Annotated in this window: 55 protein-coding genes (1 of these 55 only partly in view); 32 read left to right on the forward strand and 23 right to left on the reverse strand. The window is 65.3% G+C overall.

Annotated elements, in window-relative coordinates; translation table 11 throughout:
• Together IC762_RS09300 and IC762_RS09305 are read right to left on the reverse strand one after the other, a co-directional pair.
• Positions 1-321: the start of an alpha-D-ribose 1-methylphosphonate 5-triphosphate diphosphatase gene (locus IC762_RS09300; RefSeq protein WP_195788506.1), read on the reverse strand. It extends 852 nt beyond the left edge of the window; 321 of the gene's 1,173 nt are visible here — the first part of the coding sequence; it begins with the start codon at positions 319-321; its stop codon lies beyond the left edge, outside the window.
• On the reverse strand, positions 318-977 hold the full coding sequence (locus IC762_RS09305) for a chloramphenicol acetyltransferase (protein ID WP_195788507.1): 660 nt from the start codon (positions 975-977) through the stop codon (positions 318-320). Before IC762_RS09305 ends, IC762_RS09300 begins: the two co-directional genes overlap by 4 nt.
• Before the next feature lie 192 nt (positions 978-1,169).
• Here IC762_RS09305 and phnC point away from each other — a divergent pair, with 192 nt between their 5' ends.
• The 4 genes from phnC (at position 1,170) to phnE (IC762_RS09325) (ending at position 4,796) form a co-directional block, all read left to right on the forward strand.
• On the forward strand, positions 1,170-1,985 hold the full coding sequence (gene phnC, locus IC762_RS09310) for a phosphonate ABC transporter ATP-binding protein (protein WP_195788508.1): 816 nt from the start codon (positions 1,170-1,172) through the stop codon (positions 1,983-1,985).
• 75 nt (positions 1,986-2,060) lie between these two features.
• The gene (gene phnD / locus IC762_RS09315; protein WP_195788509.1) at positions 2,061-2,990 is read left to right on the forward strand and encodes a phosphonate ABC transporter substrate-binding protein; all 930 of its coding nucleotides are present in this window, start codon (positions 2,061-2,063) and stop codon (positions 2,988-2,990) included.
• A 76-nt stretch (positions 2,991-3,066) separates the two neighbouring features.
• Positions 3,067-3,951 carry a phosphonate ABC transporter, permease protein PhnE gene (phnE, locus tag IC762_RS09320; RefSeq protein ID WP_195788510.1) on the forward strand — a complete coding sequence of 295 codons (885 nt, stop codon included), beginning with the start codon at positions 3,067-3,069 and terminating at the stop codon, positions 3,949-3,951.
• A 5-nt stretch (positions 3,952-3,956) separates the two neighbouring features.
• Positions 3,957-4,796, forward strand: a complete 840-nt coding sequence (gene phnE, locus IC762_RS09325; protein WP_195790066.1) for a phosphonate ABC transporter, permease protein PhnE — start codon at positions 3,957-3,959, stop codon at positions 4,794-4,796.
• 109 nt (positions 4,797-4,905) lie between these two features.
• Here phnE (IC762_RS09325) and phnF read toward each other — a convergent pair whose 3' ends face one another.
• Positions 4,906-5,631: a phosphonate metabolism transcriptional regulator PhnF gene (gene phnF / locus IC762_RS09330; RefSeq protein ID WP_195788511.1), complete on the reverse strand. Its 726-nt coding sequence runs from the start codon at positions 5,629-5,631 to the stop codon at positions 4,906-4,908.
• A 104-nt stretch (positions 5,632-5,735) separates the two neighbouring features.
• Here phnF and phnG point away from each other — a divergent pair, with 104 nt between their 5' ends.
• Genes phnG through IC762_RS09375 form a run of 9 tightly spaced genes read left to right on the forward strand, consistent with a single transcriptional unit; the run spans position 5,736 to position 12,690 of the window.
• Complete coding sequence (phnG, locus tag IC762_RS09335) at positions 5,736-6,197, forward strand: phosphonate C-P lyase system protein PhnG (protein WP_195788512.1); 462 nt, start codon at positions 5,736-5,738, stop codon at positions 6,195-6,197.
• A 4-nt stretch (positions 6,198-6,201) separates the two neighbouring features.
• Complete coding sequence (phnH, locus tag IC762_RS09340) at positions 6,202-6,810, forward strand: phosphonate C-P lyase system protein PhnH (RefSeq protein WP_195788513.1); 609 nt, start codon at positions 6,202-6,204, stop codon at positions 6,808-6,810.
• A 3-nt stretch (positions 6,811-6,813) separates the two neighbouring features.
• The gene (locus IC762_RS09345; RefSeq protein WP_195788514.1) at positions 6,814-7,917 is read left to right on the forward strand and encodes a carbon-phosphorus lyase complex subunit PhnI; all 1,104 of its coding nucleotides are present in this window, start codon (positions 6,814-6,816) and stop codon (positions 7,915-7,917) included.
• On the forward strand, positions 7,914-8,798 hold the full coding sequence (locus IC762_RS09350; RefSeq protein WP_195788515.1) for an alpha-D-ribose 1-methylphosphonate 5-phosphate C-P-lyase PhnJ: 885 nt from the start codon (positions 7,914-7,916) through the stop codon (positions 8,796-8,798). Before IC762_RS09345 ends, IC762_RS09350 begins: the two co-directional genes overlap by 4 nt.
• On the forward strand, positions 8,791-9,588 hold the full coding sequence (gene phnK, locus IC762_RS09355) for a phosphonate C-P lyase system protein PhnK (RefSeq protein ID WP_195788516.1): 798 nt from the start codon (positions 8,791-8,793) through the stop codon (positions 9,586-9,588). Before IC762_RS09350 ends, phnK begins: the two co-directional genes overlap by 8 nt.
• An 8-nt stretch (positions 9,589-9,596) precedes the next feature.
• On the forward strand, positions 9,597-10,295 hold the full coding sequence (gene phnL, locus IC762_RS09360; protein WP_195788517.1) for a phosphonate C-P lyase system protein PhnL: 699 nt from the start codon (positions 9,597-9,599) through the stop codon (positions 10,293-10,295).
• A 13-nt stretch (positions 10,296-10,308) separates the two neighbouring features.
• Complete coding sequence (locus IC762_RS09365) at positions 10,309-11,463, forward strand: alpha-D-ribose 1-methylphosphonate 5-triphosphate diphosphatase (protein WP_195788518.1); 1,155 nt, start codon at positions 10,309-10,311, stop codon at positions 11,461-11,463.
• The gene (phnN, locus tag IC762_RS09370) at positions 11,460-12,056 is read left to right on the forward strand and encodes a phosphonate metabolism protein/1,5-bisphosphokinase (PRPP-forming) PhnN (RefSeq protein ID WP_195788519.1); all 597 of its coding nucleotides are present in this window, start codon (positions 11,460-11,462) and stop codon (positions 12,054-12,056) included. The genes IC762_RS09365 and phnN overlap by 4 nt, the downstream gene beginning before the upstream one ends.
• A 22-nt stretch (positions 12,057-12,078) precedes the next feature.
• Positions 12,079-12,690, forward strand: a complete 612-nt coding sequence (locus IC762_RS09375; RefSeq protein WP_195788520.1) for a pyridoxamine 5'-phosphate oxidase family protein — start codon at positions 12,079-12,081, stop codon at positions 12,688-12,690.
• Positions 12,691-12,714: 24 nt separating this feature from the next.
• Here the strand turns inward: IC762_RS09375 and IC762_RS09380 are convergent, their stop codons facing one another.
• Positions 12,715-13,314 carry a TetR/AcrR family transcriptional regulator gene (locus IC762_RS09380; protein WP_195788521.1) on the reverse strand — a complete coding sequence of 200 codons (600 nt, stop codon included), beginning with the start codon at positions 13,312-13,314 and terminating at the stop codon, positions 12,715-12,717.
• A 202-nt stretch (positions 13,315-13,516) separates the two neighbouring features.
• Between IC762_RS09380 and IC762_RS09385 the strand changes: the two genes are divergently transcribed.
• Complete coding sequence (locus IC762_RS09385) at positions 13,517-14,758, forward strand: efflux RND transporter periplasmic adaptor subunit (protein WP_195788522.1); 1,242 nt, start codon at positions 13,517-13,519, stop codon at positions 14,756-14,758.
• An 81-nt stretch (positions 14,759-14,839) separates the two neighbouring features.
• On the forward strand, positions 14,840-18,022 hold the full coding sequence (locus IC762_RS09390) for an efflux RND transporter permease subunit (RefSeq protein WP_195788523.1): 3,183 nt from the start codon (positions 14,840-14,842) through the stop codon (positions 18,020-18,022).
• Between the two features lie 89 nt (positions 18,023-18,111).
• Here IC762_RS09390 and IC762_RS09395 read toward each other — a convergent pair whose 3' ends face one another.
• The 4 genes from IC762_RS09395 to IC762_RS09410 form a co-directional block, all read right to left on the reverse strand.
• Positions 18,112-18,330: a hypothetical protein gene (locus IC762_RS09395; RefSeq protein ID WP_195788524.1), complete on the reverse strand. Its 219-nt coding sequence runs from the start codon at positions 18,328-18,330 to the stop codon at positions 18,112-18,114.
• Between the two features lie 235 nt (positions 18,331-18,565).
• The gene (locus IC762_RS09400; RefSeq protein ID WP_195788525.1) at positions 18,566-19,366 is read right to left on the reverse strand and encodes an SDR family NAD(P)-dependent oxidoreductase; all 801 of its coding nucleotides are present in this window, start codon (positions 19,364-19,366) and stop codon (positions 18,566-18,568) included.
• A gap of 1 nt (position 19,367) precedes the next feature.
• Positions 19,368-19,922 (reverse strand): carboxymuconolactone decarboxylase family protein, encoded by a 555-nt coding sequence (locus IC762_RS09405; protein ID WP_195788526.1) that lies wholly within the window; start codon positions 19,920-19,922, stop codon positions 19,368-19,370.
• Between the two features lie 48 nt (positions 19,923-19,970).
• Positions 19,971-20,924, reverse strand: a complete 954-nt coding sequence (locus tag IC762_RS09410; protein ID WP_246801497.1) for a hypothetical protein — start codon at positions 20,922-20,924, stop codon at positions 19,971-19,973.
• 243 nt (positions 20,925-21,167) lie between these two features.
• On the opposite strand from IC762_RS09410, the gene IC762_RS09415 reads away from it, so the two are divergent.
• The 3 genes from IC762_RS09415 (at position 21,168) to IC762_RS09425 (ending at position 26,277) form a co-directional block, all read left to right on the forward strand.
• The gene (locus tag IC762_RS09415) at positions 21,168-24,641 is read left to right on the forward strand and encodes an indolepyruvate ferredoxin oxidoreductase family protein (protein ID WP_195788527.1); all 3,474 of its coding nucleotides are present in this window, start codon (positions 21,168-21,170) and stop codon (positions 24,639-24,641) included.
• Positions 24,642-24,786: 145 nt separating this feature from the next.
• Positions 24,787-25,212: a hypothetical protein gene (locus IC762_RS09420; RefSeq protein WP_195788528.1), complete on the forward strand. Its 426-nt coding sequence runs from the start codon at positions 24,787-24,789 to the stop codon at positions 25,210-25,212.
• A gap of 246 nt (positions 25,213-25,458) precedes the next feature.
• Entirely contained in the window at positions 25,459-26,277 is an 819-nt protein-coding gene (locus IC762_RS09425; RefSeq protein WP_195788529.1) for an aldo/keto reductase, read from the forward strand.
• Positions 26,278-26,360: 83 nt separating this feature from the next.
• On the opposite strand, the gene IC762_RS09430 is transcribed toward IC762_RS09425, so the two are convergent.
• The 3 genes from IC762_RS09430 to IC762_RS09440 all read right to left on the reverse strand — a co-directional run bounded on the left by IC762_RS09430 (position 26,361) and on the right by IC762_RS09440 (position 28,475).
• Complete coding sequence (locus tag IC762_RS09430) at positions 26,361-26,588, reverse strand: hypothetical protein (RefSeq protein ID WP_195788530.1); 228 nt, start codon at positions 26,586-26,588, stop codon at positions 26,361-26,363.
• Positions 26,589-26,696: 108 nt separating this feature from the next.
• A complete protein-coding gene (locus tag IC762_RS09435) occupies positions 26,697-27,935 on the reverse strand; it encodes a PLP-dependent aminotransferase family protein (protein ID WP_195788531.1) in 1,239 nt (412 codons plus the stop codon).
• A 60-nt stretch (positions 27,936-27,995) separates the two neighbouring features.
• Complete coding sequence (locus tag IC762_RS09440) at positions 27,996-28,475, reverse strand: DUF3124 domain-containing protein (RefSeq protein WP_433995883.1); 480 nt, start codon at positions 28,473-28,475, stop codon at positions 27,996-27,998.
• A gap of 123 nt (positions 28,476-28,598) precedes the next feature.
• Here IC762_RS09440 and IC762_RS09445 point away from each other — a divergent pair, with 123 nt between their 5' ends.
• The 4 genes from IC762_RS09445 (at position 28,599) to IC762_RS09460 (ending at position 33,884) form a co-directional block, all read left to right on the forward strand.
• Positions 28,599-30,329 carry a cation:proton antiporter gene (locus IC762_RS09445; protein WP_195788532.1) on the forward strand — a complete coding sequence of 577 codons (1,731 nt, stop codon included), beginning with the start codon at positions 28,599-28,601 and terminating at the stop codon, positions 30,327-30,329.
• A gap of 106 nt (positions 30,330-30,435) precedes the next feature.
• On the forward strand, positions 30,436-31,512 hold the full coding sequence (ribB, locus tag IC762_RS09450) for a 3,4-dihydroxy-2-butanone-4-phosphate synthase (RefSeq protein WP_195788533.1): 1,077 nt from the start codon (positions 30,436-30,438) through the stop codon (positions 31,510-31,512).
• A 107-nt stretch (positions 31,513-31,619) separates the two neighbouring features.
• Positions 31,620-32,834, forward strand: a complete 1,215-nt coding sequence (locus IC762_RS09455) for an acyl-CoA dehydrogenase (protein ID WP_195788534.1) — start codon at positions 31,620-31,622, stop codon at positions 32,832-32,834.
• A 132-nt stretch (positions 32,835-32,966) separates the two neighbouring features.
• The gene (locus IC762_RS09460; protein ID WP_195788535.1) at positions 32,967-33,884 is read left to right on the forward strand and encodes an MBL fold metallo-hydrolase; all 918 of its coding nucleotides are present in this window, start codon (positions 32,967-32,969) and stop codon (positions 33,882-33,884) included.
• Positions 33,885-33,928: 44 nt separating this feature from the next.
• Here the strand turns inward: IC762_RS09460 and IC762_RS09465 are convergent, their stop codons facing one another.
• Both IC762_RS09465 and IC762_RS09470 read right to left on the reverse strand, forming a co-directional pair.
• Entirely contained in the window at positions 33,929-34,786 is an 858-nt protein-coding gene (locus IC762_RS09465; protein WP_195788536.1) for a DUF1499 domain-containing protein, read from the reverse strand.
• Between the two features lie 199 nt (positions 34,787-34,985).
• Positions 34,986-36,614: a fatty-acid--CoA ligase gene (locus tag IC762_RS09470; RefSeq protein ID WP_195788537.1), complete on the reverse strand. Its 1,629-nt coding sequence runs from the start codon at positions 36,612-36,614 to the stop codon at positions 34,986-34,988.
• A 76-nt stretch (positions 36,615-36,690) separates the two neighbouring features.
• Between IC762_RS09470 and IC762_RS09475 the strand changes: the two genes are divergently transcribed.
• On the forward strand, positions 36,691-37,818 hold the full coding sequence (locus IC762_RS09475; RefSeq protein ID WP_433995884.1) for an extensin family protein: 1,128 nt from the start codon (positions 36,691-36,693) through the stop codon (positions 37,816-37,818).
• Between the two features lie 22 nt (positions 37,819-37,840).
• Here IC762_RS09475 and IC762_RS09480 read toward each other — a convergent pair whose 3' ends face one another.
• Positions 37,841-38,539, reverse strand: coding sequence for a L,D-transpeptidase (locus tag IC762_RS09480; protein ID WP_195788539.1), 699 nt, complete (start codon positions 38,537-38,539; stop codon positions 37,841-37,843).
• A 373-nt stretch (positions 38,540-38,912) separates the two neighbouring features.
• Here IC762_RS09480 and IC762_RS09485 point away from each other — a divergent pair, with 373 nt between their 5' ends.
• Positions 38,913-39,890 carry a magnesium transporter CorA family protein gene (locus tag IC762_RS09485; RefSeq protein WP_195788540.1) on the forward strand — a complete coding sequence of 326 codons (978 nt, stop codon included), beginning with the start codon at positions 38,913-38,915 and terminating at the stop codon, positions 39,888-39,890.
• A 140-nt stretch (positions 39,891-40,030) separates the two neighbouring features.
• A complete protein-coding gene (locus IC762_RS09490; RefSeq protein WP_195788541.1) occupies positions 40,031-40,252 on the forward strand; it encodes a hypothetical protein in 222 nt (73 codons plus the stop codon).
• A gap of 197 nt (positions 40,253-40,449) precedes the next feature.
• Here the strand turns inward: IC762_RS09490 and IC762_RS09495 are convergent, their stop codons facing one another.
• Together IC762_RS09495 and pdxH are read right to left on the reverse strand one after the other, a co-directional pair.
• Complete coding sequence (locus IC762_RS09495; protein ID WP_195788542.1) at positions 40,450-41,202, reverse strand: SDR family NAD(P)-dependent oxidoreductase; 753 nt, start codon at positions 41,200-41,202, stop codon at positions 40,450-40,452.
• A gap of 95 nt (positions 41,203-41,297) precedes the next feature.
• A complete protein-coding gene (gene pdxH / locus IC762_RS09500; RefSeq protein WP_195788543.1) occupies positions 41,298-41,939 on the reverse strand; it encodes a pyridoxamine 5'-phosphate oxidase in 642 nt (213 codons plus the stop codon).
• Positions 41,940-42,044: 105 nt separating this feature from the next.
• Between pdxH and IC762_RS09505 the strand changes: the two genes are divergently transcribed.
• Both IC762_RS09505 and IC762_RS09510 read left to right on the forward strand, forming a co-directional pair.
• Positions 42,045-42,455, forward strand: coding sequence for an RT0821/Lpp0805 family surface protein (locus IC762_RS09505; RefSeq protein WP_195788544.1), 411 nt, complete (start codon positions 42,045-42,047; stop codon positions 42,453-42,455).
• Between the two features lie 147 nt (positions 42,456-42,602).
• The gene (locus tag IC762_RS09510; protein WP_195788545.1) at positions 42,603-43,559 is read left to right on the forward strand and encodes a DnaJ C-terminal domain-containing protein; all 957 of its coding nucleotides are present in this window, start codon (positions 42,603-42,605) and stop codon (positions 43,557-43,559) included.
• Between the two features lie 368 nt (positions 43,560-43,927).
• Here IC762_RS09510 and IC762_RS09515 read toward each other — a convergent pair whose 3' ends face one another.
• Both IC762_RS09515 and IC762_RS09520 read right to left on the reverse strand, forming a co-directional pair.
• Positions 43,928-44,692: an anti-sigma factor family protein gene (locus IC762_RS09515; RefSeq protein ID WP_195788546.1), complete on the reverse strand. Its 765-nt coding sequence runs from the start codon at positions 44,690-44,692 to the stop codon at positions 43,928-43,930.
• A gap of 67 nt (positions 44,693-44,759) precedes the next feature.
• Positions 44,760-45,248, reverse strand: a complete 489-nt coding sequence (locus IC762_RS09520; protein ID WP_195788547.1) for a sigma-70 family RNA polymerase sigma factor — start codon at positions 45,246-45,248, stop codon at positions 44,760-44,762.
• A gap of 207 nt (positions 45,249-45,455) precedes the next feature.
• Between IC762_RS09520 and IC762_RS09525 the strand changes: the two genes are divergently transcribed.
• The 4 genes from IC762_RS09525 (at position 45,456) to IC762_RS09540 (ending at position 49,366) form a co-directional block, all read left to right on the forward strand.
• Positions 45,456-46,055 carry a histidine phosphatase family protein gene (locus IC762_RS09525; RefSeq protein WP_195788548.1) on the forward strand — a complete coding sequence of 200 codons (600 nt, stop codon included), beginning with the start codon at positions 45,456-45,458 and terminating at the stop codon, positions 46,053-46,055.
• 81 nt (positions 46,056-46,136) lie between these two features.
• Entirely contained in the window at positions 46,137-47,225 is a 1,089-nt protein-coding gene (gene aroC, locus IC762_RS09530) for a chorismate synthase (RefSeq protein WP_195788549.1), read from the forward strand.
• A gap of 48 nt (positions 47,226-47,273) precedes the next feature.
• Positions 47,274-48,467, forward strand: coding sequence for an adenylate/guanylate cyclase domain-containing protein (locus IC762_RS09535; protein WP_195788550.1), 1,194 nt, complete (start codon positions 47,274-47,276; stop codon positions 48,465-48,467).
• An 11-nt stretch (positions 48,468-48,478) separates the two neighbouring features.
• Positions 48,479-49,366: a DMT family transporter gene (locus tag IC762_RS09540; protein ID WP_195788551.1), complete on the forward strand. Its 888-nt coding sequence runs from the start codon at positions 48,479-48,481 to the stop codon at positions 49,364-49,366.
• 6 nt (positions 49,367-49,372) lie between these two features.
• Here IC762_RS09540 and clpS read toward each other — a convergent pair whose 3' ends face one another.
• Complete coding sequence (gene clpS / locus IC762_RS09545; protein ID WP_195788552.1) at positions 49,373-49,678, reverse strand: ATP-dependent Clp protease adapter ClpS; 306 nt, start codon at positions 49,676-49,678, stop codon at positions 49,373-49,375.
• A gap of 222 nt (positions 49,679-49,900) precedes the next feature.
• Between clpS and IC762_RS09550 the strand changes: the two genes are divergently transcribed.
• Positions 49,901-50,752 (forward strand): DUF1194 domain-containing protein, encoded by an 852-nt coding sequence (locus tag IC762_RS09550; RefSeq protein ID WP_195788553.1) that lies wholly within the window; start codon positions 49,901-49,903, stop codon positions 50,750-50,752.
• Positions 50,753-50,849: 97 nt separating this feature from the next.
• Here the strand turns inward: IC762_RS09550 and IC762_RS09555 are convergent, their stop codons facing one another.
• The 4 genes from IC762_RS09555 to dxs are packed head-to-tail and all read right to left on the reverse strand — an operon-like array spanning position 50,850 to position 55,360.
• Complete coding sequence (locus IC762_RS09555) at positions 50,850-52,088, reverse strand: class I SAM-dependent RNA methyltransferase (protein ID WP_195788554.1); 1,239 nt, start codon at positions 52,086-52,088, stop codon at positions 50,850-50,852.
• The gene (locus IC762_RS09560) at positions 52,081-52,836 is read right to left on the reverse strand and encodes a TlyA family RNA methyltransferase (RefSeq protein WP_195788555.1); all 756 of its coding nucleotides are present in this window, start codon (positions 52,834-52,836) and stop codon (positions 52,081-52,083) included. Before IC762_RS09560 ends, IC762_RS09555 begins: the two co-directional genes overlap by 8 nt.
• Positions 52,833-53,396: a nucleoside 2-deoxyribosyltransferase gene (locus IC762_RS09565; RefSeq protein WP_195788556.1), complete on the reverse strand. Its 564-nt coding sequence runs from the start codon at positions 53,394-53,396 to the stop codon at positions 52,833-52,835. Before IC762_RS09565 ends, IC762_RS09560 begins: the two co-directional genes overlap by 4 nt.
• Before the next feature lie 35 nt (positions 53,397-53,431).
• Positions 53,432-55,360: a 1-deoxy-D-xylulose-5-phosphate synthase gene (dxs, locus tag IC762_RS09570; protein WP_195788557.1), complete on the reverse strand. Its 1,929-nt coding sequence runs from the start codon at positions 55,358-55,360 to the stop codon at positions 53,432-53,434.
• Positions 55,361-55,797: the final 437 nt, after the last annotated feature.

The following is a 55,797-nucleotide window of genomic DNA, read 5'->3' on the forward strand; positions in this document are numbered from 1 at the left end:
CAGGCCGGGCTCCCACGACCAGGTCGTGCCGTGGAACACGGTGGTGATGCCATTGGTGATCACCTGCCGGTCGCTGTCGATCAGGGCCACGTCGGTCGGAAAGTCGACACCGGGACGCGGCATCATCTGGCGCTCGAAGGCGTCGCCATGCAGGTCGACGATGCCGGGCAGCACCAAGAGGCCGCGAGCATCGAGATGCAGCGTGGCGCGGCCCTGCTCGGCGTCGAGCGCGCCGAGGTCGCGGCCCGCGGTGCGTAGCGAGGTCTCGACGAAGGCCCCATCAATCAACGTGCGGCCGCCCTCGATGAAAATGTCAGTCACGATGCGGCACTCCGCTGTTTGTTGTGTGATGAGGCCTCGGCCTCGTATCTGTCGAGGAAGTCTTCCACCGCAAGCTTGCGGAAATCGGGCAAGGCGCGTCGCAACGTCTCGTGATCCCAGTCCCACCAGGCAAGCGCGGTGAGGCGATCCGCGATCGCTTCGGAGAAGCGCCGCTTGATCTGCCGCGCCGGATTGCCTGCGACGATCGTATAAGCCGGCACGTCCTTGGTCACGATCGCGCCGGCGGCGATCACCGCGCCGGTTCCGACGTTACGGCCGGGCAGCAGGATGGCGCCGTGACCGATCCAGACGTCATGGCCGATATGCACGTGATGCGCACGTCGCCAGTTGAAGAAGTCGACATCGTCGCTCTCGCCGGGAAAATAGGCGCTGGCGCGGTAGGTGAAATGCGCCTGCGTCGCGCGGTGCATCGGGTGATTGCCGGGATTGATCCGGGTCATCGCCGCGATCGAGCAGAACTTTCCGATCGATGTGTAGGTGATCTGGCTGTCGTTCACGACATAGGAATAGTCGTCCATGCTGACTTCAAGCAGGATCGTGCGCGCGCCGACCTCGCTATATTTGCCGAGTTTGCTCTCGCGCACCGATGCAGTCGGGTCGACGGTCGGCACGACCGAGAGAGATTTTCCGGCCATCTTGGCCTCCGCAAATCATTGCCGTTTCGGGGGAGCGCGCTCCTCATCCGGATGCTTGGTGACAACATCATGACGTTGCGATGACGGCAAGAGGTGGGGTGTGGACGATCGCCGCACCGCGGCACTCTCGTCACATAACTGTTAAGCACCGGGGATAGCGATGGCCCAAACGCGGCGCGGTTGGAGCATTGCATGCTGGTGGTGGATGGTTTGACGTGCCGTTTCGGCGCAAAAGCCGCAGTCGACAATGCATCCTTTTCGATCGCGCCGGGCAGTTTCGTCGGCGTGATCGGCCGCTCCGGTGCCGGCAAGTCGACATTGCTGCGCATGATCAACCGTCTGGCCGATCCGACCTCCGGCCGCATCCTGTTCGAAGGCACCGACGTCACCGCGCTGCACGGCAAGGCGCTGCGGCAGTGGCGGGCGCGCTCGGCGATGATCTTCCAGCAGTTCAACCTGGTCGGCCGGCTCGACGTGTTGACCAATGTGCTGATGGGGCGGCTGGCGCAGATCCCGTCCTGGCGCTCGCTCGGCCAGATCTGGCCGGAGCACGACAGGGCGCTGGCGATGTCGGCGCTCGAGCAGTTCGATATCGCGCAGCTCGCCGCGCAACGTGCCGATCAGCTCTCGGGCGGCCAGCAGCAGCGCGTCGCGATCGCGCGTGCGCTGGTGCAGGAGCCCGACATCATCCTCGCCGACGAGCCGATCGCCTCGCTCGATCCACGCAACACCAAGATCGTGATGGATGCGCTGCTGCGCATCAACAAGCATTTCGGCATCACCGTGCTCTGCAACCTGCACTCGCTCGATCTGGCGCGCAGCTATTGCGACCGCCTGGTCGGCATGGCGGCGGGCCGGGTGGTGTTCGATGGCGCCTCGGCGGCGCTGACCGACCATGTGGCCCGCGAGCTCTACGACCTCGAGGCCAATGACGTGATGGGCGCGGCGCCGTTGCCCGCGCCTGCCGGCGTAACTGCTCCGGCGCTCGGCTCCGCCGCAGCGGCCTGAGTGTCGCATTTCTTGGAATCTGAGGGCGGCCGGGCATTTCGCCCGGTCAACAGGTACCACACTGGAGGGGTTACCATGATCACTCGTCGCATCGTGCTGGCCGGCGCTGCCGCGCTGGCCTTCGCCGGCTCGGCTTCGGCCGAGGACTGGAAGACCAAATATCCGGAGATCACTTTCGCGGTGGTCCCGGCCGAGAACGCCTCCGGCGTCTCCGACCGCTTCGCTCCGTTCGTGAGCTATCTGTCGAAGGAACTCGGCGTCAAGGTGGTCTTGCGCGTCGCCAATGACTACGCTGCCGTGATCGAGGGCCAGCGCGCCGGCAACATCCAGATCGGTTATTACGGCCCGGCGTCGTTCGCCCGCGCCCGTCTCACCGGCGTCAAGACCGACGCCTTCGTGATCGACGTCAACTCCGACGGCTCGAAGGGCTACTACTCGGTGTTCTACGTGCTCGCCAAGAGCCCGTACCACAAGATCGAGGACCTCAAGGGCAAGAACCTCGGCCTGGTCGACCCCAACTCGACCTCGGGCAACAACATGCCGCGCTTCAAGCTGAACGCGATGGGGATCGACCCGGACGCCTATTTCTCCAAGGTGGTCTTCACCGGCAGCCACGAGAACGCCGTGCTGGCGCTGGCGCAGGGCACCGTCGACGTCGCCGCCAACTGGTGGAACGCTGATGACGACTCGAACCTCACCCGCATGCTCAACAAGAACATGGTGAAGTCGGGCGACGGCACGGCGCTGAAGAAGGAAGACTTCCGCATCATCGTGAAGTCCGACCTCATCATCAACTCGCCCTACGCCTATCTCGAGAGCCTGCCCGATGACATGAAGGCCGCGATCAAAAAGGCCTTCCTCGAGGCTGACAAAAAGGATCCGGAAGCCTTCAAGAAGCTCTCCGACGGCAAGAACCAGCCGTGGGCGCCGATCACCAGCGCCGACTACGACAAGACCATCGACCTGATCAAGTTCGTCGACAATCTCCGCAAGAAGGCGTCCTGATCGCGCGACCAGTGAATGGGGCCGGGTTGGACGACCCGGCCCTTTTTCGTTGATCCCTCAACCAGATTGGTCCGCGATGGCGACGGCTGTATCCATCCTTCCGGCCCCGCAGCTTGCGGTACTCAACGACGCCTATCGCAAGGCGGTGGCGCGCAAGCGGCTGAAGGCGACGCTGGCGGCCGCCGTGTTCTGCGCGGCGCTGCTGATCGCGGCGGTCGGCGCGGAAGTGGACCTGCGCACGCTGTTCACCTATTTGGGCAATTTCGTCAGCTATTTCGACCGCATCATGACGCTGGATTCCGGCGCGCGGGTCTGGACCAATCCCGTCGAGTGGTTCTGGGGCTTGAAGAAGTGGCTGCGGCTGCTCGGTGAGACGATCCTGATCAGCTATGTCGGCACGCTGATCGGCGCGGTGTTCGCCTTTGCGCTGAATTTCCTTGCCGCGCAGAACACCTCGCCATCGTCCTGGCTGCGTTTCACGGTGCGGCGCCTGCTGGAATTCGCCCGCACGGTGCCCGGCATCGTGTTCGCGCTGATCTTCGTGATCGCGTTCGGCCTCGGGCCGATGGCCGGCGTGCTCGCGATCGCGATCCATTCGACCGGCGCGCTCGGCAAGCAGTTTTCCGAGATCGTCGAGAATGCCGACATGAAGCCGGTCGAGGGCATCCGCTCCACCGGCGCGAGCTGGCTATCCTGCATGCGTTTCGCGGTGCTGCCGCAGGTCGTGACCGGCTATGCCAGCTATGCGCTGCTGCGCTTCGAGATCAACGTCCGCGAAGCCTCCGTGATGGGATTCGTCGGCGCCGGCGGCATCGGCCAGGAGTTCATGGTCGCGATCCGCAAGTTCTACTATTCGGACGTCAGTGCCATTCTCGTCACCATCATCATCACGGTCTTCATCATCGACATCTCGACCGGCTGGCTGCGCGGCCGGCTGTTCGGCAAGGAGGCACGCCATTGAGCCAGATGCCGAAGCCGGACACCGACGAACTGCGCGCGAGATACCCTGATGTCTTTGCGCGGCCTGCCGCGGCGCGGCTGGCGACGCCGGCGATGATCGTGGCCGCGCTCGCGATCTTCGCGTTCGGTTTGGTCGACCTCGACTTCTCGCCGTCGAGGCTGATCTCGGGCGTCAGCCAGCTCGGCTGGATCAGCATGATGATGATCCCGCCGAACCCGGGCTCGTCGTTTCCACTCTACATTCAGGCGATGGGCGAGACGCTGTCGATCGCGCTGCTCGGCACCACGCTGGCCGCGGTGCTGGCGCTGCCGGTCAGCCTGCTCGCGGCACGCAACATCATCCCGTCGAACCTGATCCGCTTTCCGGTGCGACGCTTCCTGGATTCGATCCGTGGTGTCGATACGCTGATCTGGGCGCTGGTCTGGATCAACGTCGTCGGCCTCGGCCCGTTCGCCGGCGTGCTCGCGATCATGGTCTCGGATTTCGGCGCATTCGGCAAGCTGTTCTCCGAGGCGATCGAGGCCGCCGACCGCAAGCAGGTCGAGGGCATCAAGGCCTCCGGCGGCAACGCGCTGCACGAGATCCGCTTCGGCCTGCTGCCGCAGGTGCTGCCGGTGATCGCGGGACAGGTGCTCTACTTCATCGAGTCGAATACGCGCTCGGCGACGATCATCGGCATCGTCGGCGCCGGCGGCATCGGCCTGCAGCTCGCCGAGCAGATCCGGGTGCTGGAATGGCAGAAGGTGTCGTTCCTGATCCTGATGATCCTGATCGCGGTCGCCGCGATCGATTTCATCTCGAGCAAGCTGCGGTTCGCGATCATCGGCCAGCGGGCGGTGGCGTAGCCCTGTAGGGTGGGCAAAGGAGCGTAAGCGACGTGCCCACCATTCTGGCTCGGTGCTCGGGTAGGTGGGCACGCTTCGCTTTGCCCACCTACGATAGCTCGACGGTTCGTCAGCTATTCTCCACCAAGAACTCCACCCGCTCCGCGGCGAAGCGCGAGCGCTTGGTCACCAGGGGCTGGCCTGCGGGATCGACGTCGGTGGCATCGACCACCAGCACGGGACGGCCGAGCGGCAGTTCGAGCCGGGCGGCGTCGGCGGCGTCGGCGATGGCCGCGGTGATCCGGGTCGAGGCGCGCCTGTAATCCTTCACGTCGTAATGCGCCAACAGCTTGGTCATCGAGCGGACGTTGGCGAACACATTGCCGGCATCGGGAAAGCGGTCGGCTGACAGCCAGGTCGTCGAGACGCAGATCGGCGTGCGGTCGGCGAGCCGCACTGCCTCGATCCGGATCAGCGGCGCGCCGATTTTCAAGCCCAGCGTGCGCGCGATGTCGCGGTCGGCGACGTCGCTGCTCGCATCGATCAGCTGCCCGCGCGGCTCGTGGCCGCCGGCGCCGACGATCTCGGAAAATCGTGTGCGGGAGCGCAAGGGATACGCGAGCCGTTGGGTTTCGACATAGGTGCCGCTGCCGCGCTCGGCGCGGACCAGGCCGCGCTCCGCCAGCGCCGCCAGCGCCCGCCGCACGGTGTGGCGGTTGACCCGGTAGGTCTCGGCGATCTCCATCTCGCCCGGCAGCTTTTCGCCCGCAGCGAAGCGGCCGTCGGCAATGCCGCGCTCGATGCCGTCGGCGACCTGCCGCCACAAGGCGACGCCGGAACTTTCCTGCATGCTCATGGCGCCGTGATAGCCAGAAATCGTCGATTTGTCACGAAACAGTCATGGCGTTTGGCTAGTAAGTTGTCTAGTATCATAGACAACTTGAATCAGGCAAGGTTGCCATGGGTATCACCGAACGGAACAGCAAAGAGGCGCAGCGCAAGGCTGCGATGGCAGTGCTGGCGCATTCCGGCGCCGCCGACATCGCAGTCCGTCTCGCCGAGCTCGCGGTGCCCGCGCATGAGAACCTGCGCACGCCGGAAAACGGCCTCGTGATGCTGCGCGGGCGGATCGGCGGCGACGGCGCGCCGTTCAATCTCGGCGAGGCGACGGTGTCGCGCGCGGCGGTGCGGCTTTCGACCGGCGAGGTCGGGTTCGGCTACACGCTCGGTCGCGATTCACAGAAGGCGCAGATGATCGCGCTATGCGACGCCATGGCGCAATCGTCGGATTTCTCCGCCGAGGTGGAGGCGAAGGTGATCGCGCCGCTGCGCGCGGGCCTAGCCACCGAACGCAATCGCAAGGCCGAAGAGACCGCGGCGACGCGGGTCGATTTCTACACCATGGTGCGCGGCGAGGGATGATGCGATGACCACGTTCGCCGAACTGCCCGCAGGCTTTGCCGACAAGATGTTGTCGGCGCAATCGACCTTCCGCTCGGTGATGGATGCGATGGCGCGTCCCGGCAGCGTGCAGCGCGTCGCGGTGCAGGCCGGAACGCCGTTCGGCGTGATGCGCGGTTCGGCCGCGATCGCGCTGACCCTGTTCGACCACGACACGCCGATCTGGCTCGATCCTGCGATGTCGGCAACGACTGACGTCGCGAGGTGGCTCAAATTCCACACCAGCGCGCCCGTGATTGAGGATTCCTCGGTCGCGAGCTTCGCGCTGATCGGCGATCCCGCGAATTTGCCGGCGCTCGAGCGCTTCGCGTTCGGCAGCAACGAATATCCGGATCGCTCGGCCACGCTGATCCTGCAGGTCGACAGCCTGACGCAGGGGCCGGCGTTCGAGCTGAAGGGCCCCGGCATCGACGGCACGGCGCTGCTGCAGGCGATGATCAAGCCGCGCGACCTGTTCGAGCGGCTCGTCATCAACGAGACTTTGTTTCCGCGCGGCATCGATGTCGTGCTGGTCCATGACGATGCCATTGTGGCGATCCCGCGCACCACGCGGCTGGTCGCAAGCGGAGTGTGAGCGATGTATGTAGCCGTCAAGGGAGGCGAACGCGCCATCGAGAACGCCCACCGCCTGCTCGCGCATGAGCGGCGCGGCGACCGCGACGTGGCCGAGGTGACGCTGGCGCAGATTTCCGAGCAACTCTCGCTCGGTGTCGATCGCGTCATGACCGAGGGCTCGCTGTACGACCGCGAGCTTGCGGCGCTCGCGATCAAGCAGGCGCGCGGCGACATGATCGAGGCGATCTTCCTGGTCCGCGCCTTCCGCGCCACCCTGCCGCGGTTCGGCGCCAGCGAGCCGGTCGACACCGGCGAGATGCAGGTGCGGCGGCGCATCTCCTCGACCTTCAAGGACATTCCAGGCGGCCAGATCCTGGGGCCGACCTTCGATTACACCCATCGCCTGCTCGATCCGCAGCTCGCGGAAGGCTTTGTGCCGGACGAGCCGGCGACGGCGGCGGCACCGCAGACGCTGGCGCCGCGGGTGACCGACATCCTCGGCCGCGACGGCCTGATCGAATCCTCGCCGCAGGCCGAGCCGGACGCGCCGGTCGGCGATCTCACGCGCGAACCGCTCGGCTTTCCCGCCGACCGGGACCTGCGGCTGCAGAATCTGGCGCGCGGCGACGAGGGTTTTCTGCTCGCGCTCGGCTACTCAACACAGCGTGGCTATGGCCGCAACCATCCGTTCGCCGGCGAGATCCGCTTCGGCGAGGTCGAGGTCGAGTTCTTTGCCGAGGACGCAGGCTTTGCCGTGCCGCTTGGTTCGATCGGACTGACCGAGTGCCAGATGGTCAACCAGTTCAAGGGGTCGGCGACCGAAGCGCCGTGCTTCACCCGCGGCTACGGCCTGGCCTTCGGGCAGAGCGAGCGTAAGACCATGTCGATGGCGCTGGTCGACCGCGCGTTGCGCGCCTGCGAGCTCGACGAGGAAGTGAGGTCACCGGCACAGGACGAGGAGTTCGTGATGTCGCACTCCGACAACGTGCAGGCGACCGGCTTCGTCGAGCATCTCAAGCTGCCGCATTATGTCGACTTCCAGTCCGAGCTCGGCCTGTTGCGCAAGCTGCGGCGGGAGTTCGCCGAAGCGAACGAGGCTCCGGACATGCAGGAGGCCGCGGAATGAACGCGCCGACGTACAATTTCGCCTATCTCGACGAGCAGACCAAGCGGATGATCCGTCGCGCGATCCTGAAGGCGATCGCGATCCCCGGCTATCAGGTGCCGTTCGCCAGCCGCGAGATGCCGATGCCCTACGGCTGGGGCACCGGCGGCGTGCAGGTGACCGCTGCGATCCTCGGCCCCGACGACGTCTTGAAGGTGATCGACCAGGGCTCCGACGACACCACCAATGCGATCTCGATCCGAAAATTCTTCGGCAAGACTGCCGGCGTCGCGACCACGACCTCGACCAATGATGCGACCGTGATCCAGACCCGGCACCGCATTCCCGAGGCCGAGCTGCACGCGGGACAAGTGCTGGTCTATCAGGTGCCGATCCCAGAGCCGCTGCGCTTCCTCGAGCCGCGCGAGACCGAGACGCGGCGCATGCATGCGCTCGCCGAATATGGGCTGATGCATGTCAAGCTCTACGAGGACATCGCGCGCTTCGGCCATATCGCGACCGCCTACGCCTATCCGGTGAAGGTGAACGCGCGCTATGTGATGGACCCGTCGCCGACGCCGAAATTCGACAATCCGAAGATGGACAATTGCGCGGCGCTGCAGCTGTTCGGCGCCGGCCGCGAGAAGCGGATCTATGCGATCCCCCCGTACACCACGGTGGTCTCGCTTGATTTCGAGGACCATCCGTTCACGCGCTACCGCTTCGATGCGCCCTGCGCGCTGTGCGGCGCCGACAATTCCTATCTCGACGAGATCGTCACCGATGATCAGGGCGGGCGGATGTTCGTCTGCTCCGACACCGATTTCTGCGAGCAGCGCCAGGCCGCCGGCCATCACGGCACCGAGAGCGCGGCGCCGCACAAGGAGAAGGCGCATGCCTGAGCCGTCCCACCTCGATCACGACCAGCCGCTGCTGGTCGCCGACGGGCTCGCCAAGAACTACGGCCAGTTGGTGGCCTGTCGCGACATCTCGTTCGCGCTCTATCCGGGCGAAGTGCTGGCGATCGTCGGCGAGTCCGGTTCGGGCAAGTCGACGCTGCTGCAGCTGCTGTCGGCGCAGCTCGCGCCGAGCGCGGGCCGCGTGTCGTATCGGATGCGCGACGGCGTGCTGCGCGATCTCGCCGAGCTCAGCGAAGCCGAGCGGCGCTTTTTGTATCGCACCGACTGGGGCTTCGTGCACCAGGATCCCGCGCAGGGGCTGCGTATGGCAGTTTCCGCCGGCGCCAATGTCGGCGAGCGGCTGATGGCGGTCGGTTGGAATCACTACGGCAAGATCCGCGATACCGCGTCGACCTGGCTCGATCGGGTCGAGATCGATGTCGGCCGCATCGATGATGCGCCAAAAACCTATTCCGGCGGCATGCGGCAGCGGCTGCAGATCGCGCGCAACCTGGTCACCGAGCCGCGGCTGGTGTTCATGGATGAGCCGACCGGTGGCCTCGACGTCTCGGTGCAGGCGCGCCTGCTCGACCTGATGCGCAATCTCGTCAGCGAGCTCGGCCTCGCCGCCATCGTCGTCACCCACGATCTCGCCGTCGCGCGGCTGCTGTCGCATCGGGTGATGGTGATGAAGGGCGGCCGCGTCATCGAGACCGGCCTGACCGATCAGGTGCTCGACGATCCGCGCGAGCCCTATACGCAACTGCTCGTTTCCTCGATCCTTCCGCCATGAGGCCGCCGATGACCGCGATGATCGAACTCGCCGACGCCCAGAAGACCTTCACCATGCATCTGCAGGGTGGCGTCGAGCTGCCGGTGGTGCACGGCGTCTCGTTCCATGTCGAGCCGGGCGAATGCGTGGTGCTGTCGGGTCCGTCAGGCGCCGGCAAATCGTCCATTCTCAAGATGATCTTCGGTAATTACCGCTGCGACAGCGGCCGGATCGGCATCCGCCACCATGGCACGGTGATCGACCTCGCCATCGCTGAGCCGCGCCAGGTGCTGAGCGTGCGCCGCTCGACCATCGGCTATGTCAGCCAGTTCCTGCGCGCCGTGCCGCGGGTCGCGACGATCGACGTCGTCGCGGAACCGCTGATCGCGAACGGCGTCGCACGCGAGGAGGCCCGCGCACGCGCCGGCCAATTGCTGCGCCGGCTCAACATTCCGGAGCGGCTGTGGTCGCTGCCGCCCTCGACCTTCTCCGGCGGCGAGCAGCAGCGCGTCAACATCGCGCGCGGCTTCATTTCCGACCTGCCGATCCTGCTGCTGGATGAGCCGACCGCCTCGCTCGATGCGGCCAATCGCGCCGTCGTGGTCGAGCTGATCGCCGAGAAAAAGACCAAGGGCGTCGCTGTTGTCGCGATCGTCCATGACGACGAAATCCGCCATCTGATCGCCGACCGCATCGTCGACGTGACCTCGTTCGCCGCTGCCGCCTGAAGGACCGTTTGAAATGACCGCCAAGCAAGACACCCTCATCGGCAACGCCCGGCTGGTTCTCGCCGATCGCGTCATCGAGCAGGGATGGGTCGCCATGTCGGGCGGCAAGATCGCCGAGTTCGGCGAGGGCAGGGCGCCCGAGGCTGATGAAGACGCCGGCGGCGACCTGCTGATGCCCGGGCTGATCGAGCTGCATACCGACCATCTCGAGATGCACTACGTGCCGCGGCCAAAGGTGTTCTGGAATCCGGTCGCTGCCGTGATTTCCTATGACGGGCAGCTGGCGACGTCGGGCATCACCACGGTGCTGGACTCGCTGCGGGTCTGGCGCGAGGACGGCGCCGAGGAAGTCGATGGCCGCGCCGGTGTGCTGGCGGCAGCGATCACGACGGCGCGCGAGGAGAATTTGCTGCGCGCCGATCACTTCCTGCATTTGCGCTGCGAGATCCCGATGCCCTCCGTGGTGGAGGAAGCCAAGGAGCTGATCGGCCGCCCCGATGTGCGGCTGATGTCGCTGATGGATCACACGCCGGGGCAGCGCCAGTTTCGCGACGAGGTCAAGCTGCGCGACTACTACCGCGGCAAGAGCGGCGGCCTGACCGACGCCGAGCTCGACGTGATGTTCGCACGGCGCTTCGCCTATCAGCAGCAATACGCCGTGGCCAACACCCGCGCGATCGTCGCGCTGGCGCAACAATACGGGATTCCGTTGGCGAGCCATGATGACACCACGGACGAGAACGTGACCGACGCAATTAACGACAAGGTCGCGGTCGCGGAATTCCCGACGACGCTGGAAGCTGCGCGCGGACTGCATGCGGCCGGCATCGACGTGCTGATGGGCGCGCCGAACGTGGTGCGCGGCGGCTCGCATTCCGGCAACATCGCGGCCGTCGATCTCGCCCAGGAGGGAATGCTCGACATCCTGTCCTCGGACTACATCCCCTCCAGCCTGTTGATGGCGGCACTGCAACTGCCGCAGCGCGTGCCGGCGATCGATCTCGCCGCCGCCGTCCGCACCGTGACGAAGACGCCGGCCGAGGCGGTCGGGCTCTCCGATCGCGGCGAGATCGCGGTCGGCAGGCGTGCCGATCTGATCCGCGTGCATGTCGCGCGCGACCTGCCGGTGGTGCGCAGCGTCTGGCGTGAGGGGAGCAGGGTTGCATGAGCGAAGCCCCCGTCGTCGCCGAGCAGGACGTCGCAGCGATCGGCCCGGGCCGCCTCGTGCTGGTGGTCGGCCCGAGCGGCGCCGGCAAGGATACGCTGCTCGGCCTCGCGAAGGCCGCCTGTGCCGACGACCGCAACATCCTGTTCGCGCGCCGCCTGATCACCCGCCAGGCTTCGGCATCGGAAGACAACGAGGAGATCAGCGCGGAGACCTTCCAGCGCGGTATCGTCAATGGCGACTACGCCATGCACTGGGACGCTCACGGCCATCGCTATGCGCTGTCGCGGGCGATCGACGACGAGATCCGCGCCGGCCGCACCGTGATCGCGAACGTCTCGCGCACGGTCATTGCCGCGGCGCGTCGCGCCTATGCCAATGCCGTTGTGGTCTCGATCACGGCGCCGCCGGACGTGCTCGCCGCGCGGCTCGCGGCGCGGGCGCGCACCAGCGATGGCCAGCTTGGTGCAAGGCTGGCGCGGACGGTCGATGAGACGACCTCGGTGCCTGACTTCACCATCGTCAATTCCGGCACCGCCGACTATCACGCGCGGCAACTCGTCCGCGTCATCAAGGGCGAGCGCTGGGATTGCTAGCAACAGCAGGAGAACAGCACGGATGTCGGTGATTGAGACGATCGAGCAGCTCGAGGCGATCTACGGTTTCCCGAACGACGCATCAACCGTGAAGGTCGCCGACCATGTCACGCCGCTCTATCGCATCTTGATCGAGAAATCGCCGTTCGTGTCGCTGGCGACCTGCGGGCCCGAGGGGCTCGACTGCTCGCCGCGCGGCGATCTGCCCGGCTTCGTCCGGATCCATGACGCCAAGACGCTGATGATGCCGGACCGCCGCGGCAACAACCGCTGCGATTCCCTGCGCAACATCGTGCGCGATCCCCGCGTTGGGTTGCTATTCCTGATCCCGGGCTCCGGCAGCACGCTGCGCGTCAACGGCCGCGCCCACGTCTCGGCCGAGCCGGCCCTGCTGGCATCGTTCAAGATGGACGGCAAGGCGCCGCGCACGGTGATCGTGATGACGATCGAGGAGATCTATTTCCAGTGCGCTCGCGCCATCGTGCGCTCCGATCTCTGGAATCCGGACAAGCAGGTCGATCCGAGGAGCTTGCCGACGCCGGGCCAGATCCTCGCCGAGATGAGCGAGCACACCGTCGGCGGCGAAAAATACGATCGCGAATGGCCCGAGCGCGCGCGGCAGACGATGTGGTGATGGTATTGCGCGCGTGAGCGGCGATCAGTTCTTCGACTGCTCCTCGAACGCCTTCAGCGACACCGCCGCGATCTCGCGCAGCGCATCGCGGTCGATGCCGGAGGAGGCCATCACACCCATGCCGGCGGTGACCGCGGAGAGATAGCGTGCGAGCGCGGCGGGATCGGCATTGTCACCGAGATCGTGCTCGGCCTTCGCCTGCTCGAAGCGTTCGCGCAGCTGATCTTCGGTCTGGGCCCGCCGCGCCGCCAGTTCGAACGGGACGTTGGCCGAGCCGGTGCCGCAGGCGAGGCCGCCCTGGACCAGGAGGCAGCCGGGCGGGTTGGCGGGGTCGGTGTGGGCATCTGCGGTCCCCATCAAGAACCGTGTCGCCACGTCGTAAGCGGTTGGTGCGGACAGCACCTGCTCCATCCAGGCGTCGCGCCGCTCGGTGTAGCGGTCCAGCGCGGCCTTCAGCAGGCCTTCCTTGCTGCCGAAGGCGGCATAGAGGCTGGGGGGATTGATATGCATCGCCTCGGTGAGCTGCGCGATCGTCGCACCCTCATAGCCATGGCGCCAGAACACCTCCATGGCCTGGTCCAGTGCGGCGTCCGCGTCGAAGGCGCGGGGGCGTCCCATACCCATTTTGTTGCTCCGTAAGCCGGGTGCCGTTTCTGCGACGGGGTGTTTCCCTAGCCTATCCTGTTGTTGGACGTGATGTTTTTCGTCGACTTCCCATTTCCCCAGGAATGCGATAATAAATTCATAGCATCCGCTACATAAGCATCTTGCGGAGCGACGTCCAGCGCCACATCTGTAGCGAACACTACATATGTGGAGCGCGCTAATGCCCTCAGTCAAGAATTCCCGTTCCGGCCGCCTCCGATCCATTGTCGGCGGTATCATTGTGCTCGGCGTCCTCGCGGTGGCCGGTTCGATCACGACCGGCCGTTATTTTTATGCGGCGCAGGCGACCGGCGCCGCCGCGGCGCCCGAGCAGGCCGTCCCCGTCACCGTTGCGGTGGTCAAGCCGCGTCCGACCACGCTGTTTGACGAGTTCTCCGGCCGGCTCGAGGCGGTCGACCGGGTCCAGCTGCGGCCGCGGGTGGCGGGCGCGATCCTGGAGACCAAATTCACCGAAGGCGCGCTCGTGAAAGCCGGCGACGTGCTGTTCAAGATCGATCCCGCGCCCTATGCCGCCGAGGTCGACCGCGCCCAGGCGCAGCTCGAAGCGGCCAAGGCTCGCGTCGTCTTCACCACCAGCGAGGTTGAGCGCGGCGCAGCCCTGGTCGGCAATAATATCGTGACCCGGCGTGATTTCGATCAGCGCGACAACGCCAATCGTGAGGCGATCGCCAACGTCAAGGCGGCCGAAGCCGCGCTGCAGACCGCAAAACTCAATCTCGACTACACCGAAGTGCGCGCCCCGGTCGATGGCCGGGTCGGCCGGATCGAGATCACCGTCGGCAATCTCGTCGCCGCCGGCACCTCGTCTCCGGTGCTGACGTCGCTGGTCTCGGTCAACCCGATCTATGCGAGCTTCGATGCGGACGAGGAGGTGGTGCTGCGCGCGCTGAACTCGATCGCAGACGCGTCCGGCAAGCGCGGCAATCTTGATCAGATCCCGGTCGAGATGACGACGTCGGGCGGCCTCCGCGCCAAGGGCCACATCCAGCTGATCGACAACCAGGTCAACGGCCAGAGCGGCACGATCCGCGTCCGCGCCGTGTTCAACAACGAGGACGGCCGGCTGATCCCCGGACAGTTCGCCCGCGTGCGCATGGGCCAGCCGAAAGAGCAGACGCTGGTCATGATCGACGAGCGCGCGGTCGGCACCGACCAGGACAAGAAGTTCGTGATGATCGTCGGCGACGACAGCCGCGCGGTTTACCGCCCGGTGACGCTCGGCGGCGCAGTCGATGGCCTGCGCATCGTGACGGCCGGCCTGAAATCCGGCGACCGCATCGTCGTCAACGGGCTGCAGCGCGTGCGTCCCGGCGCACTTCTGAAGATGGAAGTCGCCGAGATGGGCGCGCGGGGCACACAACAGGCGGCAGCCGAAACCAAACAGAACGTAGCGCAGCGGTAGAGCATGATCCGGAAAAGTGGAAACCGGTTTTCCGAACAGATCATGCTCAAGTAAAGCAGCTCGCGCGCACGGGGCAAAGCCATGAATCTCTCCAAATTCTTCATCGACCGGCCGATCTTCGCCGGCGTGCTCTCGATCCTGATCTTCCTGGCCGGCCTGATCTCGCTGTTTGCGATGCCGATCTCGGAATATCCCGACGTGGTGCCGCCATCTGTCGTGGTGCGCGCGACCTATCCCGGCGCCAATCCGAAGGTGATCGCCGAGACGGTGGCCACCCCGATCGAGGAGCAGATCAACGGCGTCGAGGACATGCTCTATATGTCGAGCCAGGCGACCACCGACGGCGCGATGACGCTGACGGTGACGTTCCGCCTCGGCACCGATCCCGACAAGGCGACGCAGCTGGTGCAGAACCGCGTGCAGCAGGCCGAGCCGCGCCTGCCGGCCGTGGTGCGCCAGCTCGGCATCATCACCAAGAAGAGCTCGCCCGACCTCACCATGGTCGTGCATCTGTTGTCGCCGAACAACCGCTACGACATGACTTACTTGCGCAACTACGCGGTGCTCAACGTCAAGGACCGGCTGGCGCGGATCGACGGCGTCGGCGACGTCCAGCTCTACGGCGCCGGCGATTATTCGATGCGGGTCTGGGTCGATCCGCAGAAGGCGGCGGAGCACGCGTTGACCGCAAACGACATCGTGAAGGCGATCCAGGCGCAGAACGTCGAGGCCGCCGCCGGCGTGGTCGGCTCCTCGCCGAGCGTCAAGGGCCTCGATCTGCAGCTCTCGGTCAACGCCGAGGGCCGGCTGTCGACCGAGGAGCAGTTCGGCGACATCGTGGTCAAGACCGGCTCGGCAGGCGAGGTCGTGCGGCTGCGCGACGTCGCGCGGATCGAGCTCGGCGCCTCCGAATACGGCCTGCGCTCGCTGCTCGACAACAAGCAGGCGGTTGCGATCCCGATCTTCCAGGCGCCGGGATCCAACGCGCTGCAGATCTCCGACCATGTCCGTGCGACGATGGCCGAAATCAAGAAGAACATGCCGGAAGGCGTAACCTACCAGATCGTCTACGATCCGACCCAGTTCGTGCGCTCCTCGATCGAAGCTGTCGTCCACACCCTGCTCGAAGCCGTGGTGCTGGTGGTGCTGGTGGTGATCCTGTTCCTGCAGACCTGGCGCGCCTCGATCATTCCGTTGATCGCGGTTCCGGTGTCGATCGTCGGCACCTTCGCCGTGATGCACCTGTTCGGCTTCTCGATCAACGCGCTCAGCCTGTTCGGCCTGGTGCTCGCGATCGGCATCGTGGTCGACGACGCCATCGTCGTGGTCGAGAATGTCGAGCGCAACATCGAGTCCGGCCTGACGCCGCGCGACGCCACCAATCAGGCGATGCGCGAGGTCTCCGGCCCGATCATCGCGATCGCATTGGTCTTGATTGCGGTGTTCGTGCCGCTCGCCTTCATTTCGGGGCTGACCGGCCAGTTCTACAAGCAGTTCGCGCTGACGATCGCGATCTCGACGGTGATCTCGGCCGTCAACTCGCTGACGCTGTCGCCGGCGCTGTCGGCGCTGCTGCTGAAGGGACATGACGACCCGAAGGACTGGCTGACGCGAGCCATGGACAGGTCGCTCGGCTGGTTCTTCCGCGGCTTCAACAAGGTCTTCATCCGCTCCTCGGAGAATTACGGCCGCACCGTCGGCAAGGTGATCTGGGGCAAGGCCGCGGTGATCGGCCTCTATGTGCTGCTGGTCGGCGTCACCGGGGTGCTGTTCAAGCAGGTGCCGAGCGGTTTCGTGCCGGGCCAGGACAAGCAGTATCTGGTCGGCTTCGCGCGGCTGCCCGACGGCGCCACGCTCGATCGCACCGAGGAGGTGATCCGCAAGATGAGCGACATCGCGCTGACGCAACCCGGCGTCGAAAGCTCGGTGGCGTTCCCCGGCCTGTCGATCTCCGGCTTCACCAACTCCTCCAACGCCGGCATCGTGTTCTCGACGCTGAAGCCGTTCGACGAGCGCAAGGATCCGTCGCTGAGCGGGCCTGCGATCGCCGCGGCGCTGAACAAAAAATACGCCGGCATCCAGGAAGCCTTCATCGCCATGTTCCCGCCGCCGCCGGTCAACGGCCTCGGCACCATCGGCGGCTTCAAGCTGCAGATCGAGGACCGCGCCGGGCTCGGTTACGACGCGCTGAACGACGCGACCAAGGCCTTCATGGCCGCAATCTCGAAGGCGCCGGAGATCGCCGGTGCGTTCTCGAGCTTCCAGGTCAATGTGCCGCAACTGTTCGCCGACATCGACCGCACCAAGGCACTGCAACTCGGCGTGCCCGTGACGGAGGTGTTCAACACGCTGCAGATTTATCTGGGCTCGTACTACGTCAACGACTTCAACAAATTCGGCCGCACCTATTCGGTCTATGTGCAGGCCGACGCGCCGTTCCGCGCGCGGGCCGACGACATCAGGCAGTTGAAGGTGCGTTCGTCATCCGGCGACATGGTGCCGCTGTCGGCGCTCATGAATATCCGCCAGAGTGCGGGTCCGGAGCGCGCGATCCGCTACAACGGCTTCCTGTCGTCGGACATCAACGCCGCCGCGGCGCCCGGCTATTCCTCCGGTCAGGCGCAGGAGGCGGCGACGCGGATCGCAGCTGAAGTTCTGCCGCCCGGTTTTGCTTTCGAATGGACCGACCTGACCTATCAGGAGTTCATCGCCGGCAATTCGGGACTCTGGGTCTTCCCGCTTGCGATCCTCCTGGTGTTCCTGGTGCTGGCCGCGCTCTATGAGAGCCTGGCACTGCCGCTCTCGATCATCATGATCGTGCCGATGGGGCTATTGGCCGCGATGTTCGGGGTCTGGCTGTCGAAGGGCGACAACAACGTCTTCACCCAGATCGGCCTGATCGTGCTGGTCGGACTGTCGGCCAAGAACGCGATCCTGATCGTCGAGTTCGCGCGTGAGCTCGAATTCGCCGGGCGTTCGCCGATCCGCGCCGCGATCGAGGCAAGCCGGTTGCGGCTGCGGCCGATCCTGATGACGTCGATGGCGTTCATCATGGGCGTGCTGCCGCTGGTGCTCTCCACCGGCGCGGGCTCGGAGATGCGGCGCGCGATGGGCGTCGCGGTGTTCTCCGGCATGATCGGCGTCACCGTCTTCGGCCTGTTCCTGACGCCGGTGTTCTATGTGCTGCTGCGGACCGTCACCGGCATGAAGCCGCTGACCCAGCACGGCGAAACGACCATTCCCGGAAAAGCGCACGCGGCATGATGCCGCTTGTCTAAAGCTACAAACAAAAAACGAGAGCCCCGGTTCTGACACCAGAACCGGGGCTCGCGTTCATGACATTTTGGAAAGGTTCAGGCTGCGATGTCGAGCAGCAATTGTGACGAACCGCGGATCAGCATCTTGCGGCCCGCGGGTGTCAGCTCAAACGAATCTCCCCGCAGTGCGACAAAGCCGAGCGTGACAAGGCTTTCGACCGCGAACCGGTTCAGTTTCGAGGGGTTTGCTGCGGGAGCCCGCAGCGCTTTCAACGCATCCCACTGATCTGGTCTGAGTTCGAGTTCTTCGTTCATGGGTCGAGGCACTCCAATTTCTGGAGAGCGAGATACAGAGCGCAGATGAATTTCGTGCGACCACAACGAGTCCAGAAGGGGATTTATGTGGACACGGCGTCACATCGCCGTGTCATTGGAATGTTTCAAGTTTTTCGAATCGTTGCGACGCAATGACGCGTGATGTCGTCACAGAGATTAACTGCGTGAGGTCACACAAGTTAATCGAGTCGATTAACCGGGTTAATCGCTTGGCTTAACCGCGCCGCACGCTCGATCCGCCGTCGACCGGCAACGTGACGCCGGTAATGAAATCGGCTTCATCGGAGGCGAGAAACAGCGCGGCATTGGCGACGTCCCAGCCGGTGCCCATCTTCCTGCGCAGCGGCACCTTGCTGTCGCGTTCGGCTTCGACCTCGGCGCGGCTCTTCTTGAATTCGCGGGCGCGGGTGTCGACCGCCATCGGCGTATTCATCAGGCCGGGCAGGATCACGTTGGCACGGATGCCATATTGCGCGTTCTGATAGGCGAGCTGCTCGGTGAAAGCGATCATCGCCGACTTCGTCGCCTTGTAGGCCACGTAGGGATAGGTCGTGATCGCGGCCATCGACGAGATGTTGATGATCGAACCGTGCTGCTGCTTGCGCATGATCGGGATCACATGCTTGGCAGCTAGGATGCAGCTCTTCAGGTTGATCGCGACGCAACGGTCGAAGGCTTCTTCCGTGATGTCGAGCAATTCGGCATCGCCGCCGGACAGGCTGACGCCGACATTGTTGTGCAGCACATCGACGCTGCCCCAGCGCGAATGCGCATCCGCCACCATGGCCTTGAGGTCGGCATTCTTGGTGACGTCGGCCTTGAAAGCCACCGCGGTGCCGCCCTTGGCCGCGATCAGGTCGACGGTCTCCTGCGCCGAATCCAGATGGTGATCGACGCAGAGCACCTTGGCGCCTTCGCGCGCGAAGGTCAGCGCGGTGGCGCGGCCGTTGCCGATGCCCTCACCGGGGCTCTGGCCGGCGCCGACGACGATGGCGACACGATCTTGCAGGCGCATCTCACTTCACTCCCGGGATCGGATACTGTTGCAGTACCTCTTTGTAATGCGGTTCGTTGTCGATCTTCATGGTGGCGAGCACGCGCACCACGGCACAGTAGAACGCGATGGTCAGCACCAGATCGGTCATGTGCTCGTCCGAGAGATGGCCCTTGATCTCGGCGAAGGTCTCCTCCCGCATCGCGAGCTCGCGCACCATCTCGCGGGCACCCCTGAGGATCGCTTTCGCCAGCGGCTCCAGCGTCGACGGCTTGCCTTCGGTCTCCGCCATCAGGCCTGCAATGTCGTCGTCGGTGACGCCGAACTCCCTGCCGATCTTCACATGATGGGTGAACTCGTATTCCGACTTCTCCAGCCAGCCGACCTGGAGGATCGCGAGCTCGCGCAGCCGCGGGTCGAGCTTGCTCTTGAAGCGGATATAGCCGCCGATGCCGTTGAAGGCCCGCGCCATGTCCGGCGAGTTCACCAGGAGCTTGTGCAGGTTGGTGTTGCGCTTGAGCATGTCGCGATATTCGGGGGCGACTTGCTCGGCTTCGAGATAGGGCAGGCGGGCCATTGTTGTTGTCCTTGGTTCGGCGGCTTGCGGGGAGGGGCGGCTGTCGGTTCAACCGTAGAGCGCTTTGTGCTCGGCCTCGTAGTTGGCGTAGGAATCCTTCATGCTGGCGCCGTTGAGCAGCATGGTCGCGACGACGGCATTGTCGGCGTCGAACACGGTGGTGCGCACCCACATGCTTTCGGTGCGCTTGCTGCCGGAGAGCGCGACGACCTCGCGCTCGGCCCAATAGGTCTCGCCGGGAAATAGCGGCCCACGCGAGAGCCGGATCTCCTGGTCGGCGAACAGCCCGACGGCGGGCCCGCGCACCGGCAGCCGGTCCTCGCGCGCGCGATACTGGAACAATACGCTCAGCATCTCCATCGGGATGATGGCGCGGCCCCAGGGATTATGCTCCTGCGCATAGTAGGCGTCCGAGGGCTCGGTGATCACCTTCAGCTTGTCGGCCAGCGAGAATGGATAGAGGTCGCCCATGTTCTGGTCGAAATCCATCCTGATGGCCTGGCGCGCGGTCTTCATGCCGACCTTGACGTCGGCAAGGATGACGGGATCGGTCAGCGGCTTCAATTCGCCGAGCCGGCGGGAGAGCGCCGTCTCGCTGCCGTCGCCGCCGATGGACGCCGTGCCGCGCAGGATCTCGGTGCCGTCGCGCTTGATCATCCCGATCGCGCAGACGATCTGGCCTGGCTTCGGCCTCTCGATCTGCGCTTGGACCTCCTCGCCCTCAAAGGCGGGGTTGCGGTAATGCGCGGAGATGCACCCGGTCTCGAACCAGGTCCGGCCCCAGATCCGCTCGCACAGCGGCGCGAACTGGCTGAAATGCGTCGGCCCCTCGATGGTGCCGCCGCGGAAACCGAGCTTCTGCGCGGTTGCGTCGTCATGAATCGACGCGTGGGAGTCGTAGGTTTGCGCCTGCAGCATCTGTTTCGGGCTGCGCCACGGACCCACCAGCAGATCGCCGTTCTCCACGATTTCCGTCGTGAACGCGGTTTCGAGCAGGATCATCCCACGTCTCCTCCTTAAAGGCTGCTTTTGAGCGCCTCCCTTTGCGCGCCAGCGTTTCAAAGAAGGCGCGGCTCGGCAAGGGCTCGCGAAATCAAGGGTTCGCGAAATACAGGTATGTGCTGCGGCCATGGAACGGGGCTGTTCATGCATGGCAAAATCAGTGCATGCTGATGCATGATCCTGCGCAGAAAATGAGACCGGTTCGGACCGGCGCGACAGAGACGGGACGGGAGCCTGAGACTGATGACGTTGATGGACGTTGGGCTGGACGACAAGTACCGGTTGGACGCGAAGCGAATCTTCCTCTCCGGTACCCAGGCGCTGGTCCGCTTGCCCATGCTGCAGCGCGAACGCGATCGCGCGCGGGGGCTGAACACCGCAGGTTTCATCTCCGGATACCGCGGCTCGCCGCTCGGCATGTACGACCACGCGCTATGGCGCGCGAAATCCTTCCTGAAAGAACACGACATCGCCTTCGTGCCGGGCCTCAACGAGGATCTGGCGGCGACAGCGGTATGGGGTAGCCAGCAGGTCGGCATGTTCCCCGGCGCCAAGGTCGATGGCGTGTTCGGCATCTGGTACGGCAAGGGCCCCGGCGTCGATCGCTCGCTCGATGCGCTCAAGCATGCCAATTCGGCCGGCACGTCGCCGAACGGCGGCGTGATTGCGCTCGCCGGCGACGACCATGGCTGCCAGTCCTCGACCCTGGCGCATCAGAGCGAGCAGGTGTTCGCCTCCGCGCTGATGCCGGTGGTCAATCCGGCGACATTGCAGGACTATCTCGACCTCGGCATCCTCGGCTTTGCGCTGTCGCGCTATTCCGGCTGCTGGGTCGGCTTCAAGGCGATCTCGGAGACGGTCGAGAGCTCGGCCTCGATCGTCAGCGATCCCGACCGCATCAAGATCCTCATGCCCGACGATTTCGAGATGCCGCCCGGCGGCCTCTCGATCCGCTGGCCGGATCCGTCGCTCGATGCCGAGCGGCGTCTGCATGGTCCGAAGATGGACGCAGTCGCCGCCTTCACCCGCGCCAACCGGTTCGATCGCATCGTGCTCGACTCGAAGCCCGCGCGGCTCGGCATCATGGCGACCGGCAAGGCCTATCTCGATCTGCGCCAGGCGCTGGCCGATCTCGGCATCACCGATCCCGAGGCGCAGGCGCTCGGCTTGCGCATCTACAAGGTGGCGCTGACCTGGCCGCTCGAGGCGAACGGCGCGCGCGCCTTCGCCGAAGGTTTGCAGGACGTGCTCGTGATCGAGGAGAAGCGCGGCTTCATCGAGGACCAGCTGATCCGCATCCTCTACAACATGGACGCTTCGAAGCGTCCCTCGGTGGTCGGCAAGCACGACGAGAGCGGCGCCGTGCTGCTGCCGAGCGAAGGCGAGCTGACGCCGACCATGGTCGCTGCTGCCGTAGTGGCGCGGCTGCGCAAGCTCGGCCATCGCAGCCCGATGCTGGAGCAGCGGCTCGCCAAGCTCGAAGCGTTCGACCGTCCCGCCGAAGGCACGGGGAGCGTCAAGCTGGCGCGCACGCCGTATTTCTGCTCCGGCTGCCCGCACAACACCTCGACGAAGGTCCCCGAAGGCAGCCGCGCCATGGCCGGCATCGGCTGCCACGGCATGGCGCTTTCGGTGCCGAACCGCAACACGCAGACCATCTCGCATATGGGCGCGGAGGGCGTGAACTGGATCGGCCAGGCGCCGTTCACCAGCGAAGCGCATGTGTTCCAGAATCTCGGCGACGGTACCTACACCCATTCCGGTCTTTTGGCGCTGCGCGCCGCTGGTGCGGCCGGCGTCAATATCACCTACAAGATCCTCTATAACGACGCGGTCGCGATGACCGGTGGCCAGCCGGCCGAGGGCGGCTTCACGGTGTCGCAGATCGCCCACCAGGTCGCGGCCGAGGGCACCAAACGGCTCGCGATCGTCTCTGACGATCCCGACAAATATCCGGCGAACTATTTCCCGTCCGGCGCCACCATCCATCACCGTCGCGAGCTCGATGCCGTGCAGCGCAGCCTGCGCGAGATCGAGGGCCTCACCGTCCTGATCTACGACCAGACCTGCGCCGCCGAAAAGCGCCGCCGCCGCAAGCGTGGGCTTTTTCCCGATCCGGCCAAGCGCGTCTTCATCAATGAGCGGGTCTGCGAAGGCTGCGGCGACTGCTCGCAGGTCTCGAACTGCGTCTCGGTGCAGCCGCTGGAAACCGAGCTCGGCCGCAAGCGCCGCATCGACCAGTCGAACTGCAATAAAGACTTTTCCTGCGTCGAAGGCTTTTGCCCGAGCTTCGTGATGGTGCAGGATCCCAAGCTGCGCAAGGCCGACCGCACCGCGGCCGACCCGAAGGCGCTGTTCGCCGATTTGCCGGCGCCGGCAGCGACAGAGCTCACCGGTCCCTACAACATCCTGATCACCGGCATTGGCGGTACCGGCGTCATCACCATCGGCGCGCTCCTCGGCATGGCCGCGCATGCCCAGGGGCTGGCCTGCTCGACGCTCGACTTCACTGGCCTGTCGCAGAAGAACGGCGCGGTCATGAGCCATGTCCGGCTGGCGCCGTCGGCCGACATGCTGAGCACCGTCCGCATCGCGCCCGGCAATGCCAATCTGATCCTCGGCTGCGACATCGTCGTCGCCACCAGCACGACGGCGCTGAGCCGCGCCGAGCGCGGCGTCACCCGTGCCGTCGTCAACGCCGATCTGCTGCCGACCGCGAGCTTCGTGATGGATCCGGACATCGATTTCGAGGCCGGCGCGATGCGCGAGGCACTCGACGGCGCGGTGACGGCGTCCGATCTCGACATCCTCGACGCCACCGGGCTCGCCACCGCGCTGATGGGCGACAGCATCGCCACCAACGCCTTCATGCTCGGCTTCGCCTTCCAGCGCGGTGCGATCCCGCTGTCGCTGGAAGCGATCCTCAAGGCGATCGAGCTCAACGGCGCCGCGATCGAGATGAACAAGACCGCGTTCTCCTGGGGCCGGCTCGCCGCACACGACCTACAGCGCGTCGTCAGTGCAGCCCGCTTCAAGAGCGCCGGTGCTGCGCCCGCAAAGCGCACGCTGGACGAGACGATCGCCTTCCGCGCCAAATTCCTCACCGACTATCAGGACGAGGCGTATGCGAAGCGCTATTTCGACGACGTCGCGCGCGTGCGTGCAGCCGAGACCGCGGCCGCACCGGGCTCGCAGGACCTGACCGAGGCCTTCGCAAAGGGCCTGTTCAAGCTGATGGCCTACAAGGACGAATACGAGGTCGCGCGGCTCTATTCCGACGGCGAGTTCACCAGGGCCTTGCGGGAGCAGTTCGACGGCAATCCGAAACTGAAGGTGCTGCTGGCGCCGCCGCTGCTGGCGCAGCGCGATCCCGTCACCGGGCGCTTGCAGAAGCATGAGTTCGGGCCCTGGATCTTCAAGGCATTCGGCCTGCTGGCCAGACTGAAGCGCCTGCGCGGCACCGCGTTCGACATTTTCGGCTACACCGCCGAGCGCAAGATGGAGCGCGCATTGCCGGTCGAGTATGCGGCGATGATCCTGCGCCATCTCGACGGCAAGACGCCGCTCGACCTGCCGCGGCTGGTGGCGCTGGCGAAGACGGCGGACCTCGTGCGCGGCTACGGCCACATCAAGGAGGCCAACGTCGCCCGCTATCGTGGCGAATGCGCGCGGCTGCAAGCCGCGATCGGCCGGCCGGTGGCGCAGGCCGCCGAATAGGGCTGGCCGAGCAGGGCCGGTGGCGGGAACATTCCGCCGCTGCCATGGTTGACCGGTAACCTTCCGCGCAGCATCGGCTGGATTTGCGCGGCCGGCCCCCTACATGATGTCTGTTCCTTTTTGAGTGATTTCAGGAGGCCGTGTGATGGTCCTGAAAAGCGCTTTTGTTGCAGCCGTTTGCACCGCATCCCTGGCACTGGGCGGCGTGGCGTTGGCTGACGAGTACAATCCGAGCGAATTTTTCGGGCTCGATTTGCCGAAAGCCGTGCTGTCGCCGAAGCGGCTTGGTCCGCCGGCACAATTCGAGCCGGTCCCGGTCGAAGCCAAGGCCGACCACAGTGACTCCCGCGCCAGCGCCGAGCCCAAGGTCGACGAGACGAAGGTCGCGCCGCAGAAGGCGGTGCGCACGACGCGGGTGACGGCGCCGGCCGAGAAGAAGCGTGCTGTCGCGCATATCCCGGCGCGCGCAAAGCTCGCGCGGCGCCATAGCAACCCGCTCGACGCGCAGGCCCGCGATACCAGGATCCAGACCTGGCCCTGCCGCACCGGCGGCATCTGCAATTGGCAATGAGGCCGCCCCCGCAGTCCCGTCACTGAGGTGCTCGCCAAGCGGCGCAATTGCGCCGCAGGGCTCGCGCCTTTGGATGACAGGGTTGGTCTTGTAGGCTGATCCGTCGCGCGATCTTGATGGACAGACGCTTGCTCCACGCGCCCGTTTACGGGCACACTGCCATTTGGCAGCTCTGCCAATTTCAATCCCACCAAACGATTTGCTGGCGTGACGTCGCATCGGGGCCTCACGCGTCAGGAGCCATCAATGGACCATCTGCAGACACAGGGCATCAGCCTGCCGCGGCTCGGGCTCGGCACCTTCCGCATGCAGGGCGACGCCTGCCGTGCCGCGGTCGAGAGTGCGCTCGGGCTCGGTTACCGGCATATCGACACCGCCGAGATGTACGGCAATGAGGAGCCGATCGGCGCCGCGATCGCTGCCGGCAAGGTCGCGCGCAAGGATCTGCATGTGACCACGAAAGTCTGGCACGAGAATTTGGCGCCGGACGCGATCCGGAAGGGCCTCGACGCCAGCCTGAAGAAGCTGCGTCTCGATCATGTCGACCTCTATCTGGTGCACTGGCCGTCGCGCAGCATGAAGCTGCCGGCGGTGTTCGAGACGCTGCTGAAATTGAAAGACGAGGGCCGCACCCGCGCGATCGGGGTCGCCAATTTCACCACCGCGCTGCTCAAAACCGTGGTCGAGGACATCAAGGCGCCGATCGCCTGCAACCAGGTCGAATACCACGCGATGCTGGACCAGACGCCACTGCGCACCTATCTCGCCGCGAAGTCGATCCCGCTGGTGGCCTATTGCCCGCTGGCCCAGGGTCGTTTCGCAACCGACGAGACGCTCGCGAAGATCGGCAGCAAGCACGGTGCGACCGCAGCGCAGGTGGCGCTGAAATGGCTGCTCGACCAGGACGGCGTTGCCGCGATCCCGAAGGCCTCGCGCGCCGAAAGCCAGCAAGCCAATCTCGATGCGTTGAAGCTTAAGCTCGACGATGACGACCGCAAGGCCATCGCCGCGCTGCGCAAGGATATGCGCTGCGTCAATCCGGGCTTCGCCCCGGCGTGGGATTGAAGCCGTCATTCGTCGGGTTGGTCACAAAGAAAATGGCCCCGTGAGGAGCCATTTTCCGTTGTGTCGGTCTCAGCCGTTTTTCTTTAGTAGCGGTGATGCCGCTTGATCACCACGACGCGGTCGTGATGATGGTGGTCCCAGCCGCGATGCCAGCCACGGTCGTGGCGCATCTCGGCACGGGCGCCGTAGCCGCGATCCCAGTGATGATGGCCGCCACCGTGCCTGATCACCATGGTCTCGGCGCTTGCAATCGACGGAACCGCCACCGCGAGGGCACCGATCGCCGCAATGACAAAGCCAAATTTCTTCATATCGTCCTCCTCAATTGAGCGAGGATGAAACCATACACACAATGAAACGTTCCCCGGGAAACCGAATAGTTTTCTGAACGGTTGTTCAGCAACGCCGCCGGCGTGCAACTACGCGCGCTTTTCCACATTGCTGCTGCGGGTCGGCACGCCGAACTCCTTGCGGCAGACCTCGGCCAGCGCGGCGATGCCCTCGCGGATCTGCTCGTGCGAGGGGCTGGCGAAGCAGAGCCGCAGCCGGCTGCCGGAGTGGGCGCTGTTGGTCGACCATTCCGGCCCCGGATTGATCGAGACCCCGGCGGCAAGCGCGGCCTGATAGAGCTTCATGGTGTCGACATTGTCGGGCAGCTTGACCCAGAGGAAGATGCCGCCCTTCGGCGCCTCGAACTCGGCGGCGGTGCCGAACTGCTCGTTCAGCGCCTCCATCAGCGTGTCGAGCTTGGCGCGCAGGCCGCGCGTCAGCCGCGGCACGTGGGTGGCGAAATGCGGCGCGCAATATTCTGCCAGCACCATCTGCTCCAGCGCGCCGGAGCCGGCATCGGTCTTCAGGGACAGCATCCGCGACATCATCGCCCAGGGCGCGACGATGAAGCCGACGCGTAGCGCTGGCGCGATCGACTTCGAGAACGAGCCGATATGGATCACGCCGCCATGGCTGCTCATGGCGTAGATCGCGGGCGGCCGTTCGCCGTTCCAGATCAGATCCGCATAGCAATCGTCCTCGAAGATCGGCACGCCGTAGTCTTGCGAGAGCTTCAGCATCTCGGCGCGGCGGTTCTCAGGCAGGATCGAGCCGGTCGGGTTCTGCACCGTTGGGATGGTGTAGATGTATTTCGGCGTGATGCCGCGCTTCTTGTGGTCGGCGAGCGCCGCGGCCAGCGCATCGATCCGGATGCCCTCGCCATCGAGGGGAATGCCGACCGCGTTGACGCCGAGCCGGGTCAGCCGGTTCAGCGAGCCCTGGTAGGTCTCCTGCTCGATCAGCACGGTGTCGCCCTTGGCAAGCAGGGTGTGATTGACGAGATCGAGCGCCTGCAGCGATCCCGACACGATCATGATCTCGTCCGCCGTGCAGCCGATGCCAGCGTCGCGCTTCAGCTTCTGAGCCAGGAATTCACGCAAAGGCAAATAGCCCTGCGGCCCATGCGCGAGATTGTAGGTCGCGAGATTGCGGCCCTCGCGCTTCAGCACGGCGTTCATCGCCTCCAGGAGGCCATCGACCGGGACCTGCTCGGGATCATTGTTGCCGCCGACAAAACTGTACTTGGCAAGCCCGGTCCACCGCGCGGCCGGCGCAGGCAGGCCGGCCGGGAGCAGGGGGCCGAAGTCGAACTGGGCTGAATTGGACATCGATGTTTCGCTCCCGTTTGTTGTCATTGAGGAGGCCGGTCGAGCGGCCTTCCCTGATTATTAGTTCTTGCCGACCAGTTTCACCGGCCGGCCCTGGGTGATGAACGCATAGTGCCCCGGGCCGACGCTGCCGACCATCAAGGCCTCCACCACCGGTTCCGCGATCTCGCCAGCGGCCGCCCAATCGACCACGAAGTTGGCGCCGGTGCCGCCTCTGACATCCGATGTGGCAATGAAGATCTCGACCGTCGCAAACGGTTTTAGCGCGACCGGCGCCTTGAGGTAGCTCTCCACCATCTTGCCTGATGTGTCGAAATAGCCGATCCGCTTCAGCACCAGCGGCCTGGTCTCGGAGGCGTTGTGCACGCTCAGCGTCACCGAGAAATCGGCCCGCAGCTTGCCCTGGCTCATCGAGACGCTGGAATAGACCGGCACGTAGAACGATCCGGAGGTGGCAAGCGGCTCCGAAGGCACCGTGGTCAGTGAATTCGCAAAATTCTGCTCAAGACCTGCCGAGGATTGTGCTAGCGCGTCGCTCACGCGCAGGACTACGAGGCAGGCGAGAACGCCCAAAAAAAGACCGCCTGCGCGGATGTGACACATTGCCTGGTTGGTCCTCACGCCCTTCCCCCTAGGTTGCGGCCACAGGAAGTCTCGAGACGCATGCACGAACTTATTCGCGATATCACGCTCTGTATCCTGTTCGCCTGGGGCGTGGGACTGTTGGCCCATTTCTCCCGGCAGCCGCTGATCCTGGCCTACCTTATCGCCGGCTTTTTCATTGGTCCATTCGGCATGGGCTGGGTCAAGTCCCAGGAATCGATCTCGGTCATCTCCGAGCTCGGCCTGATCTTCATGCTGTTCATGATCGGGCTCGAGATCGACCTCAAGAAGATCGTCCGCGCCGGCAAAATGATCCTGTTCGCCGGCGCCGGGCAATTGCTGGGCGGCTGCCTGATCGGGGCGCTGTTCTTTGCCGGAATCGGGCTCGCGATCGGCGGCGGCAAGTTCGATGCGGTCTATCTCTGCGTCGCGTGCGCGCTGTCCTCGACCGTGATCATCGTCAAGGTGCTCTACGAGAAGCGCGAGCTCGACACGCTGCCGGGCCGGATCACGCTCGGCATCCTGGTGCTGCAGGACATCTTCGCGATCCTGTTCCTGGCGGTGCAGCCGAGCCTCGACAATCTGCAGATCGGCGTGGTGCTGCTGTCGATCGTCCGCGTCGCCGTGCTGGTCGCGACCGCGCTGGTCCTGAGCCGCTACGTGCTGCCGAAGCTGTTCCACCAGATCGCGCGGCGACCGGAGCTCGTGCTGCTCGGCGCGCTCGCCTGGTGCTTCCTGATCGGCGAGATCGCCGAGCGGCTGCATCTGTCGCGCGAGATGGGCTCGCTGGTCGCCGGCGTTTCGCTGTCGACCTTCCCCTATGCGCTCGACGTCACCGCCAAGGTCACGACGCTGCGGGACTTCTTCATCACCCTGTTCTTCGTCGCGCTCGGCATGACGATCCCGATTCCGGGTCTCTCGGTGATCGGGCTCGCGCTGGTCATCGCGGCGTTCACGGTGGCAAGCCGGCTGGTGACGACGTTCACGCCGCTCTATCTGATGAAGCAGGGCCTGCGCGCCAGCCTGCTGCCGGCGATCAATCTGGCGCAGATCTCCGAGTTCTCGCTGGTGGTGATCCAGACCGGGACGGCCGCCAACCACATCGCATCGGATACCGCGAACGCCGCCTCGTTCGCCTTCGTGGTGCTGGCGGTGCTCTCGACCTTCGCGATGGGCCGCAGCGACCAGATCGTGCGCGGCCTGATCGGTCCACTGAAGCGGATCGGGCTACGCGACCTCGACCAGGAAGGTGAGGGCAAGGGTGAGGCCGGTGAGGGCGGCCATGGCGAGATCAGGCGGATCGTGATCCTCGGCTTCTTCCGCGCCGCGAGCGCGCTGCTCAGCCAGATCGAGCGGCAGAACCAGTCGCTGCTCGAGCAGATCAGCGTCGTCGACTTCAATCCGCTGGTGTTTCGCACGCTGTCCGACCGCGGCCTGCACGTGATCTATGGCGACATCAGCAACGTCGATACCCTGGTCCATGCCGGCATCGGCAAGGCCGAGATCATCATCCTGAGCGTGCCGGATTTCCTCCTGGTCGGCGCCGACAATGAGAAGCTGGTGCGCCACGTTCGCGCGCTGAACCCGGAAGCGAAGGTCGTCGCCACCGCGGACCTGCTGTCCGGTGTCGACGACCTCTACGCTGCGGGCGCCAACTACGTCACGGTGACCCGGATCAGCGACGCCGGCGAGCTCTACGCCGTGATCGAGGCCGCCGACGCAGGCCTGCTCGACGACAAGCGCGCCGAGATGGACGGCAAGCTCGCCGACCGCCGCGAGGTGCTGCCGTAAACCGCCTGGCATACCTGCCGGACGCATGGCGGGTTGCATAATGATACTGGCGCGAGGTTCGGAACCCGGCTAATCCACTGCCTGCAATCAGCGAGATGTCAGGACAATGGCCGATACGATCCAGGAAGTGCTGCAAGCTTTTGCGCGGGGCGAACTCGTCGTCGTCACCGATGATGACGACCGGGAAGGCGAGGGCGATCTGATCGTCGCGGCGTCGTTCTGCACGGCGGAAAAGATGGCCTTCATCATCCGCCACACCTCCGGCATCGTCTGCGCGCCGATCACGACCGAGGACGCGAGGCGCCTGCGGCTCGATCCGATGGTGGCGCACAACGAGTCCAACCACACCACGGCGTTCACCGTCTCGATCGACTACAAGCCCGACGGTGGCACCGGGATTTCGGCCGAGGAACGCGCCTCCTGCTGCCGCGCGCTCGCCAATCCCAATGCCGGCGCCAACGACTTCGCGCGCCCGGGCCACATCTTCCCGCTGATCGCCCGCGACGGCGGCGTGCTGCTGCGCTCCGGCCATACCGAGGCCGCGGTCGATCTGTGCAAGCTCACCGGCCTGCCGCCGGTCGGCGTCATCTCCGAGTTGATGAACGACGACGGAACCGTGATGAAGGGTGAGCAGGTCGCGAAATTTGCCGTCGCCCACAAGCTGAAGCATGTCACGATAGCGGACATGATCGCCTACCGTCAGGCGCGCGAAAAGCTGATCGAGCGGGTCGCGACCTTCACCACCGAAAGCCCGATCGGCCCGCTGCAGGGCTATGCCTATCGCTCGCCCTTCGACGAGATCATGCACGCTGCCTTCGTCTATAACGGCATCGGCGACGGCCGCGACGTGCTGACGCGGCTGCACAAGCCCAACATCGTGAAGGACCTGTTCACCGGTCCGGCGCGGATGGAAGCCGTGCTGCGCCACTTCAAGAGCGCGGGCCGCGGCGTCCTGGTTTATCTGCGCGATGGCGCGGCCGGTGTTCCGGTCCAGCCCGTCGGCGAGACGAAATCGGCAGAGGCCGATCGCAACAAGCAGTGGCGCGAGGTCGGCGTCGGCGCGCAGATCCTGCGCGATCTCGGCGTCACCTCGATCCGGCATCTCACCTCGTCAGTGCACGACTACAAGGGTCTGTCCGGTTTCGGCATCGAGATCGTGTCGAACGAAAAGCTCGATAGCTAGCGACGGTCATTCCGGAACGCCGGTGAGCGTGATCACCAATTGCGCTTTGCAGCATAGCGCTCTAGTTTATCCGCCAATTTTTGATGGACGATGCGAAAGGAAGTTTCATGAGCGTGAGCCCCAAGGCCAAGGACAAGCCGGCTGCAGCCAGCTTCCAGTGGGATGATCCGTTCCTGCTCGACGACCAGCTGACCGAGGACGAGCGCCTGATCCGCGACACCGCGCGGGCCTATGCGCAGGACAAGCTGCTGCCGCGGGTCACCAAGGCCTATCTGGAAGAGAAGACCGACCGCGAGATCTTCAACGAGATGGGCGAGCTCGGCCTGATCGGCGTCACCCTGCCCGAGGACTATGGCTGCGCGAGCGCGAGCTACGTCGCCTACGGCCTGGTGGCGCGCGAGATCGAGCGCGTCGATAGCGGCTATCGCTCGATGAATTCGGTGCAGACCTCGCTGGTGATGTATCCGATCTACGCCTATGGCGACGAGAGCCAGCGCAAGAAGTATCTGCCGAAGCTCGCGACGGGCGAGTGGGTCGGCTGCTTCGGCCTGACCGAGCCGGACGCCGGTTCCGATCCCGGCGGCATGAAGACCCGCGCCGAGAAGGTCGCCGATGGCTACAAGCTCAACGGCGCCAAGATGTGGATCTCGAACGCGCCGATCGCCGACGTCTTCGTGGTCTGGGCCAAGTCGGCCGCCCACGACAACCAGATCCGCGGCTTCATCCTGGAAAAGGGCATGAAGGGCCTGTCGGCGCCGAAGGTCGGAGGCAAGCTCTCGCTGCGCGCCTCGATCACCGGCGAAATCGTTATGGACAATGTCGTGGTGCCGGAAAGCGCGCTGCTGCCCAACGTTTCCGGCCTGAAGGGCCCGTTCGGCTGCCTCAACCGCGCCCGCTACGGCATCTCTTGGGGCGCGATGGGCGCCGCCGAGGACTGCATGCACCGCGCGCGGCAATACACGCTCGATCGCAAGCAGTTCGGCCGTCCGCTCGCCGCCACCCAATTGGTGCAGAAGAAGCTTGCCGACATGGAGACCGAGATCGCGCTCGGCCTCCAAGCCTCGCTCCGCGTCGGCCGCCTGATGGACGAGGGCAAGATGGCGCCGGAGATGATCTCGATCGTCAAGCGCAACAATTGCGGCAAGGCGCTCGACATCGCCCGGATGGCGCGCGACATGCATGGCGGCAACGGCATCCAGATCGAGTATCACGTGATGCGCCACGCCGCGAACCTCGAGACGGTGAACACCTATGAGGGCACCCACGACGTTCACGCCCTGATCCTGGGCCGCGCGATCACCGGCATCCAGGCGTTTTCGTAAGATCTTTGCTCGTCATTCCGGGGCGCGCCCATTGGTGCGAACCCGGAATCTCGCGCCGTATTCATTTCCCTCACTTCGAGATTCCGGGTTCAGCCCTGTCGGGCTGCCCCGGAATGACGCTAGGGAGTCCCCATGGCCGACAACGACGACATCCCGTTCAACCGCGATTTCCCACTCAAGCCCGGCGTGGTCGAAGAGGTCCGCCCCGGCGTTCGCCGCGTGCTCTGCAACAATCCGAGCCCGTTCACCTTTACCGGCACGGTCAGCTATATCGTGGGCAAGGGCAAGGTCGCGATCATCGATCCCGGTCCGGATGACGAGGCGCACGCGAAGGCGTTGCTCGATGCCGTGAAGGGCGAGACCGTCACGCACATCCTGGTCACCCATACCCATCGCGACCATTCGCCGAACACGCCGCGGATCAAGGCTGCGACCGGCGCGCCTGTTTATGCCGAGGGCCCGCACCGCGCCTCGCGGCCGCGCTTCGAGAGCGAGAAGCACAATCCCGAGTCGGGTGCCGACCGCGATTTCAAGCCCGATGTCGTGGTCAAGAACGGCGACGTCATCGAAGGCGCTGATTTCGTGCTGGAGGCGGTGGCGACCCCCGGCCACACCGCCAATCATCTGGCGTTTGCCTGGCCCGAACGCAGCATCAATTTCGTCGGCGACCATGTGATGGGCTGGTCCACCACCATCGTGGCACCGCCCGACGGCTCGATGATCGACTACATGGCTTCGCTGGAGCGGCTGGAGCAGCGGGGTGAGCAGCTCTATCTCTCGGGCCACGGTCCGGAGATTCCGGAAGGCCCGCGTTATGTCCGCTTCCTTGCCCGCCACCGCCGTGCGCGCGAGGCCTCGATCCTGCATCGCCTGGCGAAGGGCGAGGCAGACATCCCGACCATGGTGCGCGCGATCTATATCGGGCTCGACCCTCGGCTCGCTACCGCTGCCGGCTATTCCGTGCTGGCGCATCTGGAGGACCTGGTCGCGCGCGGCATCGTCGCGACCGACGGCGATCCCGTGATCGGCGGGACGTATCGGATGGCCTAGCTCGTCATTCCGGGTTCGCGCTACCCGGAATGACGAGGTGAGGGCTATTTCTTCACCGTCTTCGCGGGTGCCTTCGGCGCAACCGGCGGCGCTGCCTTCTTCACCGGCTTGGAATTGTCGTTCTCCGCGGCGGTGTTGAGGTCCTCGATCATCTTCCTCACCCGCGTGGCATTGCTGCCGAGATCGGTGTCGAAATAGCGCGAGGCCGAGCGGATGTCGACGCGCGAATCCTCGTCATCGGGCGTGACCCGGATCGAGACGTCCTCGCGCAAACCCATGATCGGCGTGCGCGCCACCGCCTCGATGCGGCCGATGTTGCGCGGGGGCTGCGGCGCACGTGCGTCGATCACCAGCCATTTGCGGCGGTTGACCAGCCGCAGCGACATCTCATAGGCGCGATCGGCGGGGACCTCGAGTTCGACGGTCTCGATGTCAGGGTAGGCGGTGCGTTGCCGCTCGGCCGAAGCGAGGCCGGCGTAGGCGGCGGGATTGGTGCCTTCGCCGGTGCGCAGCCGCCCCAGCGCCTCGAAGCGCGGCGGGTCGATCGGGTCGGTTGTGATGTCGTAGAGCCGCGGCAGCTTCTTGTACTGATAGGCCAGGTAGCCCGGATAGGCGAGCACGGCGGCATCGATCAGGAAGGCGAGCAGGATCCGGCCCATGCCGCGGGTGCCGTTCTGCCAGATCGCGGCAAAGGCGCCGAGCCCGATCAGGATCGACAGCGCAGCACAGCCGAGCGCGCCGAAGAACGTCGCCAGCGCCGGCTTCACTTCCAGGAACCCGAAGCGGACGATCAGGATCGAGATCAGCACCGCGACGACGGAGAAGATGGCGAGGTTGCGCGACCAGGTGGCGAAACCGGACACGGGCTCCTGCTGGTAGGGAGCGGAAAACCTGCGGGCCATCGCGAGAAATCTGCCGGTTGCTGTTCCGCCGGGCGCACCGGCTCCAAAGGCCGTGTGAGACCACGGACCTGCGGCGATTTCAAGGGATTTGGGGGCACCCAACTCGTCATGGCCGGGCTTGACCCGGCCGTCCACGTTTCATCGGCACGAACAAGTCGTGGATGCCCGGGTCAAGCCCGGGCATGACGAATAACCCAGATCACGCCGCGGCGGTCGGCAGCGTGTAGTCCTTGAACTGGTCGCGCAGTGCGGTCTTCAGGATCTTGCCGGTCGCGGTGTGCGGAATGCCGTCGACGAAGGCGACGTCGTCGGGCATCCACCATTTCGCGATCTTGCCATCCATGTATTTCAGGATGTCCTCGCGCGTGGCGCTCTGGCCCTGCTTGAGCTGCACGATCAACAGCGGCCGCTCGTCCCATTTCGGGTGATGGATGCCGATCACGGCGGCTTCCGCGACGGCGGGATGGCCGACCGCGAGGTTTTCCAGATCGATCGAGGAGATCCACTCGCCGCCGGACTTGATCACGTCCTTGGAGCGGTCGGTGATCCGCATGTAGCCGTGCTCGTCCATCGTGGAGACGTCGCCGGTGTCGAAATAGCCTTCTTCGTCGAGAATGTTGGCATCGACCCGGAAATAGGCTTTGGCGATCGCCGGACCGGAGACCTTGAGGCGGCCAAAGGTCTTGCCGTCCCACGGCAGCTCCTTGCCGGCATCGTCGGTGATCTTCATCTCGACGCCGTAGGGCGGGTAGCCCTGGGTCTGCAGGATGTCGAGCCGCTCCTCGCCGTGACGTTCGGTGAACGGCGGCTTCAGCGTGGCCAGGGTGCCGAGCGGGCTCATCTCGGTCATGCCCCAGGCGTGACGGACCTGGCTGCCCATATCGAGGAAGTTCTTGATCATCGAGCGCGGCATCGCCGAGCCGCCGCAGATCACCATCTGCAGGTGCGGCAGCTTGAGATTGTTGGCAGCCATGTATTGCAGCAGCATCAGCCACACCGTCGGCACGCCGGCGGTATGCGTGACCTTCTCGGTCGAGAGTAGCTCATAGACCGAGGCGCCGTCGAGCTTCGGGCCGGGCATCACGAGCTTGGTGCCCATCGAGGGCGCGGAGAAGGCGATGCCCCAGCTGTTGGCATGGAACAAGGGGACCACCGGGAGCATTGTATCCGCGGCGGAGGTGCCGAGTGCGTCCTTCGAATTGGCCATCAACGCGTGCAACACGTTGGACCGGTGCGAATACAGCACACCCTTGGGATCGCCCGTCGTGCCGGAGGTGTAGCACATCGCCGCCGCGGTGTTCTCGTCGAAGGTCTTCCACTTGAACTTGCCGTCGGAGGCTGCGATCCAGTCTTCATAGGCGACCGCGTTCTTCAGCGTGGTCTGCGGCATATGCGCCTTGTCGGTCAGCACGATGTAGCGCTCGACGCTCGGCAGCTGGTCGGCGATCTTCTCCAGCACCGGAACGAAGGTGAGGTCGGTGATGACGATGCGGTCCTGGGCGTGGTTGACGATCCAGGCGATCTGCTCCGGGAACAGCCGCGGATTGACGGTGTGGCAGATCGCGCCGATGCCCATCACGCCGTACCAGACCTCGAGGTGGCGCCAGGTGTTCCAGGCGATCGTGGCGACGCGGTCGCCGAGCTTGATGCCGTCGCGCTCCAGGCTTTGCGAAACCTTCAGTGCACGGGCATGGATTTCGGCGTAGTTGGTGCGATGAATCGGGCCTTCGACCGACCGCGTCACGACCTCCTGCGTGCCGTGATATTTCGCGGCGTGCTCGATAATCTTGTGACACAACAACGGCCAGTCCTGCATCAAGCCAAGCATACGCAAATCCCTCCTCGATCCTCACGCATGATCCACCGGCATCTTGGGCGGCCGGCGGTGAAATCATGGAATTGACATGAACTGTAGCGCGGAGAAAGCAAGCCGAAAATGGTCTGGTGGCGCGTTTGGCCGCGGCCGCGCGGCAATGGTTACCGCTGCCATGGCGGTGCTTTGGCTTGGCATGCAAGCCACCCCAGCCGAGGCGCGGCGTCCGCCGGTGTTCCCGTGGGATGATTTGTTCGGCACTAGGCCGCACCGTCCGCGCGCAGCTGCCCTCCGCGTCGCGGTGCCGCTGCCGAGGCCGCGCCCGGCCGAAGCCGACGAGCCGGAGCAGCCCGCAGCCACGACGCAGCCTCCCGCCAAGCCGGCCCAACCTGCGGAGGCCGCCAAGCCTGTCGAGACCGCAAAGCCGGTGGAGACGGCAAAACCGGCCGAGCCCGCCGCGCCACAGCCCTCGGCCTGCCGGCAGGCGCTGACCGAGGAGATCGCGATCGCGCCGAGCATCCCCGACATCCACGGCCCGGGTGGCTGCGGCGGCGAGGATCTGGTGCGGCTGGAGGCGATCGTGCTGCCGGACAAGCGCAGGGTCACGGTGAAGCCGGCCGCGACGCTCCGCTGCAAGATGGCGAGCGCGATCGCCGACTGGGTCCGCTCCGATATCGCCCCGCTCACGCAGGGCCTCGGCAGCCCGATCAGCGTGCTCGACAATTTCGACTCGTTCGAGTGCCGTGGCCGCAACCGCGTCGCCGGCGCGCAGCTCTCCGAACACGGCCGCGCCAATGCGCTCGACGTGCGCGCCTTCACGCTCGCCAACGGCAAGTCGATCGCGCTGACCGATCGCAGCGTGCCGCGCGAGTTGCGCGAGACCGTGCTGCATTCGGTCTGCGCGCGCTTTTCGACCGTGCTCGGCCCTGGCTCGGATTGGTACCACGAGGACCACATCCATCTTGACCTGATGGAGCGTCGCAACAACTACCGGATCTGCCAGTGGAACGTGTACGATCCGCTGCCCCAGACAGCGCCGCTGTTGCCGGCCGAGCGCCCCGAGGAAGCGCCGCCGCGCGAGGTGGCCGCCAAATCCGACGCTGGCAAGGACAGCGGCAAGCCCGATGCTGCCAAGGACGACGAGGGCGCGGCACCGCAGCCCGCGAGCGAGCCAAAGCCGCAGCCAACAAAAAAGCGCCGGCAAAGCCGGCGCCTTTGATATTCAGCGACGATCGCGCGTATCAGTAGGTGGTCGCGCCGACGCCCGTGTTGCCGCCACCGCCGCCCTGCAGCGCCATTTGCGAATTGAACGGGGAGTCGCCGTGCTTCGGCTCGAGCACCACGACGATGGTGCCGATCTTGACCCGGCTGTAGAGGTCGATGGCATCCACGTTGGTCATGCGGATGCAGCCCGAGGAGATCGACGCGCCGATATATTCCGGCTGGTTGGTGCCATGGATGCGGAACAGCGTGTCCTTGCCGTTCGCGTAGAGATACATCGCGCGCGAGCCCATCGGATTATCCGGACCCGGTGCGACAAAGGTCGGCACGCCGAGACGGGAGATTTCGCCGGGGGTCGGGTGCCAGGCCGGCCATTCGGTCATGCTGCCGACCTTGGCGATACCGGACCAAGCCATCGCCTCTTCGCCGACGGTGATGCCGTAGCGGATCGCCTTGCCGTCGTTCAGCACGTAGTAGAGGTAATGGTTGTCGGAATCGACCACGATCGAACCGGGGAGTTCCTTGCGGTGATATTCGACGATGGCACGGCGGAACGGCTCGGCGACCGGCGTCTGGGTGAAGCTGGCTTTGGCGAGCAGTTCCTTGTCGTGCGGCTTGAAGTTCGTAGTGTTGGTGGCTTCGTAGGTCGTGGCCTGCATGCAGCCCGACAACATCAGGCCCGCGGCCAGGATTCCGAAGGTAAACTTGAACGACGACATGATTACGGTCCAATCGAAAATCTGCGTCTCAAAGCGCCAAGATTGCGCCCCAAACGCCACGATTCCATTAATGGCATTATTGCCGAAACCTGCCGTTCTTCCCAGCGTTTAGATGCCTTTCCCGCATCGCGGGACGCTGCCTGTGGCTTTTTTGCCGCAGCCCTGCTGGCGCCCGGCCGATTTTTGTGCAAACAGGCAACGGTCGCCGAACAGGTGCCCAGCGGGTGCCATCTCACCGCCACCCGGGCGCCATAAACGTGGACGCCCGGTTAATGCGCCGGTCATGCAGTGCCAGCCAGAATCGCGTTAAGTCCACCCAAGTCTCTTGTAAGGCCCCCTTGCGATCCCGCCTGCCTGTTTCGTGGAGTTCTCTATGCTGTCGGTGTTCGTCCCCTCCGATCTGTCCCTCAAGAAGACCGCCGGCACCGACCTGGCGGCGCTGCCCGAGACCGCGGTCTGGATCGACTTGGTCAACCCCACCGTGGAGGAAGACCGGGCGGTCGAGAAACTCGCCGGCATCGCGGTCCCGACCCGGGAAGACATGCAGGAGATCGAGATCTCCAGCCGGCTCTATATCGAGAACAGCGCCCGCTACATGACGGCGACACTGATGTGCCAGTCCGACACGGACATGCCGCGCACCACCGCCGTCACCTTCATCCTCACCGGCCACCGCCTGGTGACGGTGCGCTACGACCTGCCGAAGCCGTTCGCGCTGGTCGAGAACAAGCTGGCGCGTTCCTGTACGCCCGGCATCACCGGCGAGCAGGTGCTGATGGAGCTGCTCGATGCAGTGATCGACCGCTGCGCCGACATCCTGGAACGCTGCGGCGCCGACATCGACCAGGTCTCGCACGACATTTTCGAGCCGGAGAGCGAACGTCATGGCAACGCCAAGCGTTATTCGCAGATCCTGATCGCGATCGGCCGCAAGGGCGACCTGACGTCGAAGGTGCGCGAAAGCCTGGTCTCGATCGGCCGCCTCGTCACCTTCCTGTCCGCGGTGGTCGAGGGCGTGAAATGGTCGAAGGACATGCGCGAACAGCTCAAGACCATGCAGCGTGACGTCGCCTCACTGACCGACCACGCCTCCTATCTGTCCAGCAAGATCACTTTCGTGCTCGACGCCATGCTCGGCGTGGTCAATCTGGAACAGAACAACATCATCAAGCTGTTCTCGGTGATGGCCGTGGTCCTGATGCCGCCGACGCTGATCGCCTCGATCTACGGCATGAACTTCAAGGTGATGCCGGAACTGGAATGGGCGCACGGCTATCCGCTCGCGCTGGTCATGATGCTGGCTGCGGCGATCGTGCCGTACTGGATATTCAAGTGGAAGAAGTGGCTGTAGCCCCTGTGTTTTGGCTGCGCGTCGCATTTTGGGATTCGGGCAGGCTGCCTCATTTCCTCCCCTAAAATTTGAGCGTTGCGCTGAACGTTTGGGCGAAACTTGTCTGCGATAACGCTCGCCTCGAAAGCCGGAGGACTGCAATGGTTGCGAAAATCATAACGCCACGGCGTAACGTCATCGACTTTGCGCGCTATCAACAGGATCGCGCTTTGGGCAAGGTGCAGGCGATCTCGCCGAAGCTTTGCCGTTACTGTGGCGCTACGATGCTTGATGGCGAGAACGAAGACGAGTGCTCCAGCGCGCTGAACACGCTCGCGCTGCAGCCGATCGAGAAGAAGCCGCGCCGTTTCTACGCGGACTGAAGGCAGAAGCCTGGTTGCCTCGCTGCGCCCTGCAATCGAAGCAATCCTTGAAACTGCGGCCGCGGCGGCGGCCGGCACCTCTCTCCCCCCAAAAAGCGACCAGCCTACCTGCTCAGCTCTTTTTCTTGAGCATGATCTCCGCGCAAACGCTTCGCGTTTGTCGCGAGGGAAAACCAGTCCCATTTTTCGGATCATGCTCAGACGTGCTGACCACCGTTAATGTGGATTTCCGCACCGTTCACGTAAGAGCTGGTTTCCGTACAGAGAACGTAAATGATCTTGGCGACCTCGTCCGGTGTGCCGAGACGATGCATCGGGATCTGCTGGTCGACGATCTTCTCGGTGCCGGGCGACAGGATCGCGGTGTCGATCTCGCCGGGCGCGATCGAATTGACGCGGACACCGACGCGGCCGAAGTCGGAGGCCATTTCCCGTGTCAGCGCAGCAAGTGCAGCCTTCGAGGTCGCATAGGCCGCGCCCGCGAACGGGTGGACGCGCGAGCCCGCGATCGAGGTGACGTTCACCACGGCGCCCTTGGCGTGCTTCAGCTCCTCGATCAGGCCGCGCGCGATCATGACCGGCGCGAAGAAGTTGACGTGGAAGACATGGGTCCAGGTCTCGATATCGGTGTCCATGGTACCGAGCCGTCCGCCGCCCGGTGCCTTCGGCGAGATTGCGGCATTGTTGACCAGCGCGTGCAGCTCGTCATTGTCGAGCCGTCTGCGGATCTCGGAGATTGCGCGCACGGTGTCGTCATGGCTGCCGAGGTCGACCTCGATATGGTCTTCCGGGCCGGCACCCCATGGGCAGACTTCCGGAAAGGCATGCCGCGACAAGGTGATGACCCGCCAGCCGGCGGACGAGAACCGGATCGCGGTGGCGTGGCCGATGCCGCGGCTGGCGCCGGTCAGGAGCAGTGTGCGGCGCGGCGCGTTGGATGGGCGTGACATCGACGGTTTCTTTCGTTGTCGTCATCCACGTCTGCAGATGTTGCGGATCAAGACGTGGATGGCCGGGGCAAGCCCGGCCATGACGGTACTTGGTTTCACGGATAGAGCCGCAGTTTCGACCACGCCTGCCCGGCGTCGTCGCGGCGGAATTCGATGCGGTCGTGCAGCCGGAACGGGCGATCGTGCCAGAATTCGAAGCGCTGCGGCGTGATGCGCCAGCCGCTCCAGCCGGTCGGCCGCGGCACTTCGCCGATGACGTATCTGGCGCCGACCTTGGCGATCGCCTGCTCAAAGGCGAAGCGGCTCTCCAGCGGCTGCGACTGCTTGCTGGCCCAAGCGCCGATCTGCGCCTGCTTCGGCCGCGTCGCGAAATAGGCATCCGCCTCGGCATCGGTGACAGGGGTCACCGGGCCGCGGATGCGCACTTGGCGGCGCAGCGATTTCCAGTGGAACAGTAAAGCCGCCTTAGGATTTGCGGCGAGCTCGCGGCCTTTGGCGCTGGCGATGTGGCTGTAGAACACGAAGCCGTCGGCATCAAAACCCTTCATCAGCACCATGCGCACGTCGGGCAGGCCGTCGGTATCGACGGTCGCGAGCGCCATCGCGTTCGGATCGTTCGGCTCCGACTTGGCGGCTTCCGCAAACCATTCCGCGAACAGGGCGAACGGCTCCTCCGCCGCGGTAAAATCACCCGATGTTAACGGTGCCGGGTGTTTGATGGAGGTCGTGTCGGTCATGTCTGAGGTCCCGATTTGCGTCCGCCCGCGTCAGAACACGCGCTCTCAGCCCTATATAGGGCATGGGAAGGCGTTGGCCTATCGGCCATCCGCCCCACGGGCGCGGTGCTTACATTGATTCTGATCGGCGTCGGCTTAAGCGGCTGCAGCGTGTCGCGCGTCGATGCCTTCGCCAAGATGGACGACAGGGATGTGACGGGCTCGATCAGTCCGACATTGGTCAGTGCTGCGGCGCCGACCGAGAGCGATCTCGCCTTCACCCGCAATGCCGCCTCCGACGTGCTGACCAAGGGCGACAAGGATGCCAGCCAGCCCTGGGAGAATCCCGAGACCGGCGCACGCGGCTCGGTGACGCCGCTGGCCCAGGCCTATTCGGGCGAGGACGGCCGGACCTGCCGGGATTTCCTCGCGAGCTACGTCAATGGCGCCACCGAGAGCTGGCTGCAGGGCGCCGCCTGCAAGTCTGGACAGGGGCGGTGGGTCATCAATAGTTTGAAGCCGTGGAGAAAGTCGTGAAGCGTCCGGCTCGCTGCGCTCTCGCAGATGAGCATTCCGGGCCCATGACCAGTTGCAAAAATGCCACTGAGCCCCCACATCAAGATAAAGTGGGCCCAGACGGGTTCCCAACTCAGATCTGATTTTCCCGTGAAGGAGACGTGACGGATGCGCGACCCCTATGAGGTCTTGGGGGTGCCGCGGAGCGCCAGCGCCGCGGCGATCAAGAGCGCCTATCGCAAGCTCGCCAAGAAGCACCACCCCGACAGCAATAAGAACGACCCGAAGGCCGCGGCCCGCTTTGCCGAGCTCAACACCGCCAACGAGATCGTCGGCGATGAGGACAAGCGCAAGCAGTTCGACCGCGGCGAAATCGACGCCGAGGGTAAGCCGCGTTTCCAGGGTTTCCCCGGCGGCGGCGCCGGAGGCCGTGCCGGCCCTGGTGGTTTCGAGTACAGCTTCCGCGGCGGTCCCGGCGGCGGCGCGGCCGGAGGCGGCAGTTTCGAGGATATCCTCAACAACATGTTCGGTGGCGCCACCCGCGGTGGCGGCCGCGCCGGGCGCAGCAGCCCGTTCGAATTCGACGGCGGCGGGGTCGGGCTCGACCTCGATCTGTCGGTCGCGATGACGGTGTCGCTCGAGGAATCCGTCAATGGCGGCGAGAAGCGGGTGCGGCTCCCGACCGGGCGCGAGCTCAACGTCAAGATTCCCGCAGGCGTCACCTCCGGCCAGCAGATCAGGCTGAAGGGGCAGGGCGAGACCGCGCAAGGTCATCCGCCCGGCGATCTCCTGATCACGATCTCGATCGCGCCGCATCCGTTCTTCAAGGTCGACGGCAACGATCTCAGGGTCGATCTGCCCATCACGCTTTACGAAGCAGTGCTCGGCGGCAAGGTCCGCGTGCCGACGCTTGGCAGCGCGGTCGAATTGTCGATCCCGAAGAATACCTCGAGCGGACGCACGTTCCGCCTCAAGGGCAAGGGCCTCTCGAAGGCGGGCGTCTCCGGCGATCTCTACGTCATCACCCGCATCATCCTTCCCGACGGGAACGATGCCGAGCTTGAGGCATTGATGCAGACGTGGCGGGACAAGCACCCCTACAATCCGCGCGGCGATCTGGGCTGATCGCCGGTAACGCGCGTCAGATGCGAAACTGGCTACCCCGGACTCTATCGGGGTAGACAACAGGCATGCGGAGCGCGTTCAAAGGCGTCACCTGCGACCTGCCAGTCCGCGGCGTGCGGGCGGGACGGGTGGCGGAAAAGGAGTGCGGCCTCGAGAGGGGGACCAGCGCGGTACCAAACCCCAATCGAGGCCGCGTGCGCCGATCGGCGGATCGAACGCGCATCATCTTCGCGTGATCATCCGGTGCGATAATGAGACGCGCTAATGACGCGATTCGAAATTTTCGATGTCCGAATTGGGACGCTGAGTGAGGCTGGATTCACTCACCGTCGGTGCGCCGCAAAACTCCCGTAGAATTACGGGCGTCATCATCCCCCAGCCTTCTCCATCTGGTCGTAGACCGCCCGCGCCACCTGGGTCAGCCGGCTGCGGTCGCTGCCGCCCGAGACGACATAGGCGACGCCGCGATCGGCCCAGAACAGCGCACCGTCGCCGCCCTCGGCGGCGTAGCGCATCTGGGTTGCTTCGGTCTTGGCCTTCGCGGTGTACACCGTGAAGCGCTCGCCGGACGTGCTTTCATACATCAGGAATGAGGCCGGCCCGCTCGGTCCGGGCAATAGCCTGCCGCCCACCAGCTTCAGCCCGGCGAGCTCGGGCGCGCGGACGTCCCAGCCGCAGCGCTTGGTCAGCCATTGCTGCAAATGGTCGCGCTCGTTGCCGGGCACCTCGACGGGATGGCGGACCTCGACGACGTAGAGCCGGTGCGCATCGAGCGCATCGAGCGTGAAGCTCTGGAAGGTCGAGGGCGTGGCCGCCGCGCCGCGCGCGACCCAGCCGGCGCCGCCGCCGGCGACGAAGGCGAGCAGCGTCGCCGCCACCGCGCCGTAGATCCAGCGCCGCGGCTGGCGCACCAGCCGTTCGAGCTCGAGCCGCTTCGGCACCGCTTCGTCGAGCACGCCATCGTAGCGCGCATGCAGCGCCTCGGCCATCGCGCGCCACGATTGCACGCGGGCGTTATCGTCGGGATGCGTCGCGAGCCATGCCTCGACATCGCCGCGGCGTTCGGCCGGCAGCTCGTTGTCGACGAAGGCGTGCAGCTCGTCTTCGGTAACGGGAATTTTCGGTTCGGTCATCGCAGTCGTCTCTGTCAAATTTCGTTTGGAAATCGTTCAGGCATCAGCCTGTCGTTGCGCACGCCAATCATTTCACCCGCCTGAGCGCCGGGCGCTCGCCCTCCAGCGACGCCCTGACATGGGCGCGGGCACGGGCGAGGCGCGACATCACGGTGCCGATCGGCACGCCCTGGATGTCGGCCACCTCGCGGTAGCTCATGCCCTCCAGCATCACCAGCAGCAGGACCGAGCGCTGCTCCTCGACCAGCGTCGACAGCGCGCGTGCGATGTCGCGTCCCTCGGCCTCGGTGCCACTGGCGTCGGCATTGTTGTCGAGCAGCGGCAGCAGCGGCGGCCGCCGCGCCAGCGAGCGCCGGCGATTCTTGTTCAGATTGGTCAGGATCGTGTAGAGCCAGCTCCGGATATCGCCGCCGAGAAACAGCCGCTCCGAGCGCAGCGCGCGCACCAGCGTATCCTGCACCAGGTCGTCGGCGATATCGCTGTCGCGCGCCAGCGCCCGCGCATAGCGGCGCAGCGCGGGAATCATGGCTTCGACACTTTGGCGAAACGCGGTCATGTATACCAAGTCTTCGATGGTCTCGGCGGCGAGCCGCCTTGCTCAACATAACACCCCAACGGCGCGGCTATTCCTGCTCGCGCCGATTTGCGCAAGGGCGCTGTCGTGCGGCGTCAATTTGGGCTGTACCGGGCATGCCGATTCCGGTTACCACCTGCGCGGCCGAGGGCCCGACATCTCGCCGAGCTAACAACAAGTCGTCACGCAATGCCATCGCCGACAATCTACTTCATCCGCCACGGCGAGACCGCGTGGAATGCCGAAGGCCGGCTGCAGGGCACGCGGGACATCGCCCTGAACGAACTCGGACGCCGGCAGGCCGCGCATGCCGGACGCGTGCTCGGCGATCTCTTGGCGCGCGACGGCCGCGACAAGACGACGCTGCCCTTCGTCGCGAGCCCGCTGATCCGGGCGCGTGCGACCATGGAGCTGGTGCGCGCCGAGCTCGGCCTTTCGCCGGGCGACTATGCGCTCGACCGCCGGCTGCGCGAGATCGGCTACGGTGTCTGGGAAGGTTCGACCTTGGCCGAGGCGCAGGCCGCCGATCCCGCGCTCTACGCCCGCCGCCAGGCCGACAAATGGACGGTAGCGCCGTCCGGCGGCGAGAGCTATGTCGAGGTGCAGGCGCGGATGACCGACTGGTACCGCTCGCTGACCTCGGACATCGTCGCGGTCGCTCACGGTGGCACGACGCGCGCGCTGATGGTCGCGCTCGGCCACGAGACGCCAGCGAGCGCCGCGGACCTCTATATCGAGCAGGGTGCGGTGTACGTGTTCGGCGAGGGTAGCTTGCGGAAATATAATTAAGGGCGCGCGACTCTCACCCTCGTCATGGCCGGGCGTGACGAAGCTGTTTGACGCTGCCGACCCCGCGCGTTACCACACGGCATGTCCTTCAACACCTTCGGCCATATGTTCCGTGTCACGACCTTTGGCGAGAGCCACGGGGTCGCGATCGGCTGCGTGATCGATGGCTGCCCGCCGCTGATCCCGCTCACTGCGGAGGAGATCCAGCGCGACCTCGACCGCCGCCGGCCCGGCCAGTCGCGCTTCACCACCCAGCGCCAGGAGCCGGATGCGGTCAAAATCCTGTCCGGTGTGATGGCGCATCCCGAGACGGGTGTGCAGGTGACGACCGGCACGCCGATCGCGCTTCTGATCGAGAACACCGACCAGCGCTCGAAGGACTATTCTGAGATCAAGGACAAGTTTCGCCCCGGCCATGCCGACTTCACCTATGAGGCGAAATACGGCCTCCGCGACTATCGCGGCGGCGGCCGGTCCTCGGCGCGCGAGACCGCAACCCGCGTCGCGGCCGGCGCGGTGGCGCGCAAGATCCTGCCCGAGGTGAAGGTGCGCGGCGCGCTGGTGCAGATGGGTCCGCACAAGATCGACCGCGACAAATGGGACTGGGACGAGATCGCCAACAATCCGTTCTTCTGCCCCGACAAGGACAAGGCGGCGTTCTTCGAAAGCTATCTCGACGGCATCAGGAAGAGCGGCTCCTCGATCGGCGCGGTGATCGAGGTCACGGCCGAAGGCGTGCCGCCGGGGCTCGGCGCGCCGATCTACGCCAAGCTCGACAGCGAGCTGGCGTCGGCGATGATGAGCATCAATGCGGTGAAGGGCGTCGAGATCGGTGCCGGCTTCGGCGCCGCCGAGCTGTCGGGCGAACAGAACGCCGACGAGATGCGTACCGGCAACAACGGCACGCGCTTCCTCTCCAACCATGCCGGCGGCATCCTCGGCGGCATCTCGACCGGCCAGCCGGTGGTGGTGCGCTTCGCGGTCAAGCCGACCTCGTCGATCCTGACCCCGCGCCAGACCGTCGATCGCAAGGGCGCCGACACCGACATCCTGACCAAGGGCCGCCACGACCCCTGCGTCGGCATCCGCGCGGTGCCGGTCGGCGAGGCGATGATGGCCTGCGTGCTGGCCGATCATTTTCTGCGCGATCGCGGGCAGATCGGGCGCTGATCCCTATATACTGGTCGTCAGATCGGGTGCTCGCGGTAAGGGACTGCCATGAACGCGTCGGAGTTGCGGGACATCATCGCATGGATGGTCGACGGCGCGCGGTCCGCCCCGACCCCGCCGCAGATGATGGCGGAATGCTGCGAGCGGCTGGTGCGGGCCGGGCTGCCGCTGTGGCGGGTCGGCGTCTTCGTCCGCACGCTGCATCCCGAAATCTATGGCCGCCACTTCTTCTGGAAGCCGGGTGCCGAAGTTGAGACCGGCACGGTCGATCACAATATCATGGAGTCGCCGGAGTTCGCCGTCAGCCCGCTGTCGATCGTGTTCCGGCAAGGGCGTGAGGTACGAGCGCGGTCGGACGATCCGGCGAGCACGCGCTTTCCGATCGTTGTCGACCTGCAGGCGGAAGGCGTCACCGACTACATCGCCGTGCCACTGGTCTATACCGACGGCTTCGTCAATGCCTCGAGCTGGACCACCAAGCGGCCCGGCGGCTTCACCGAGGAGCAGTTGGACGCGATCCGGTCGATCACGGTGCCGCTGGCGCGTTATATCGAGATCGTCACCTTGCGCCGTACCGCGACGTTGCTGCTCGACACCTATGTCGGCAACCGCGCCGGCGAGCGCATCATGGGCGGCCAGATCCGGCGCGGCAGCGCCGATACGATGGATGCGGCGATCTGGCTGTCCGACCTGCGCGGCTTCACCGCGCTGTCGGACCGGCTGCCGTCCGAGACGGTGGTCGAGATCCTCAACCTGTATTTCGATTGCCAGGTGTCGGCGATCCGCGACCATGGCGGCGAGGTGCTGAAATTCATGGGCGACGGCCTGCTCGCGGTGTTTCCGGTCGACGAGTATGTCGGCGACGAGGTGCAGGTCTGCTCGCGGGTGCTGGAGGCTGCGCGGGAATCCCGCGCCGGGGTCGCGGCGCTGCAATTTCCCAATGGCGATGATGTCGAGCGATTTCGGTTCGGCGTCGCGCTGCATCTCGGCCGCGTGCTCTACGGCAATATCGGCGGCGGCAACCGGCTCGACTTCACCTGCATCGGGCCCGCGGTCAATCTCGCCGCGCGGCTGGAGAAGATCGCCGGCCGGCTCGGCCGCACGGTGGTGGCCTCGGAGCGTTTCGCCGGCATTTGCGACGGCGGCTGGAGCGACCTCGGCGAGTTTCCGATCGCAGGATTTTCCAAGGCCGAGCGGGTCTATGGCCTGCACGACGAGGCGTCGCGCGCGGCTTCCGCGTAGGGGCGCACGACATGACCGACGCTGTCGCGCAGCATCGCAAGGGCATTGCGGTCATCGTCGCGGCGGCGGTGGCCTGGAGCACCGCGCCGTTCTTCACCCGGCTGCTGCATTTCGATTCCTGGACCATCCTGTTCTGGCGCGGTCTGTTCGGCGGTGGTGCGATCGCGTTGTTTCTTGTTGCCGCGCAAGGCGCGCGCGGCGTGCGCGACCTCATCGCGATGCCCTTGAGCGGATGGCTGGTGGCCGGCCTCTCCACCTTCGGCATGGTGACCTTCATTCCGGCGCTGCAGCTCACCAGCGTCGCCAATGTCGCGGTGATCATCGCGATGCAGCCGTTCGCCGCTGCGGCGATCGCCTGGATCTGGCTGCGCGAGCAGGCGCGGCTGGGCACGCTGCTGGCGAGCCTGATCGCGCTCGCCGGCATCACGATCACCGTGAGCGGCGCCGGCGGCATCACCGACTACCGCGGCATCGGCCTCGCCTGCCTGATGGCGCTGGCGATCGCGCTGATGACGGTGGTGATCCGCCGGCACAGGGGCACGCCGATGATCGCGGCCGCCGCGCTGTCGAATTTTCTCGGCAGTGTCGTCAGCCTGCCGTTCGCCCACGGCATCGGTGCGGTCACTGCCGCCGATCTCGGCGTACTCGCGGCGTTCGGGGTCTGCCAGGTCGGGCTCGGTCTCACCCTATTCACGGTCGGCTCCAGATATTTGCCGTCGGGGCAGGCCTCGCTGATCGCCACGCTCGAGACGCCGCTGATGCCGTTCTGGGTGTGGCTGGCCTTCGCCGAGGTGCCGTCGGTCCGCGCGCTGATCGGCGGCGCGCTGGTGATCGGCGCCGTGGTCGCCGATATTGTGGCGGGCAGGCGGGTACAACCCGCGCAGCCGACGGAACGCTGAGAGGGGTTACTCCTCCGGCTCGGTGGTGAACAGCAGCGGATAGCCCTTGGCGCGGCCGGCGTCGGTGGCGCGTGTCGCCTTGGTCTCGGCGATATCCCTGGTGAACACCGCCACCACGCAGACGCCGCGCTGGTGCGCCGTCAACATCACCTTGTAGGCCTGGTCGTCGGTCATGCGGAATTCGCCCTTCAGCACGGTGACGACGAATTCGCGCGGCGTGTAGTCGTCGTTGACCAGGATCACCTTGTGCAGGCGTGGCCGCTCGACCTTGGTCTTCGTCCTGGTTCTCGGCTTGACGACGGTATCGGGCATCGCCCGCAGCTCCCTCGCAATTGTGCCCGTAAGACTACTGCCTTCCGGTCCGCGTTGGAACCGGCCGATTTGCACGGGCTCGTTGCGGCAACATCACGGCGCAGCCGCGTCGTTGCGCGATCACGCACGTGCCTAACTCGAATGTGAAGGACAGATGATATCAGCACTTTTCGCCGCCTGATTTGCGTGTCACGATCACACGCACACGACGGGAGGGCCGCAATGCGCTGGTATGTCTCGATCGGAGCGGTGCTTGTCGCGGGCATGTTGGCCGGCGGCGACGTGGCCGGTGTTGCCGCGCCCGGCCCGGGAACACAGGGCGGCCACCGCCTTGCTGAAAAAGAAGCCAACCCGAGCGTCGACATCGAGCTGATCATCGCGGTCGATGTCTCCTATTCGATGGACATGGACGAACTCGCGGTGCAGCGCGAAGGCTATGCGCAGGCGATCGTCTCCAAGGAATTCCTGCAGGCGCTGAAGGCCGGGCCGAACGGCAAGATCTCGATCACCTATTTCGAATGGGCCGCTTCCAACGACCAGAAGGTGATCATTCCCTGGCGGGTGATCGATGGTCCCGAGAGCGCGGATGCGGTCTCGGCCGAGATCATGAAGACGCCGGTGCGCCGCGCCTCGCGCACCTCGATCTCCGGCGCGATCTATTTCGCGATCCCGATGTTCGACGAGAATCCGAACCGCGGCCTGCGCCGCGTGATCGATATTTCCGGCGACGGGCCGAACAACAGCGGCTCGCCGATCCTGCCCGCGCGCGATGCGGCGCTCGAGAAGGGCATCGTCATCAACGGCCTGCCGATCATGGTGAAGGAGCCGTCCTACTCCACGATGGATATCGAGAATCTCGACTATTACTACGAGGACTGCGTGATCGGCGGCCCCGGCTCCTTCGTCGTCTCGATCAAGGATCGCGAGAAGTTCAAGGAAGCGATCCGCACCAAGCTCCTGCTCGAAGTCGCCGGCCGCACCCCGGAGCGCCCGATCATGCGCACCGCTGACAAGGAACCGCGGGTCAGTTGCACGATCGGTGAGAAGATCTGGCAGGACAGGTGGGGGCGGTAGCGGTCATGTAGGATGGGTAGAGCGCAGCGAAACCCATCAATCGTGTTTTGCAGCGATGGGTTTCGCGGCGCTCTACCCATCCTACGGTCCGCTAGATTCAACGCGTAAACCGCGCCACCAGCTCGGCATGCGGGGTGTGACGGAACTGGTCGACCGGGGTGACGCCGACCATCCTGTAGCCGCCATCGATCAGGATCTTTGCGTCGCGCGCAAACGTCGCGGCGTTGCAGGAGACCGCGACGACGTTCGGCACCTTGCTGGCCGCTAGCTGCGTCGCCTGCGCCTGGGCGCCTTGCCTTGGTGGATCAAACACCACCGTGTCGTAGTCGCGCAATTCCTGCGGCATCAGCGGGCGGCGGAACAGGTCGCGCGCTTCGGCCTTCAGCGGCTTCAAGCCGCCCGTCGCCTGCGCGGCCTTCTGCAAGGCGGCGATCGCGCCGGCATCGCTGTCGAACGCCATCACCCGCGCCTTCTCGGCCAGACGCAGCGCGAACGGGCCGACGCCGCAGAACAGGTCGGCGATCTCTTTGGTGCGGCCGCAATGCTCAGTCGCGAGCCGCGCCAGCGTCTCCTCGCCCATCACGGTGGCCTGCAGGAACGAGCCGGGCGGCAGGACCACCTTTGCCTTGCCGATCGTGACCTCCGGCGATGCGCGCATCAGCACGAGCTCGCCGTGCCGGGTCAGCCGCACCAGCCGGTGCTTCTCGGCGATGCGCGACAGCGTGGTGATGACAGCCGTCGGCAGCGCGCCGGAGCCGCGCACGTCGATGTCGAGGCCGTTGAGCGTCGCGGTGACCTGGATATCGAGCGGCTTGCCCATCGCAGCGAGAGGCTCGGCGATTGCGCGTGCCGCCTCCAGCGCGCCGTCGAGCGCGGGATCGAGGATCGGACAGCGGTCGACCGGGACGATGTCGTGCGAGCCTGCCGCCGCGAAGCCGACCTTGAGCAAATCATGGGTGCCCGTCCGCGCATGCAGCGTGATGCGGCGGCGGCCGGCACCATGGGCGTCGATCAGGGGCGCTACGTCGCCCGCGATTTTGGCCTGCGCCAGCGTCTCGACGACGATGTTACGCTTCCAGGCCTGATAGGGCGTCTCGTTCCAGTGCTGGATCGCGCAGCCGCCGCAGACGCCGAAATGCGGGCAGAACGGCGCGATCCGCTCGGGGCTGGCGTCCACGACGCGCAGCAACTGCCGCCGGTCGGGATGGTTGCCGGGGACATCGGCGACCTCGACGGTTTCGCCGCCCAGCGTATAGGGCACGTAGACCGACTGCGCGGCGATCGCGATGCCGTCGCCGCGGTGACCGACACGGTCGATGGTGAGCGTTTCAGCCACGGCGCGCGCCGAGGAAGAACTCGATATTGCCGTCGCCGCCGGTGATGGAGGACGGGAACACCTGGATGTCGGTGCAGCCGAGCGATCCGGCAAAGGCGGCGATGTCGTCGCAGATCTCCTGATGCACCATCGCGTTGCGGATGATGCCGCGCTTGGAGTGCTTTCGCGCCGCCTCGAATTGCGGCTTGATCAGTGCCAGCAAATGCATCGGCGCCGCGGCGAGCGACAGCGCCACCGGCAGCACCAGCTTCAGTGAAATGAAGCTGACATCGATCACGACGACATCGGGCCGCGCCGGCAGGCGTTTGCCTTCGAAGCTCCTGATGTCGGTCGCCTCCATCGAGACGATCTTCGGATGATCCTGCAGCGAGGCATGCAACTGGCCATGGCCGACATCGATGGCAAACACCAAGCTCGCACCGTTGGCGAGCAGCACCTCGGTGAAGCCGCCGGTGGAGGCGCCGACGTCGAGACAGACATGGTCCTCGATATCGATCGGATAATGCTCCAGCGCGCCGGCGAGCTTGACGCCGCCGCGCGACACATAGGGATGCGCCGGCTCGGCGGTCAGCGCGGCATCGCCTGCGATGATCTCCGAAGCCTTGGTGATCGGCTTGCCGTCGGCGGCGACGAGGCCTGCGTCGATCGCGGCGCGCGCCCGGGCCCGGCTTTCGAACAGGCCACGTTCGACCAGCAGCACGTCGACGCGCTTCGCGGCCGAGGCGTCGTTGTTGCCGTTCGCGGTCAATTCACACCCGGCAATCGTTGCTTGGCGGCGAGCTGCACGCAGGTCTCGAAGCAGGCGAGATCGTGCCAGATGTCGGCTGGCGCTTCGCGTGGCGTCACCAACGGCGCGCCGTACAGCTCGAGGGCGTGGATCATCATCAGATTGTCGGGCAATCCGAACTCTTCCACCGTCAGCCCCTCCGCATCGATCAGCCGGCCGTCGGTCGCCTCGACGACCTGCTGCAGTCGCGCCACGCGGTTGGCATAGGACGCCGGATCGTTCGAATAGGCAAAGCAGCGCTTGCGCCGTCCCGCCATGTAGCCGAGTTCGTAGACGGTACCTGCGTCGGCACTGGGGCCGCGAAACGGCGTCAAGTTGGCGATGATGGCGTCGGCGGATTCCATCAGCACCGCATTGGTCCGGAAGATCGACCGCGATGCGCCGGCGGCCGCGGGATCGATGGCGTTGTCGAGCGGATAAAGCGCGGTGAGCCCGTATCTGGCGCAGATATCCGCCTTGCGGCGGCCCATCTCGACCGCATCCGGCAGGAACACGTCAGGACCTGCCAGATAGATTTTCATCGACTTACCAGCGCCGTCGAGCGCCGCCCGGAGGATTACGCGAGCTTGACCGTCTCGGTCTTATAATCCTTGCCGAGGGTTTCGAACACCTTGGCAACGATGCTTTTGGCGTCGAGACCCGCGCGCGCATACATCGCGTTGGGCGAGTCGTGATCGAGGAACACGTCGGGCAGGATCATCGAGCGGAATTTCAACATCCCGCTGTCGAGCATGCCGTGATCGGTCAGGAACTGCACCACGTGAGAGCCGAAGCCGCCGACCGAGCCTTCCTCGATGGTGATCAGGATCTCGTGGTCGCGGGCGAGCTTCAGGACCATGTCCTCGTCCAGCGGCTTCATGAATCGCGCGTCGGCGATGGTCGCGGAAAGGCCATGGGCGGCGAGCTCGTCCGCCGCCTTCTCGCATTCGCCGAGGCGGGTGCCGAACGACAGCAGGGCGACCTTCTTGCCCTCGCGGACGATGCGGCCCTTGCCGATCGGCAGGGGAACGCCGACTTCCGGCATCTCGACGCCGCGGCCTTCGCCGCGCGGATAGCGCAGCGCGCTCGGGCGGTCGTTGATCGCAACCTGGGTCGCCACCATGTGCACCATCTCGGCCTCGTCGGAGGCCGCCATGATCACGAAATTCGGCAGGCAGCCGAGATAGGCGTTGTCGAACGAGCCGGCATGGGTCGCGCCGTCGGCGCCGACCAGGCCGGCGCGGTCGATCGCGAAACGCACCGGCAGGCTCTGGATCGCGACGTCATGCACGACCTGGTCATAGCCGCGCTGCAGGAAGGTCGAGTAGATCGCGCAGAACGGCTTGTAGCCCTCGGTGGCGAGGCCGGCGGCGAATGTCACCGCATGCTGTTCGGCGATGCCGACGTCGAAGGTGCGGTCCGGGAAAGCCTTGTTGAAGATGTCGACACCGGTGCCCGACGGCATTGCCGCGGTGATGGCGACGATCTTGTCGTCCTTCTGGGCTTCCTTGACCAGGCTCTGGCCGAACACATTCTGGTAGGCCGGTGCATTCGGTTTTGCCTTGGCCTGGGTTCCCGTCGCGACGTCAAACTTGACGACGGCGTGGTACTTGTCGGCGGAGGCTTCGGCGGGGCCGTAGCCCTTGCCCTTCTGCGTCACGACATGGACCAGGATCGGCCCGGTCTCCATGTCGCGGACGTTTTTCAGCACAGGCAGCAGATGGTCGAGGTTATGGCCGTCGATCGGGCCGACATAATAGAAGCCGAGCTCCTCGAACAGCGTGCCGCCATCCATCATGAAGCCGCGGGAATATTCCTCGACGCGGTTGGCGCGGTTGGCGAGGATCTTCGGCAGGCGCTTGTTGATCTGCTTGGCCGCCTCGCGCAGCGTGCGATAGGTCTTGCCGGAATAGAGCCGCGACAGATAGGCGCTCATGGCGCCGACCGGCGGCGCGATCGACATGTCGTTGTCGTTGAGGATCACGATCAGGCGCGAGTTCATGGCGCCGGCGTTGTTCATGGCCTCATAGGCCATGCCGGCCGACATCGCGCCGTCACCGATCACGGCGATAACGTTGTTCTTGCGTCCGGAGAGGTCGCGCGCAACCGCCATGCCAAGGCCGGCCGAGATCGAGGTCGAGGAATGCGCGGCGCCGAACGGATCGTAGTCGCTCTCGGTGCGCTTGGTGAAGCCGGAGAGGCCGCCGCCCGTGCGCAGCGTGCGGATGCGGTCGCGGCGGCCGGTCAGGATCTTGTGCGGGTAGGCCTGGTGGCCGACGTCCCAGATCAGGCGGTCGCGCGGGGTGTCGAAGATATAATGGATCGCGGTGGTCAGCTCGACCACGCCGAGGCCGGCACCGAAATGTCCGCCGGTCACCGACACTGCGTCGATGGTTTCCTGACGCAGTTCGTCGGCCACCTGGCGCACCTGCTCGACCTTCAGCTTGCGCAGGTCTTCCGGCGTGCGGATGGTGTCGAGAAGCGGCGTTTTACTAAATGTGGTCACAGCGATATTCCAATTTTGCCATGTCGGAATCCAAGCCGAAGGCCTGGGCCCGACGCGAGAAGGGTTGCGCGCTCGCGCGCAGCGAAAGCCAGACACTGCTGTTGCCCCGGCAAGCCGGTGCCTGGATGTAAGCCTAGATGCACTCCGGATTGGACCTCGTGATATCAATCACGTTGGTCGCTCTTCACCCGTCCCGGTTCAGTTTTTGTCGAACCATTTGAGACGCTTGCCGCCGGAAGAATCCGGCCGCCCGCCACTCTCAAATGCCCATAGAACTGGAAGCATTACACCAAAGTTGTGGCCAAAGCCAACCCGCTCGCCGCTCCGGGTTCCCATGCCCTGCGATGAAAAGCTCAATCTTTTCAATGGACGAGACGCAGGGCGGGTTCCATCTCGCCTACTTCATGGGCAGCCGGCCGGGTCCGGAGCGGCCGATT

Source organism: Bradyrhizobium genosp. L (assembly GCF_015624485.1).
Classification (GTDB): domain Bacteria; phylum Pseudomonadota; class Alphaproteobacteria; order Rhizobiales; family Xanthobacteraceae; genus Bradyrhizobium.

Coding starts and splice junctions, on each gene's coding strand:
- IC762_RS09305 (WP_195788507.1), bottom strand. CDS start 977: ATGGCCGGAAAATCTCTCTCGGTCGTGCCGACCGTCGACCCGACTGCA.
- phnC (WP_195788508.1), top strand. CDS start 1,170: ATGCTGGTGGTGGATGGTTTGACGTGCCGTTTCGGCGCAAAAGCCGCA.
- phnD (WP_195788509.1), top strand. CDS start 2,061: ATGATCACTCGTCGCATCGTGCTGGCCGGCGCTGCCGCGCTGGCCTTC.
- phnE (WP_195788510.1), top strand. CDS start 3,067: ATGGCGACGGCTGTATCCATCCTTCCGGCCCCGCAGCTTGCGGTACTC.
- phnE (WP_195790066.1), top strand. CDS start 3,957: ATGCCGAAGCCGGACACCGACGAACTGCGCGCGAGATACCCTGATGTC.
- phnF (WP_195788511.1), bottom strand. CDS start 5,631: ATGAGCATGCAGGAAAGTTCCGGCGTCGCCTTGTGGCGGCAGGTCGCC.
- phnG (WP_195788512.1), top strand. CDS start 5,736: ATGGGTATCACCGAACGGAACAGCAAAGAGGCGCAGCGCAAGGCTGCG.
- phnH (WP_195788513.1), top strand. CDS start 6,202: ATGACCACGTTCGCCGAACTGCCCGCAGGCTTTGCCGACAAGATGTTG.
- IC762_RS09345 (WP_195788514.1), top strand. CDS start 6,814: ATGTATGTAGCCGTCAAGGGAGGCGAACGCGCCATCGAGAACGCCCAC.
- IC762_RS09350 (WP_195788515.1), top strand. CDS start 7,914: ATGAACGCGCCGACGTACAATTTCGCCTATCTCGACGAGCAGACCAAG.
- phnK (WP_195788516.1), top strand. CDS start 8,791: ATGCCTGAGCCGTCCCACCTCGATCACGACCAGCCGCTGCTGGTCGCC.
- phnL (WP_195788517.1), top strand. CDS start 9,597: ATGACCGCGATGATCGAACTCGCCGACGCCCAGAAGACCTTCACCATG.
- IC762_RS09365 (WP_195788518.1), top strand. CDS start 10,309: ATGACCGCCAAGCAAGACACCCTCATCGGCAACGCCCGGCTGGTTCTC.
- phnN (WP_195788519.1), top strand. CDS start 11,460: ATGAGCGAAGCCCCCGTCGTCGCCGAGCAGGACGTCGCAGCGATCGGC.
- IC762_RS09375 (WP_195788520.1), top strand. CDS start 12,079: ATGTCGGTGATTGAGACGATCGAGCAGCTCGAGGCGATCTACGGTTTC.
- IC762_RS09380 (WP_195788521.1), bottom strand. CDS start 13,314: ATGGGTATGGGACGCCCCCGCGCCTTCGACGCGGACGCCGCACTGGAC.
- IC762_RS09385 (WP_195788522.1), top strand. CDS start 13,517: ATGCCCTCAGTCAAGAATTCCCGTTCCGGCCGCCTCCGATCCATTGTC.
- IC762_RS09390 (WP_195788523.1), top strand. CDS start 14,840: ATGAATCTCTCCAAATTCTTCATCGACCGGCCGATCTTCGCCGGCGTG.
- IC762_RS09395 (WP_195788524.1), bottom strand. CDS start 18,330: ATGAACGAAGAACTCGAACTCAGACCAGATCAGTGGGATGCGTTGAAA.
- IC762_RS09400 (WP_195788525.1), bottom strand. CDS start 19,366: ATGCGCCTGCAAGATCGTGTCGCCATCGTCGTCGGCGCCGGCCAGAGC.
- IC762_RS09405 (WP_195788526.1), bottom strand. CDS start 19,922: ATGGCCCGCCTGCCCTATCTCGAAGCCGAGCAAGTCGCCCCCGAATAT.
- IC762_RS09410 (WP_246801497.1), bottom strand. CDS start 20,924: ATGATCCTGCTCGAAACCGCGTTCACGACGGAAATCGTGGAGAACGGC.
- IC762_RS09415 (WP_195788527.1), top strand. CDS start 21,168: ATGACGTTGATGGACGTTGGGCTGGACGACAAGTACCGGTTGGACGCG.
- IC762_RS09420 (WP_195788528.1), top strand. CDS start 24,787: ATGGTCCTGAAAAGCGCTTTTGTTGCAGCCGTTTGCACCGCATCCCTG.
- IC762_RS09425 (WP_195788529.1), top strand. CDS start 25,459: ATGGACCATCTGCAGACACAGGGCATCAGCCTGCCGCGGCTCGGGCTC.
- IC762_RS09430 (WP_195788530.1), bottom strand. CDS start 26,588: ATGAAGAAATTTGGCTTTGTCATTGCGGCGATCGGTGCCCTCGCGGTG.
- IC762_RS09435 (WP_195788531.1), bottom strand. CDS start 27,935: ATGTCCAATTCAGCCCAGTTCGACTTCGGCCCCCTGCTCCCGGCCGGC.
- IC762_RS09445 (WP_195788532.1), top strand. CDS start 28,599: ATGCACGAACTTATTCGCGATATCACGCTCTGTATCCTGTTCGCCTGG.
- ribB (WP_195788533.1), top strand. CDS start 30,436: ATGGCCGATACGATCCAGGAAGTGCTGCAAGCTTTTGCGCGGGGCGAA.
- IC762_RS09455 (WP_195788534.1), top strand. CDS start 31,620: ATGAGCGTGAGCCCCAAGGCCAAGGACAAGCCGGCTGCAGCCAGCTTC.
- IC762_RS09460 (WP_195788535.1), top strand. CDS start 32,967: ATGGCCGACAACGACGACATCCCGTTCAACCGCGATTTCCCACTCAAG.
- IC762_RS09465 (WP_195788536.1), bottom strand. CDS start 34,786: ATGGCCCGCAGGTTTTCCGCTCCCTACCAGCAGGAGCCCGTGTCCGGT.
- IC762_RS09470 (WP_195788537.1), bottom strand. CDS start 36,614: ATGCTTGGCTTGATGCAGGACTGGCCGTTGTTGTGTCACAAGATTATC.
- IC762_RS09475 (WP_433995884.1), top strand. CDS start 36,691: ATGAACTGTAGCGCGGAGAAAGCAAGCCGAAAATGGTCTGGTGGCGCG.
- IC762_RS09480 (WP_195788539.1), bottom strand. CDS start 38,539: ATGTCGTCGTTCAAGTTTACCTTCGGAATCCTGGCCGCGGGCCTGATG.
- IC762_RS09485 (WP_195788540.1), top strand. CDS start 38,913: ATGCTGTCGGTGTTCGTCCCCTCCGATCTGTCCCTCAAGAAGACCGCC.
- IC762_RS09490 (WP_195788541.1), top strand. CDS start 40,031: ATGGTTGCGAAAATCATAACGCCACGGCGTAACGTCATCGACTTTGCG.
- IC762_RS09495 (WP_195788542.1), bottom strand. CDS start 41,202: ATGTCACGCCCATCCAACGCGCCGCGCCGCACACTGCTCCTGACCGGC.
- pdxH (WP_195788543.1), bottom strand. CDS start 41,939: ATGACCGACACGACCTCCATCAAACACCCGGCACCGTTAACATCGGGT.
- IC762_RS09510 (WP_195788545.1), top strand. CDS start 42,603: ATGCGCGACCCCTATGAGGTCTTGGGGGTGCCGCGGAGCGCCAGCGCC.
- IC762_RS09515 (WP_195788546.1), bottom strand. CDS start 44,692: ATGACCGAACCGAAAATTCCCGTTACCGAAGACGAGCTGCACGCCTTC.
- IC762_RS09520 (WP_195788547.1), bottom strand. CDS start 45,248: ATGACCGCGTTTCGCCAAAGTGTCGAAGCCATGATTCCCGCGCTGCGC.
- IC762_RS09525 (WP_195788548.1), top strand. CDS start 45,456: ATGCCATCGCCGACAATCTACTTCATCCGCCACGGCGAGACCGCGTGG.
- aroC (WP_195788549.1), top strand. CDS start 46,137: ATGTCCTTCAACACCTTCGGCCATATGTTCCGTGTCACGACCTTTGGC.
- IC762_RS09535 (WP_195788550.1), top strand. CDS start 47,274: ATGAACGCGTCGGAGTTGCGGGACATCATCGCATGGATGGTCGACGGC.
- IC762_RS09540 (WP_195788551.1), top strand. CDS start 48,479: ATGACCGACGCTGTCGCGCAGCATCGCAAGGGCATTGCGGTCATCGTC.
- clpS (WP_195788552.1), bottom strand. CDS start 49,678: ATGCCCGATACCGTCGTCAAGCCGAGAACCAGGACGAAGACCAAGGTC.
- IC762_RS09550 (WP_195788553.1), top strand. CDS start 49,901: ATGCGCTGGTATGTCTCGATCGGAGCGGTGCTTGTCGCGGGCATGTTG.
- IC762_RS09565 (WP_195788556.1), bottom strand. CDS start 53,396: ATGAAAATCTATCTGGCAGGTCCTGACGTGTTCCTGCCGGATGCGGTC.